The following is a 52,249-nucleotide window of genomic DNA, read 5'->3' as shown; positions in this document are numbered from 1 at the left end:
CCTTTTTTATCTCCCCCCCCCCCCCCCTAAAACACCCCCCCCCCCCCCGCCCCCCCTTACTTTTTTTAAACCCCCCCGGGGGGGGGGCCCCCGGTGGGGCGCCCGCCGGCGACTGCGAGTCATATCTGCTTGTTCATCATCTCTTTCGTACGACCACGAAGTCGGCGAGCTCGGTGAGCTGCGCCCTCACTCGTTCCGGCATGTCGACGCCGTGCAGCGCCTCGATGGCTACCGCGTGCTGACGGCGGGCTTCCTGGGCGGTCCACTCGCGGCCGCCCGCCTCCTCGATGAGTGCCGCTCGGACGGCGAACTCCTCTTCGGAGAAGCTGTCGAAGTCGCTGCTCGCGGCGTCGGCTGCGAGGAGTTCGCCCAGCCGCTCGGAGGCCGGTCCGCCCGCGGCGAGCGCGGCGACGACGGGCAGGGACTTCTTGCGCTGGCGCAGATCGCTCCAGGTCTGCTTGCCCGTTGACTCAGGGTCGCCCCAGATCCCGAGCAGGTCGTCGACCGCCTGGAAGGCGAGGCCGAGGTGGTAGCCGTACGCCTCGAGGACGTCGGCGGTGCGGTCGTCCGCTCCGCCGAGAACGGCTCCGATGGAGACCGCGCAGGCCAGCAGGGCGCCGGTCTTGTTGCCCTCCATCTCCAGGCACTCCTCGACGGTGACCCGCTCGCGGTGCTCGTAGGAGATGTCCTGGGCCTGACCGTCGATCAGCTTGCGGCTGGCCGTGGTCAGCCTGCGCGCCGCCCGCCCGGCCTCGACGGTGCCGAGCTCCAGGAGGATCTCGTTGGCGAGGGCGAAGAGCGCGTCGCCGACGAGGATGGCCTGGGCGGGACCGTGCACCTTCCATACGGTGTCGCGGTGGCGCCGCTGCTCGTCACCGTCCATCAGGTCGTCGTGCAGCAGCGAGAAGTTGTGCACGAGTTCGACGGCGACCGCGCCGGGGACACCGGCCTCCGCGGGTGCGCCGGCCGCCTCGGCCGACAGCAGCGCGAGCGCGGGACGCACCGCCTTGCCGCCGTCGCCGTCCGCGGGACGGCCCATCGCGTCGATCCAGCCGAAGTGATAGGCGGCGACGGTGTCCATGGGCGGCGCCAGCCGGCCCACGGCAGCTCGAAGTACCGGCGCTGACAGGGCCCTTCCGCGCTCCAGAAGCGCGGTGACGTCCGTGGTGTCCACCACGGTGTCGTAAGCCGGATTCGCCGGGGTCACAGACTCTCCTCTTGTTCCGGTGGTACTGCTCATGCCGCCTCCTGCAGCGGATGTACGTGGGGCCGGCCGAGAGCCCGGAGGGCGGCGTCCGCGGCGGTGGAACCGCTGCGGACCGCTCCTTCCATGGTCGCGGGCCAGCCGGTGGCGGTCCATGCTCCCGCCAGGTGCAGCCCAGGGGCGCGGGTGTGCGTTCCGGGGCGCAGGCGTCCGACGCCGGGCGCGGGGGCGAAGGTGGCCGTGCGTTCCCGGGTGACGAAGAAGTCACGGATGCCCGCTCCCCGCGCCGCCGGGAGGAGCCGCTCCAGCTCGGGCAGGTAGCGGGTGCGCAGCTCGGCGACGGGCAGGTCGATCTCGTCCTGTGCGGCGGACTGCGAGAGGGCGAGGTACTGTCCGCCGCCCTGGAGTCCGGAGGCCCGTGTGCGGTCGAAGACCCACTGCACCGGTGACCCGAGCGCGGCGAGGAACGGCCTGCGCAGGACGGTCCGGTCGTAGACGACGTGCACGTTGAGGATCGGCGCGTCGGTCAGTTCGAGCAGCCGGCCGGGGTCGTCCAGCGCTCCCTCGGGGAGCAGCCGGTGGGTCTCGCCCTGCGGTACGGCCAGCACGACCGTGTCCGCCGTGAACCGCTCCTCCTCGGTGGCGACGGACCAGCGGCCGTCCTGCGTCTTCGTGAGGGACCCGACGCGGGCACGCAGGTGGATCCGCACGCCCGACGACTCGAGCGCCTTCCGGGCGAGGGTGTCGTGGAGGTCGCCGAGTGGCACGGCGGCCCATCCGATGTCGGCGGCGCCCGGTTCCGAGAGGAGCCCTGTCCTGAAGACCTTCGCCGCGAGCGCCATGGAGGCGTTGGGCGCGGTGGCGTTGAGCGTGGCGACGCCGACCAGGTCCCACAGGGCCTCGACGGTCCGCCGGGACTGACCGTGGCGGTGCAGCCAGGTGGCGAAGTCGATGGCGTCGAGCGCCGGGTCGGCGGGGTCGAGGCGGCCGAGCGCCAGTGCGGCCCGTGCGACCCCGGCCTTCTCCCTGAGCGACAGGTGGGGGTAGGCGGCGAGTCCGCCCGCGAGGTGCAGCGGTACGGGGAGCCCGGTACGGCGAAGCCGCCCCGCTCGCGGTCCGGCGGGCCTCCCGACATCGAGGACCGGTACGTCGAGGCGGTCCTGGAGCGGGGCGAGGTGCGCCCCCTCGATCCGGTCCAGGAACCAGCGGTAGGCGGTGCAGCAACGCAGGTACACGTGCTGGCCGTTGTCGACGGAGAGGTCGCCGCGCCGGAAGGAGAAGGCGAGTCCGCCGAGCCGGGGGCGTCCTTCGAGCAGGGTCACCTCGATCCCCGCGTCGGCGAGGCGCAGTGCCGCTGTGACGCCCGCGAGGCCGCCGCCGACGACCACGGCGCGGGAGGCGCGGGGGTTCGGTCCGCTCATGCCTGCTCCTCTCGCCGCGGCAGGGCGCTCGGCGGCGTCCGCCGGGCCGTCGCAGACAGGGACGCACGGGGGTGCCCGGAGGTTGCCCGCCAGGGGCACCGCACCTGACGTACCATCAGACCCTCCCCCTGGCCGTCCGGCGTGAGATGTACCGCGCGTCGAGACCGGACAGCCCGCGTACCGCAACGTACGCCTTCTCGTGGCCGGGCAGGGAGACCCTGCCCCGCAGGACCGCCTCGGGCTCGCGTTCGATCCGGTCGAGGAGGCGCCGGTAGATGCCGGCCATGGCGGCGACGCAGGCTCCGCTGCGACGGTCGAGCATCGGCAGCAACCGGTAGCCCTCGGCGAAGAGCGCCCGGGCACGGCGGACCTCGAAGTGGACCAGGCCGGCGAAGTCGGAGCCGGGCGGCGGGGTGGCCCTGCCGAAGCCGGCGGAGCAGCCGAACTTGGCGAGGTCGTCCGCGGGCAGGTAGGTGCGTCCGTTGCCGGCGTCCTCGCGCACGTCGCGCAGGATGTTGGTGAGCTGGAGCGCCAGGCCGAGGGTGTCGGCGTACTCCGAGGCCCGTTCGGCACCCGGTGCGCCCGCTTCCGTCCCGAAGACACCGAGGCTGAGGCGGCCGATGGCACCGGCGACGCAGCGGCAGTACGTCTTCAGGTCGTCCCAGGTCTCGTAGGTCGCGCCCCTCACGTCCATCAGGACGCCGTCGATGAGCTCGTCCAGCCCGCCGAGAGGCAGGGGGAAGCGGCGCGCGGCGTCGGCGAGCGCGACGGCGACGGGGTCGGTGTCGTCCTCGTCGACCGCCTTGTCCCGGATCCGGGAGAGCAGTTCCCGGGTGTCCTCCAGCCGGACGCGTTTGGTCTCCCGGTCCAGCTCGCCGTCGCCGATGTCGTCGACCCGACGGGAGAAGGCGTACAGCGCCGACATGGCCTGCCGCTTCTCGTACGGCAGCAGCCGGATGCCGTACGCGAAATTGCGGGCCTGCTGTCCGGTGACCGCCTCGCAGTAGCTGTACGCGGCCTGTACCGGTGCCGACATGTACGTCGTCTGTCCCTCCACGGTCCGGCTCACCCCTTTCTGTGCGCTCTTCGCAGGACGGCTCCCACCTCGCGCAGCGTTCCGGGCGCGGTGGGCTTGGGCGGTCCGGGCAGTACGTCGAATCCGGCGGCCGATACCGCCCTGAGAGCGGCACGGCCGCCGCCCACGAAGCCGGCGAGCAGCAGCTTGAGCCGGCCGTGGACGCTCCCCACGAGGGGAATGCCCTCGTCCAGCAGTTCGCGGGCGCGTTCCGCCTCGAAGGCGATCAGCGCGCGTACGGCCGCACCGGCGGAGGGCGCGGCCAGGTCGTCCTCGTCGACGTGGAAGCGGGCCATGTCCTCGGCGGGCAGGTAGACACGGTCCCTGCCGAGGTCCTCGGCCACGTCCTGGAGGTGCTCGGCGATCTGCAGCGCGGTGCACACCGCGTCCGAGCGGCGGATCCGCTCGGGGCTCGCGGTGCCCGTGATCTGCAGGACGAGGCGGCCGACGGGGTTGGCGGAGAGCTCGCAGTAGGCCAGGAGGTCGGAGTACGTGCCGTAGCGGCGGACCTTCTGGTCCTGGCGGTTGGCCTCGACGAGGGCGAGGAAGGGTTCCGGGGTGAGGGCGCGGCGCCGGACGGTGGGGCGCAGGGCGCGCATCAGGGGGTGGCGCGGTTCCTCGCCCGTGGCGAAGACCCGGTGCAGGTCGGCTTCGAGGGCGTCCAGCATGGCGAGGCGGTCCTCGTCCTGTCCGGGGTCGAGGCCGAGTCCGCGTGCGTCGGACCCTCCCGGGGCCAGGTCGCCGTCGCCGATGTCGTCGACGAGGCGGGCGAATCCGTAGACGGCCATCAGGTCGTCCCGCCAGGCCCGGGGCAGGAAGAAGGGGGCCACGGGGAAGTTCTCGTCCGCGGCCTTGTCGAGCGTGGTGGTGGCGGCGTCGGTCCGGGGCCGCTCGGCGGGGGTCACGGTGTTCCACCCGACGCGGGGACGGCGAAACCACGTCGGAGCTGGAGATTTTCCATCATTGCCGTCATATCTCCCGTTCTACACTGCCGACACAAAACATCCCTTTTCGGACACGCCGCTCGTCCGGCCGAGTGCGACATGCGCACAACGGGCGATGTGCCGGGGCGTATCCCCCCACAGTGCCGCGAATCAGTCCGTGACAGCTTACGTTGTACAGCTCACAGGGCCGCGCCGGGGTGCGGTGCGACCGCCGGTCCGCCCGCCCCGCCGTCAACCTTCCCCGGATCAAAGGGCGTTGACGTCATCCGCCGGGAGGAGATCCGGGCGGTCGCGGAACGCCTGCCCACGGCACAGCAAGGTGGCCCCCGCCGCGGGTCCGGCGGGGGCCACCCGGGTGACGGCTACTTGCCCGTCTCCCGCTCGTATGCCTTCAGCACCTCTTCGGTGGGGCCGTCCATCAGGAGCTCGCCCTTTTCCAGCCAGAGCACCCGGTCACAGGTGTCCCGGATCGTCTTGTTGTTGTGGCTGACCAGGAAGACCGTACCGGCCTCCTTGCGCAGCTCACGGATCCGCTCCTCCGAGCGGACCCGGAACTTCCGGTCACCGGTGGCCAGGGCCTCATCGATCATGAGCACGTCGTGGTTCTTGGCGGCGGCGATCGAGAAGCGCAGCCGGGCGGCCATGCCGGACGAGTAGGTACGCATCGGCAGGGTGATGAAGTCACCCTTCTCGTTGATCCCCGAGAAGTCCACGATGTCCTGGTACCGGCTGCGGATCTCCTCACGGCTCATGCCCATGGCCAGACCGCCGAGCACGACGTTGCGCTCGCCGGTGAGGTCGCTCATCAGGGCCGCGTTCACCCCGAGCAGCGACGGCTGGCCGTCCGTGTAGACCTTGCCGTGCTCGGTCGGCAGCAGGCCGGCGATGGCCCGGAGCAGGGTGGACTTGCCCGACCCGTTGGTGCCGATGAGACCGATGGCCTGACCGCGGTAGGCGGTGAAGGACACCCCCCGCACCGCGTGGACCTTGCGCACACCGCGCTGCTCGCCCTTGCCGCGCCGCATCATCCGGCTCAGCGCGGCGGTCGCGCTGCCCTTGCCGCCTCCCGTGCCGTTGACCCTGTACACGATGTGCACATCGTCCGCGATCACGGTGGGGATGTGTCCCTGGGACGATTCCTCAGCCACGGCCGTACCGTTCCTCTGCCTTCCAGAAGTACACGAAGCCCACGACGCCCACGACGAGCGCCCAGACGAGCCCCACGGCCCAGACGTGCTGCGGAAGGTTCTCCGAGCCGTAGCCGTCGATCAGTGCGAAGCGGACCAGGTCCATGTAGATGGCCGCAGGGTTGTACTGCAGCACGTCGGCGATCCACTGCGGCTTGTCCGCCAGCATCACGGGGATGGAGAACATCACGCCCGAGGCGTACATCCAGGTCCGCATGACGAAGGGCATCAGCTGGGCGAGGTCCGGGGTCTTGCTGCCCAGGCGCGCCATGACCAGCGCAAGGCCCGTGTTGAACAGGAACTGCATGGCCAGCGCCGGGATCACCAGCAGCCAGGACAGCCCCGGGTAGCTGCCGAACCCGACGGCCACGGCCACCAGCACGATCATCGAGAAGAGCAGCTGCTGGAGCTGCTGGAGCGAGAACGAGACCGGCAGCGATGCCCGGGGGAAGTGCAGCGCCCGGACCAGGCCGATGTTGCCGGAGATGGAGCGGACCCCGGCCATGACCGAGCTCTGGGTGAAGGTGAATACGAAGACCCCGGTCACCAGGAACGGGATGAAGACCTCCTGGCTCATCCCCTTCTTGGTCCCCAGGATGATCCCGAAGATCAGGAAGTACACCAGGGCGTTCAGCAGGGGCGTGGCCACCTGCCACAGCTGGCCGAGCTTGGCCTGGCTGTACTGGGCGGTCAGCTTGGCCCTGGAGAACGCCAGGATGAAATGGCGCCGGCCCCAGAGCTGCCGCATGTACGCGAACAGCCCGGGCCGGGCACCGCTCACCGTCAGGCCGTACTTCTCGGCCAGCCGCGACGGGCTCAGCCCCTCGTCGTCGGACGGTGGGCTGCTCAGGGCAAGCCCGCCGTCGTGGGTCGTGTCACTCACAGTCAGGAACTCTCGTCTTCACAATGCGCAGCCGGGCGCGGCCGAGGCGGACAGGATCCCCGTACGAAACGAGTACGGCACATGGTCTCAGAGGTGACCCTCTCAGATCACCGGCGGGCGGCCCAGTCTGGTCAGCCGCCACACCGTACGCCACCTCATGGGACGCCGGGGTCCGCAAGGCGTCCTCCAGCCTTCCCGGAACCCTCCGAACCATGCCTTGAGCGCGGGCGGGGAGGGCCTGCGGAGCAGCGTGAGGAGGAGCCAGACCCCGAGGTACGCGGGAACCAGCGGAGCGGGCAGGTTCCGGCGGGCCAGCCAGACGCGGTTGCGGGCCACCATGCGGTGGTAGACCGCGTGCCGCGAGGGCGCGGTGGTGGGGTGGTTCAGCACCATGTCGGAGCGGTAGTCGATCATCCAGCCGGCGTCCAGGGCACGCCAGGCGAGGTCGGTCTCCTCGTGGGCGTAGAAGAACTCGCCCGGGAGCGGACCGGCCTCGGCGATGACCTGGCTCCGCACGGCGTTCGCGCCGCCCAGGAAGGTCGTGACCCGGGACGAACGCATCGGGTCGGCCGCGCGCAGCCGCGGCACGTGACGGCGCTGGGTGACCCCGGTGTCCGGATCGGCGATGCGGAAGCTGATGATGCCGAGCTTCGGGTCCGCCTCGAACGCCTGCCGGCAGAGCTCGGCGGTGTCGGTGTTCGGCAGGTACCCGTCGTCGTCGAGGAAGAGCAGGGCGTCCACGTCGGTGCCGGCCGGGCCGAACGCCTCGATGCCGACGTTGCGTCCGCCGGGGATGCCCAGGTTCTCGGGCAGCTCGACGGTACGGACGCCCGGCGGGACGTCCGGGACCGGGGCGCCGTTGCCGACGACGACCACCTCGATCCGGTCGCCGTCCTGCCCGGCGACCGAGTCGAGGAGTGCGCGCAGTTCGTCGGGGCGGTTGCCCATGGTGATGATCACCGCGCCGAGCTTCATGGGGGAACTCACTTCAGCCTGCTGGACGCCAGGATCGACACCAGGTGCAGGACGGTCTGGAGAAGGGCGATGCCGGCCATGACCGCGACCGCGAGCCTGCTGAAGAAGAGGTCGTCCCTGACCACGTCGAGCACGGCCGCCACGAGGATCACGAAGGACGCCTCGATGCCGAGGATCAGCCGGTGGAACTTGAGCGCTCCGGCGGCCCGGCGCGCGAGCGCCATGCCGGAGGAGCGCGGCTCCGACGCGGCTTCCTTGACGGGAGGCAGACCGCCCTGGTGGCGTGCCACCCCGACGAGGTCGGTCTCCGACTTGATCAGGATGGCGCCCAGTGCGGCGAGCGTGCCCAGGAACGCCCACAGCCAGTCGATGCGGCCCGTGCCCCACAGGTCGGCGGCGCGCAGGCCGAAGCCGACCAGGACCGCCGCGTCGCAGAGGTAGGCGGCCACCCTGTCCAGATAGACGCCGGCCAGTGAGTACTGCTTCTTCCAGCGGGCGACCTCGCCGTCGACGCAGTCGAACAGCAGGTACAGCTGGACGGCGAGCACGCCGAGCAGGGCGCCCGGGATGCCGGGGACCAGGAGGGCCGGGGCGGCAAGGACACCGGCGACGGTCATCACGTAGGTCAGCTGGTTGGGCGTGACCTTCGTGTTCACCAGGCGCCGGGTGATGCGCAGGGAGACCTCGCGCATGTAGAGCCGACCCGCCCAGTGCTCGCCGCTGCGCCGGTCCTTGACGCCCGGCGGGTGCACGACCGGACGGAGTTCAGCTATGGATGGCTTTTGCATAGTCGGCGTACGCGTCCCTGATCTGGTCGGTGGGCAGGTTGAGGTGTTCCAGGATCGTGAAGCGTCCCGGGCGCGTCTGCGGGGCGTACTCGACGGCCCGCACGAATTCGTCCGCGGTGAAGCCGATCTCGTCGGGCAGCACCGGGAGCCCGTGACGCCGCAGGACGGACGCCATGTGGACGGCGTCCTCGTGGGCGCCCCGCAGGTACATGGCGAAGCAGGCGCCGAGGCCGACCTGTTCGCCGTGGCTGGCGGCACGCTTCGGGTACAGCAGGTCGAAGGCGTGGTTGATCTCGTGGCAGGCGCCCGAGGCGGGACGGGAGTCCCCGGCGATCGACATCGAGATCCCGGTCAGGACCAGACCTTCGGCCAGGACCTTCAGGAAGCCGTCGTCGCCCACTCCGCCGGGGTGACGCAGCACGGCCTCACCGGCCTGGCGGGCCATCGCGGCCGCGAGCCCGTCGATGTCCTCGCCGCGGACCTCGTGCGCGAGCTCCCAGTCGGCGACGCAGGAGATGTTGGAGACCGCGTCGCCGACGCCCGAGCGCACGTAGCGGGCGGGCGCCTGACGGATCACGTCGAGGTCGATGACCACCGCGATCGGGGTGGGGACCCCGTAGGAGCCCCGGCCGTTGTCGTTGTCCAGGGTCGCGACCGGTGAGCAGAGACCGTCGTGGGACAGGTTCGTCGCGACGGCGACCATGGGCATGCCCACACGCGCCGCGGCGTACTTGGCCACGTCGATGATCTTGCCGCCGCCGAGGCCGACGACGGCGTCGTAGCGGTTGCCCTTGATGCCGTCGGCGAGACGGACCGCGGAGTCGATGGTGCCGTCGGCGACCGGGTACCAGTCGGCGCCCGGCAGCACGGGTGCGAGCCGCTCGCGCAGGGCACGCCCGGACCCCCCGCTGATCGCGATGGCGAGCTCGCCCGACGCGGAGATCCGCTGGTCGGCGAGGAGACCGGCCAGATCGTCCATCGCGCCGCGCCGGATGTCGACGACGACCGGGGACGGGATGAGGCGGGTCAGTACCGGCACGCGATCTCCCTGCCGCGGGCGAGGTCGTCGTGGTTGTCGATCTCGACCCACGTCACCTCGCCGATCGGCGCGACGTCGACGGTGAAGCCGCGGTTCACGAGCTCCTGGTAGCCGTCCTCGTAGTAGAGGTCGGGGTCGCGCTCGAAGGTGGCCTTCAGCGCGTCGGCGAGCTCCCCGGCGGCCTCGGGCTCGATCAGGGTGACGCCGATGTACTCGCCGGACGCGGTGGCCGGGTCCATCAGCTTGGTGATCCGCCGGACGCCCTTGCCGTCCTCGGTGATCACCTTCATCTCCTCGTCGGCGAGGTTCTTCACCGTGTCGAGGGCGAGGATGATCTTCCGGCCCTCGCCACGGGCGTCCAGGAGGGTCTTCTCGACGGAGACCGGGTGGACGGTGTCGCCGTTGGCGAGGATGACGCCCTTCTTCAGGACCTCACGGGCGCACCAGAGGGAGTAGGCGTTGTTCCACTCCTCGGCCTTGTCGTTGTCGATCAACGTCAGCGTCACGCCGTACTTCGCCTCGAACTCGGCCTTGCGGGCGTACACGGCCTCCTTGCGGTACCCGACGACGACCGCGACCTCGGTGAGCCCGACCTCGGCGAAGTTGGCCAGCGTCAGGTCGAGGACCGTCTTCTCGCCGTCCACGGGCACCAGGGCCTTGGGCAGCGTGTCCGTGTACGGACGCAGGCGGCGTCCGGCACCGGCAGCCAGTACGAGGCCGATCATGCGAGTTCTCCTTCGTCGTGTACGGCGGGAGCCGAGGAGGACACCCAGAAGCGGATGGACTCCGCGAGCACCACCAGGGCCACGGCTGCCGCGAGTGCGGTCAGGGCCGCGGTGAGAGCTGAATCATGGATGAGTACGGCGGCGAGTACGGCCACGACCAGGGTCCGGCCCTCGTGCCCGCCGGTCACGCGCACCAGCCACCGGGGCGGTGCCCCGGTGCCGCCGCGGATGCGGTACACCGTGTCGTAGTGATGGTAGGCGACGGCAGAAACCAGGCCGAATGCCGCGGGAACGGCGTGCGGCACGTCACTGCGGGCCGCCAGCACGAGGATCGTGCAGTACTCGGCCGCCCGGAAGACCGGCGGCACCAGCCAGTCGAGCGCGCCCTTGAGCGGCCGTGACACCGCGAGCCCGGAGAGGGCGGCGTAGACGGCCGCCGCACCCACGGTGAGCCAGCCTCCGTACGGGGCGAAGAGCGCGGCGGCCAGCAGCACCAGCGCCCCGGCGAACGCCAGGACCGGTGCCGTGAACCCGCCGCCCGGACGCCGCAGGACTGCCGCGACGGCCTGGGCGAGCGGGCCGGAGTCGGCGAGGTCGTGCAGCGCCAGGGCCGCGCGGTCGGTGCGCTGCGCCTTGCGGGTCAGCGAGCGCAGCAGCCGGCCGGCCGTGGTGTAGCAGGCGGCCAGGGCGCAGCCGACGAGGAGCGCGTAGAAGACGACGCGAGGCGTGGTCACGGCGGTCAGCACGGCGATCATGGCCCATCGTTCACCGATGGGCAGGACTATCATCCGGCGCAGCCACACCGTCCATCCGACGCTGTCGAGCCGGTCGGAGAGCGCGGCGGTGGGGCTCGTGTTGGACACCGCGTCGTGGTTGGCCTCGTTGAACGAGAAGTCCACCACGTGCCGGCAGGCCTGGAGCACCATCGCGCCGAGCGCGAGGACCCACACGTCGTCACCGCCGCGGGCGGCACCGAGCGCGAGGCCGGCGTAGTAGGCGTACTCCTTGGCCCGGTCGAAGGTGGCGTCCAGCCATGCGCCCATCGTCGAGTACTGGAGCGAGTACCGGGCGAGCTGCCCGTCCGTGCAGTCCAGGACGAACGACAGGAGCAGGAGCACGCCCGCGGCCACGTAGCCGCCGCGGGTGCCGGTCGCCGCGCTGCCGGCCGCGATGAGCGCGGTGATCAGCGAGGCGGTCGTGACCTGGTTCGGGGTGAGGCCGCGGCGGGCGCACCAGCGGGCGATGTACCGCGAGTACGGGCTGATGAAGAAGGTGGTGAAGAACCCGTCGTGGGCCTTGACCGCGCTGCGCAGCCGCACGGCCTCGTCGTCCACGGCCGCCACCGACGCGAGCGCCTCGGTGCGCGTCTCAGGTGTGGTGGGCACCGCCGCCGTCAGCGAACCGAGCTCGGGGCGCTGCACCGACGTGCCCTCGACGTCCAGGGCCACGGCGAGCCGGCCGGGCACCGTGCGTTCACCGGTGACGGGCTCACCGTCACCGGAGGAGGGGGCCAGCGGGCTGCCCGCGCCGACGGCGGCCACCGCCCGCCGCAGTGCACGGAGCAGTGCGGGGCGCGCCTCGGGCTGGGCGGTCAGCGCCCCGGGGATCGAGGCGGCGGCGAACCGCGGGTCGGTCAGTCCGAGCCTGAGCGCGTGGACGTGGCCGACGAAGCGCGGGTCCACGAGCGCGACGCGCCTGTTCGCGGGGACCGCGGCGAGCAGATCGGCGGCCTCGCCGGCGTCAGCTGCTGCGGTCACGTCAAAGCCGAGTGACCTCAGATCGTCCTCGAGCGACGATCCGGGTACCGGCGCACCGGTGAGGATGGCGGTCGACAGACGAACTCACTCCTTGGAGCTGATGGGAACGGCGCGCGGCATGAGCCCGGAGGTGGGCGGGCGGCACGTCGGCTGAGGCTATCGGATGAACGGAGGACCGAGTTCACTGCCCGTTCGTGCTCCGTTCGGGCGAATCGGCCATCATGCGGCGCCGTTCGCGATCATCATCGTCGATCAACACCTCGGCTCACAAACCGCGTCCGCGCAGCGCTTAGGCTGACACGCATGACGTGGTTGATCACAGGCGGAGCGGGTTACATCGGGGCACATGTGGCAAAGGCCATGACCGGGGCCGGGGAGCGGGTCGTCGTCCTGGACGACTTCTCGACGGGTGTCGGGGAGCGGCTGCCGGCGGCGGTCACCCTGGTGCACGGTTCGGCCTCGGACCGGAAGGTCCTCGACCGCGTCCTCACGGAGCACGCCGTCACCGGTGTGGTGCATCTCGCGGCGAAGAAGCAGGTCGGTGAGTCGGTCGAGGATCCGCTGCTCTACTACCGCGAGAACGTGTCGGGGCTCACCGTTCTCCTGGAAGCCGTGGTGGCGGCCGGTGTACGGCGCTTCCTCTTCTCCTCGTCTGCGGCCGTCTACGGCGTCCCGGACGTGGACCTGATCACGGAGGAGACCCCCTGCGCGCCGATCAACCCGTACGGCGAGACCAAGCTGGCCGGCGAGTGGCTGGTGCGCGCGACGGGCAGGGCCCACGGCATCTCGACGGCCTGCCTGCGGTATTTCAACGTCGCCGGTGCGGCCGACCCGGCGCTGGCGGACACGGGTGTCTTCAACGTCGTGCCGATGTTCTTCGACCGGCTGACGCGGGGCGAGGCTCCCCGGATCTTCGGCGACGGCTACCCGACCCCGGACGGCACCTGCGTGCGGGACTACATCCATGTGGCCGATCTGGCGGAGGCGCATCTCGTCGTCGCCGGCCACCTGGACAAGGTGCCGGACGGCGGGGACCTCACGGTGAACATCGGCCGGGGAGAGGGCGTGTCGGTCCGCGCCCTCGCCGAGCTGGTGGGCGAGGTCACCGGGCTGCGCACGGCGCCCGTGGTCGAGCCCGCCAGGCCGGGTGACGCCGCCAGGGCCGTCGCGTCGGCCGGCCGGATGGCCGAGGAGCTCGGCTGGACGGCCCGCCACGGCATGCGCGAAATGGTGGAGTCGGCGTGGGCGGGCTGGTGCCTGCACCATCCGGAAGCTCGCACCGCTCCGTAGCGGACCCCGTCGACCATGCTCTGACCTGGCATCATTTCCGCAGGTCAGAGCATATGACAACGGTGTTCAGTGCCGTGTTGCCCGCCACCCCTCCCCCGTAGTTCACTGGCCGCACCGGGCGAGCCGCGTCCGCGCTGCTCAAGGGACTCGACGGGCTTACGGAGGCGTTCTCATGGGGGCTGGCCACGATCACGGGCATGTGCACGGAGGGCCACCCCCGACGGGGACCGCGGCCGCCGCGTACCGGGGCCGGCTGCGGGTCGCCCTGGGCATCACGCTCGGTGTCATGGTCATGGAGATCGTCGGCGGCCTGCTCGCCGATTCCCTGGCGCTGATCGCGGACGCCGCGCACATGGCGACCGACGCCCTGGGTCTCGGTATGGCTCTGCTGGCGATCCACTTCGCCAACAGGCCCGCCGGCCCGAACCGCACCTTCGGCTACGCGCGCGCCGAGATCCTCGCCGCACTGGCCAACTGTCTCCTGCTGCTGGGGGTGGGTGGCTACCTGGTCTTCGAGGCCGTCGACCGGTTCATCACACCTGCCGAGACCAGGGGCGGTCTGGCGATCGCGTTCGCCGCCGTCGGCCTGGTGGCCAACGTGGTCTCGCTGTCGCTGCTGATGCGCGGGCAGCGGGACAGCATCAACGTCCGGGGCGCGTACCTGGAGGTTCTGGCCGACACCCTCGGCTCGGTGACCGTGCTCGTCTCCGCGGGCATCATCATGGCCACCGGCTGGCAGGCCGCGGACCCGATCGCCTCCCTGCTGATCGGCCTGATGATCGTGCCCCGCACGGTGAAGCTCCTGCGGGAGACGCTGGACGTCCTGCTGGAGTCCGCCCCCAAGGGAGTGGACATGGACGAGGTGCGCGCCCACATCACGGCCCTGCCGGGTGTGCTGGACGTCCATGACCTCCACGCCTGGACGATCACCTCGGGCATGCCGGTGCTCTCGGCCCACGTGGTCGTGCACCAGGAGATGCTGGACTCGATCGGCCACGAGAAACTCCTGCATGATCTGCAGGGCTGCCTGGGGCACCACTTCGACGTGGAGCACTGCACCTTCCAGCTCGAGCCCAGCGGGCACGCGGAACACGAGGCGCGGCTCTGCCACTGAGCGGACTCCCACGCTCCGCGGCAGGGCCGGCGGGGCGGACGCCCCGTCAGGCACCGACGGACATGCCAGCACCCGAAGTGCGGACAAGCGGCTTTTGTACGGCAGACTTGTCCGCACTCGAGGGGACCGGCGCACGAGGCCGGGGCCCAAAGCGAAGGATGGGTATGCCGACCACACCAGCCACCGAGGCGCACAGCTCGTCGAACGGCACCGCAGACGCGATCATGCTCGAACTGGTCGACGAGAACGGCACCACCGTCGGCACCGCGGAGAAGCTCGCGGCGCACCAGGCGCCCGGCCAGCTGCACCGCGCGTTCTCCGTCTTCCTCTTCGACGAGCAGGGACGGCTGCTGCTGCAGCGCCGCGCGCTCGGGAAGTACCACTCCCCCGGCGTGTGGTCGAACACCTGCTGCGGACACCCCTACCCGGGCGAGGCGCCGTTCGCTGCTGCCGCGCGGCGTACGTACGAGGAGCTCGGGGTCTCGCCCTCGCTGCTGGCCGCGGCCGGCACGGTCCGCTACAACCACCCCGATCCGGTGTCCGGCCTGGTGGAGCAGGAGTTCAACCACCTGTTCGTCGGCATGGTGCAGGAGCAGCTGCGGCCGGACGAGGAAGAGGTCGGCGGGACGGCCTTCGTGACGGCCGCGGAGCTCGCCGAGCGCCATGCCGCGGCGCCCTTCTCCGCCTGGTTCATGACGGTGCTGGACGCCGCGCGTCCCGCGATCAGGGAGCTGACGGGCCAGTCCGCGGGGTGGTGATCCCGTAGGGGCGTGGCCGGGGGCGGTCAGAGCCTCGACTTCAGGGGCAGCGCCGCCCAGATGATCTTGCCGCCGCCCGCGGTGTGCTCCACGTCGCAGGTGCCTCCCGCCTCGGCGGTGATCTCACGCACCAGGAGCAGACCGCGGCCGCCGGTCTGCGCGTAGTCGGTGACGAGGGCCGTCGGGCGGTACGGGTGGTTGTCCTCGACGGAGACCCTGATCCACTCCGCCCCGATGGCCACCTCGACGGCGAGTTCGGGCGAGAGCAGCGCCGCGTGCTTGACGGCGTTGGTGACCAGCTCGGAGACGATCAGCAGCAGGCCGTGGAGGATGTCGTCCTCGACGGGGACGTCCTGCCTCCGGATCAGGTCCCGGACCGCGTGGCGGGCCTGCGGCACCGAGACGTCGGCCGCGGGCGCGGTGAAGCGCCACACCCCCTCGTACGACAGGGGATGGGCCGGAACACTCCCACGGCTCTCCACAGACCGCCACCCGCTCTCGACTCGCATCTCACTGACCGTCGGGTAATGAGTGTCGGGAAGAGTGTGCTCAAGGCCGCAGGTCTGACCGGAAAAGGCTGCTTCTGGAATCAATGTGATCGAGTGGGTATGACGGCGTCAGGTGAAGCGACTACTTCTCACCGTCTTGGGGCTTCATACGGTCCGTTTCCTCGGGCGCCGTCGTGTGCCTCTCCGTATGCCGCTCCTGCTTCCCGTCCCGGTCCCGGTCCCCGTCCTCGGGCGCGATCTGCTCGGTGACCATGCTGACGACACGTCGCCCTCCCACACCGATCGCGATCAGCCCGAGTCCGTCGAACAGCAGCGCCAGCGAGAAGAAGCACCCGAGCACGTAGAGGCTGCTGTGCGGCCAGTCGACGAGGACCAGCACGCCGAGCAGCAGTCCGAAGGCGCCCTGCAGGAGGGTCCAGCCGAACTGGGGGCCGCGGACGACGACGCTGCCGACCAGGCGGAACACTCCCCCGGTGAGGAAGAGGAGGGCCGCGAACATCGTCAGCGCCTCGGCGGTGCCCGCCGGGTACTTGATGACGACCACTCCGGCGGCGATGTTCAGCGCGGCGACGACCACTCCCAGCCAGAAGTACGGGGTACCGCGGGCCTGGACCGCGTGGAGGAGACCGACAAGACCGCCGACGAGCAGCAGCCAGCCGAAGAGGATCATGGAGGTGAGGGTGGCCACCCCCGTGTAGACGAGGCCCACCAGCCCCGCGACGACCAGCACGGCTCCGAGCAGGGCGAGCGCGCTGAAGCTTCGGCTGAGTTTCCTGCCCTCGGCCCTGGGTCCGGACATCGACAGCTCCTCACGGTGCGTGCCTGCTTCGCGACCCCTTCTTGATCATAGGTTCGAGCCGTGCGGATAGCATCCGGCACATGGACCCCAGGGAGCGGACGGCTCTGCCGGCTTTGGAACGCACGGTCGTGGACGGCGTCGCCACCGTCGTCATCAGCAACACCGCCAAGCGCAACGCCATGACCACCGGGATGTGGCAGGCGCTCCCCCCGATGCTGGCGGAACTGGCCGCCGACCCGTCCGTGCGGGTGCTCGTACTGACCGGTGCCGGTGACACGTTCTGTGCCGGGGCGGACATCGGTTCCCTGCGAGCGCCGGGCGGGCGACCGCAGGCGCTCGCGGTCGAGGCCGAGGAGGCTCTGGCCGCCTTCCCCCTGCCCACCCTGGCGGCCGTACGCGGTTACTGCGTAGGCGGAGGCAGCCAGCTCGCGGCGGCGTGCGACCTGCGGTTCGCCGAGGAGGGTTCCTCCTTCGGGGTCACCCCGGCGAAGCTGGGCATCGTCTATCCCTCGTCGTCGACCCGCCGGCTGGTCTCGCTCGTCGGGCCGGCCACGGCGAAGTACCTCCTCTTCTCCGGGGAACTGATCGACGCGGAGCGGGCGCTGCGCACGGGACTCGTGGACGAGGTGTGGCCGGCGGGAGCACTGGACGAGCGGGTGCGCTCCTTCGCCCGGGTACTGGCTTCACGTTCACAGCTGACCCAGGCCGCCGCGAAGGAGTTCGCCGACGGACGCGAGGACCGGGACACGTACTGGTCGGAGCAGTCGCTCGGCAGCGGCGACGGCGCCGAGGGGATCGCCGCCTTCCTGGAGCGCCGGGCACCTCGCTTCACGTGGGCGGCGGGGAGCGCCGCGCCCGCGCCTACGTCAGGATGAACCGGCTGTCGGCCCGCCAGCGCTCGACCAGGGCGGCCGGCGCCTTCCGGGGTGATCCGCTGTCGTAGGGCGGCTCGGGGTCGTACTCCGTCAGCAGCTGGACGGTCCGGGCGTGTTCGTCGCCTGCGATCCTGCCGAGCAGGGTGAGGCCCATGTCGATGCCCGAGGAGACCCCCGCGGCGGTGACGTACTTGCCGTCGACGACGACACGTTCGTCCGTGGGCTCGGCGCCGTAGGTCCGCAGGGAGTCGAGGGCCAGCCAGTGCGAGGTGGCACGGCGGCCGGTGAGCAGTCCGGCGGCCGCCAGCAGGAGCGATCCCGAGCAGACGGAGGTCGTCCAGGCGCTGGTGGCATCGGTGCTCCGGAGCCAGTCGAGCAGTGCCGCGTTGTCCATCTGCCCGCTCTGCCCCGGTCCTCCCGGCACGATCACCACGTCCGGGGCGGGCACCTCGGTGAGCGTGCGGTCGGCGACGAGGGAGAGACTGCCGCTGTCGTTGCGTACGGGCCCCGGCCGTTCGGCGACGAGGACGGTCTCGGCTCCGGGTGTCCTGCTGAGCATCTCGTACGGTCCCACGACGTCGAGCGCGGTGAAGCGGTCGAAGAGGACGAGGGCGATCTGCATGTGTCTTCCCTTCTGGGTGGTGTGGTCACGGCGGTCACACGGGCTGGGCGCGGAACCGGCGCCGGTACTCGGCGGGAGCGGTACCGAGGGCTCTGACGAAGGCGCGCCGCATGGCCTCCGGGGTGCCGTAGCCGCTGGCACGGGCGATGCCGGTGACCGCGTCGGTGGTGTCCTCGAGGAGCCGGCGGGCGTGTTCGAGGCGGACGCGGTCGACGTACTTGCCCGGGGTCAGTCCCGTCTCGGCGCGGAAGGCGCGCGCGAAGTGACGGGGCGAGAGCCTGGCGCGCGCCGCGAGTGCTTCCACCGACAGGTCGGCGTCGGGGTGCCCGGTCACCCAGTGCTGGACGTCTCTGAGCGGTTCACGCACCGCCGTCTGGGCTGCGAGCTGGGCGCTGAACTGCGCCTGGTTGCCCGGCCGCCGCAGGAAGACGACGAGGTGGCGGGCGATGGTGAGCGCCACCTCGCGCCCGTGTGCCTCCTCGACCAGGGCGAGGGCGAGGTCGATGCCGGCGGTGACCCCCGCGGAGGTGGCCAGCCGCCCGTCGCGTACGTAGACCGGGTCGGGGTCGACCTCCACCGCCGGATAGGTGCGCGCGAGCAGGTCGCAGACGGACCAGTGCGTGGTCACGCGGTGGCCGTCGAGCTGTCCCGCCGCCGCCAGGAGCAGCGCCCCGGTGCAGACCGAGACAAGCTGCCCGGCCTCCGGACCGTGTGCGCGGAGCCAGTCGACCAGCGCCGGGTCCGGGTTCCGGGTGCCCCGGCCTCCCGGCACGAGCAGGAGGCCGGGCGCCGTCACGTCGGTGAGGGCGCCGTCGGGGACGAGGGTGAGACCGCTGGAGCAGCGGACCGGGGCGCCGTCGAGGGAGGCGGTACGCAGGTCGTAGGAGACCCCTGGGAAGCTCGCGGCGCCCGCGAAGACCTCCATCGGGCCGCTCACGTCGAGACTCTGGACGCCGTCGAAGAGGACGACGCACACGGATCGCTGCTTCATGTCCGTCATCCTGGGCGGGCCGCCCCGATGGCCGCAATGACGAAAGTCCCACCTTTCCTGCCGTGCCGTGCCCCGCCGCCGGCTGTTCCCGCCCCCGCCCTGTCCCACGTACCAACCAGTCGGTAACGTGCGGGCATGAGTACTCTTCCGCCGCGGGCAGGGCGCCGCTGCCACAACGCCGTCAATCCACTGCACTCGTGCGTCTACTTCTCCCCCGACCTCGGCAAGGAGTTCGCGGAGCTCGGGGTGAAGGACGAGAGCCGCCTCTACTTCGCCTCGCGGGGTGCCGCCCTCGGGGCTGTGGGGGCCGGTGCGGTCACCGCGACGTTCTACAACTTCAACCATGAACTCGTCGCCCGTCATCTGCCGGCGGTCTGGGCGGAGATCACGCCCGCGGCCGCGCTGGAGGCACGTCTGCGAGCGGCGGACTCCACTCTGCGCCGAGTGCTGGGCGAGGAGGTCATCGCCTCCCCGGAGATGGCGGAGGCTGCCGCCCTCGCGCTGCGCGCCGCCGAGGGCTGCACCCGCCACGCCCGCCCGCTCTACGCGGCGCACGCGGATCTGCCGGTGCCGGAGCAGCCGCACCTCGCCTTCTGGCACGCGGCGACACTGCTGCGTGAGCACCGCGGTGACGGGCACCTGGCGGCGCTGCTCGCGGCCGGGCTCGATCCACTGGAAGCTCTCGTCAGCCACACCGCCACCGGCAAGGGGATGGCGCCGCGCTGGATCCTCGCCACGCGCGGCTGGCGTCGCGCGGACTGGGACGCGGCCGTAGAACGGCTGCGCGGCCGCGGACTGCTGGACGCCGAGGGTGAACTGACCGAATCGGGCACCGCTCTCAGGGCCGGCCTGGAGGAGTCGACGGACCGGATGGATGCCGCGCCCTACGAGCACCTGGGCGAGGAGGGCGTGGCCCGGCTCACGGAACTCGGCCGGGGATTCCTGTCCACGGCCGCCTCGGCGGGGGCGTTCCCCGCGGACCTGCTCGGCAAGGGCTGAGCACCCGCACGTTTGTTCCGGGTCGGACGGGTCAGGCGTTAGGCACACCCTATGAAGGAGGCACACCGTGTTCCGTGCGACAGCGAACGCCCTGCGTACCGTCGGCTCGGCCGTCGCCACCGTGGTGACCCTTCCGTTCCGGCTCCTGGCCGGACTCTTCGGCGGAGCGTCGCGCGGCGGCAGGACCCGCCGCGCCTGACCGCCCTCCGGCGGCCGGCGGGACCGTGATCGAGCAGGTCACGCGACACGGCCCCCGCCCACCCGGCACAATGCAGGCGAAGGGGCCCACCCGGGTGTGGACCACCCCAGTGGCACAGCCAGCACAGCCAGTACGAGAAGGCGAGTCGGGAAAACCGTGACGACGTCCATCGAAGGCAGGATCGCCGAGGAACTCGGCGTACGTGAGCGTCAGGTGAAGGCGGCCGTCGATCTGCTCGACAGCGGGTCGACCGTGCCCTTCATCGCGCGCTACCGCAAGGAAGCGACCGAGATGCTCGACGACGCGCAGCTGCGCACGCTCGAGGAACGGCTGCGGTACCTGCGGGAACTCGAGGACCGCCGGAAGGCGGTCCTCGATTCCGTACGTGAGCAGGGCAAGCTCGACGAGGCCCTGGAGGCGCAGATCCGCGCGGCGGACACCAAGGCACGGCTGGAGGACATCTACCTGCCGTTCAAGCCGAAGCGCCGGACCAAGGCGCAGATCGCGCGCGAGGCGGGTCTGGAACCTCTCGCCGAGGGGCTGCTCGCCGACCCGTCCGTCGACCCGCTCGCCGCCGCGGCCGCGTTCGTCGACGCCGGCAAGGGTGTCGCGGACGCACCGGCCGCCCTCGACGGTGCCCGGTCGATCCTGGCCGAGCGCTTCTCGGAGGACGCCGACCTGACCGGCGAGCTGCGTGAGCGCATGTGGTCGCGCGGCAGGGTCGTCGCGAAGGTACGGGAGGGCAAGGAGGAGGCGGGGGCCAAGTTCGCCGACTACTTCGACTTCTCGGAGCCGTTCACCGCACTGCCCTCGCACCGGGTCCTCGCGATGCTCCGGGGCGAGAAGGAGGACGTTCTCGACCTCGTCCTGGAGCCGGAGGAACCGTCCCAGGAGCCCGGCCCCTCGTCCTACGAGAACATGATCGCCCGCCGCTTCGGCGTCGCGGACCGCGGACGTCCGGGCGACAAGTGGCTCGGTGACACCGTCCGCTGGGCGTGGCGGACCCGGATCCTCGTACACCTGGGGATCGACCTGCGGCTGCGGCTGCGCACCGCGGCCGAGGACGAGGCGGTCCGCGTCTTCGCGTCGAACCTGCGCGACCTGCTGCTCGCCGCCCCGGCGGGCACCCGGGCGACGCTGGGCCTGGACCCCGGCTTCCGCACGGGCGTGAAGGTGGCCGTGGTGGACGGCACCGGCAAGGTCGTCGCCACGGACGTGATCCACCCCCATGTGCCCGCGAACAAGTGGGACCAGGCACTCGCCACGCTGGAACGCCTGGTCAAGGCACATCAGGTCGATCTGATCGCCATCGGGAACGGCACCGCCTCCCGCGAGACCGACAAGCTCGCCGGCGAGCTGTGCGAGCGGCACCCCGAGCTGAAGCTCACCAAGGTGATGGTGTCGGAGGCGGGCGCCTCGGTGTACTCCGCTTCGGCCTTCGCCTCGCAGGAACTCCCGGACATGGACGTGTCGCTGCGCGGCGCGGTCTCCATCGCCCGCCGGCTCCAGGACCCGCTGGCCGAACTGGTGAAGATCGACCCGAAGTCGATCGGGGTGGGCCAGTACCAGCACGACCTCTCCGAGGTGAAGCTGTCGCGCTCCCTGGACGCGGTGGTCGAGGACTGCGTGAACGGCGTCGGGGTCGACGTGAACACCGCCTCGGCGCCCCTGCTCTCGCGGGTGTCGGGCATCGGCTCCGGGCTGGCGGAGAACATCGTGGCCCACCGGGACACGAACGGCCCGTTCCGTTCCCGCCGCGCGCTCAAGGACGTCGCACGGCTCGGCCCCAAGGCGTACGAGCAGTGCGCGGGCTTCCTCCGGATCCGTGACGGCGACGACCCGCTGGACGCCTCCAGCGTGCACCCGGAGGCCTATCCCGTGGTGCGGACGATGGTGAAGCGCACCGGCGGCGACGTCGCCACGCTGATCGGCAACACGGAGACCCTGCGCTCGCTGCGCCCTGACGACTTCGTGGACGAGAAGTTCGGCCTGCCCACGGTCACGGACATCCTCAGGGAACTGGAGAAGCCCGGCCGCGACCCGCGGCCCGCCTTCAGGACCGCCACCTTCAAGGAGGGCGTCGAGAAGCTCGGCGATCTGGTCCCCGGGATGGTCCTGGAGGGGGTCGTCACCAATGTGGCCGCCTTCGGCGCCTTCGTGGACGTCGGCGTCCACCAGGACGGGCTCGTGCATGTGTCGGCCATGTCGAGGACGTTCGTCAAGGACCCACGCGACGTCGTGAAGCCGGGCGACATCGTGAAGGTGAAGGTCATGGACGTCGACGTCCCGCGCAAGCGGGTCTCGCTGTCCCTCCGGCTCGACGACGACGCCGCCTCCGGTCAGGGCGGCGGGCAGCAGCGACGGGAACGCGATGCGCGCGGCGGCGGGGAGCGACCGCCCCGTCAACGCCAGGGTCAAGCTCAAGGGCAGGGTCAGGGTCAGGGTCAGGAAGGCCGGCAGAACGGCGGCAGGCGTGGGGACAGGCGCGGAGGTGGAGGCGGTGGCGGACCCCAGCGCTCCGCCGCCGCACCCGCCAACAGCGCGATGGCCGACGCGCTGCGGCGCGCGGGCCTGACCGGCGGCTCCGAAACGGGTGGCGGCAGGCGCTGAGGTCCAGCGGGAGGGGCGGCCGGGGCAGAGCCCTGTCCGCCCCTCCCGGCGTCCGGCCCTCCGCCGACCGCACTTCCCGGCCCTCCTCCGTCCGCCCCTCCCCGTCCGCCCCTTCCCGTCCGCCCCTTCCCGGCGTGCCCGCTTCCCGCCCCCTCCCGGCGTGCCCGGCCCTCCGCCCTCCGCCCCTTGCCGCGTCCTCTCGCGCGCGTCGGGTCCGCGCGGCCGGCCGGCGACGACGCCGCCCTGTGCGAGCAGTACCGCCCAAAGCATTGACATGAGCAGGACGTGCCTCCACTCTGAGTGCCAGCCGGGATGCAACCGGTTGCAAGGCACCTGTTCGCATCCCGGCAGCAAGGATCCCCGCTCGGAGATCCCCGTCACCGCACCCGCGTCGACCACTTGGCGGAAGGACCTGCCGATGGCCGGTACCACCCGAATACGCGCACGCGTCCCACCCGCACCGGGCGGCAGGGTGTGCCGAGCCCGCCGTGCCCGCCTCCTCCCCCGTCATGGGTCCTCGACGCGCTCTCGGACTGCAACCGGTTGCACCTAGCGGCCGGCCGAAGGTCCCACGGGTACGCAAGGCAGACCGCTGGGGGTACGTTCTGGGGCAGGCGGCGGCGAAGCCGCAGGGGCGGGCAAGGGGATCGACCGTGGCGATGACCATCCGTGATGTCGCGCAGGCCGCGGGGGTTCACGTCTCCACGGTTTCCCGGGCCTTCTCCGCCTCTCATCTCGTCAAGCAGGAGACCCGGGACCGGGTCCTGGCCGTCGCGGCGGAGCTGGGGTACCAGCCCAACGAGACGGCACGGGCGCTGACCACGGGCCGCACGCGGAACCTGGGGCTGATCGTCTCGGACATCGCCAACCCCTTCTTCCCGCCACTGATCAAGGCGGCACAGGCCTATGCCCGCGTTCGCGGGTACCAGGTCTTCGTCGCGGACACGGACGAGGACGCCCGGAGGGAGGAGGAGGCGATCCACACCCTGGCGCGCCAGGTCGACGGCGTGGTGCTGGTCAGCCCCCGGCTGGCCAACGACGTCATCGCAGCACTGGACGGGCACCCGCCGTTCGTGCTGGTCAACCGTCAGGTCACGGGACTGTCCGCGGTCCTCATGGACGTGGGGCACGGCGCCGGCCTCGCGGTCGACCATCTCGCGGCCCTGGGGCACGGACATCTCGCACTGGTCGGCGGCCCCCGCGGGTCGTGGACGAATGCGGAGATGCGCCGGGCCGCGGGCAGAGCGGCCGCGGACCACGGGATCCGGCTGGACGTACTGAGCCCGAACGCGCCGACCGAGCAGGGCGGGATCACGGCGACGGACGCCGTGCTGAGGACGGGCGCAACCGCCGTGATCGCGTACAACGACCTGGTCGCCATCGGCCTGGTCGAGGGTCTGGACGACCGTGGTGTACGGGTGCCGGGCGACATCAGCGTGGTCGGGGTGGACGACACCGTGGCCGGACGGCTGAACCGTCCCCGGCTGACCACGGTCGCCATGCCCACCGGTCCGGCCGGACGTACCGCGGTCGACCTGCTGCTCCAGATGGTCGAGACGGAGACGGACAGGCCGGCCACGGCCCAGACCACCCTTGCCACATCACTGATCGTCAGGGACTCCACCGCGACCCCCGGCCCGCACGCCGACTGATCGTCCGCACCGCCTTATTGACCGCGGGAACCCGGTGTCGTACGGTCACCGCTGTTCGCATACACGAACACGGTTCAGCATAAGGAATCTTGCTCTCGGGCAGGAATCCAGCCTTCACCACCGCACCAACCACTGACAGGTGCCTGCGGAGGACGCCGCAGGCGGTGAAAGGACTAGCTAGTGCGCACCGAGAATCAGCACGTCAGAAGACGTGGCGGCCGTGCGGCCGCCACCTTCGTCGCCGTGGTCTCGCTCCTGGCGGCGGGCCTCACCGCTCTCTTCGCGACCGGTTCGGCCTCGGCAGCCCCGGCTGCCGGCTCGTACAGCCTGAAGAACGCCGCCAGCGGACTGTGTCTGGGCGTACCGGGTTCGAGCACCTCCGCCGGGACCCAGCTCGCACAGAGTGCCTGCAACGGAGCCGCCAACCAGACCTGGAAGCTGGCCTCGTCGGGCAGCGGCTACACACTGGCCGCGGCGCACAGTGCCAAGTGCGCGGGCGTCAAGGACTCCTCCACCAGCGCCGGGAAGGCCGTCGAGCAGCAGAACTGCGGCGGTGGCGCCACCCAGGTGTGGACCCTGACCTCCGTCAGCGGCAGCACCTACCGCGTCGTCAACAGCAACGGCGGCAAGTGCCTCAACGTGAAGGACAGCTCGACCGCCTCGGGCGCCCTGGTCCAGCAGAACTCGTGCGACTCGGTCTCCAGCAAGAGCTGGACCTTCACCGCCTCGGGCACCACTCCGACGGACCCGCCGACCGACCCGACGGATCCCCCGACCGACCCCACCGACCCGCCCTCCGACCGTCCGGCGTGGCCGACGGCCAAGGGCAGCCAGGCCGTCTCCTCGACCATCAAGGTCTCGGGGACGTACGACGGTGGCATGAAGCGGCTGTACGGCAGCGGTGACCTCGGCAGCGACGGTCAGGACGAGGATCAGCCCGCGCTGATCGAACTGGCGGACGGTGCCACGCTGCAGAACGTGATCCTCGGTGCCCCCGCGGCCGACGGTGTGCACTGCTCGGGTGCCTGCACGATCAAGAACGTCTGGTGGGAGGACGTGGGCGAGGACGCCGCCACCTTCCGCGGCAGTTCCTCCTCGACGGTCCGGACGGTCGACGGTGGCGGCGCCCGCAAGGCGGAGGACAAGGTCCTCCAGCACAACGGCGCCGGCACGCTGATCGTCAAGAACTTCCAGGTCGACGACTTCGGCAAGCTGGTCCGCTCCTGCGGCAACTGCTCCACGCAGTACGGCCGGCACATCCAGCTCCAGAACATCTGGGCCACCACCCCCGGTGACTCGCTGGTCGGCATCAACACCAACTACGGCGACACCGCGCGATTCTCGGACATCACGATCTACGACGACTCCGGCCGCGATCTCGACGTCTGCGTCAAGTACAAGGGAACGACGAGCGGCGAGCCCAGCAAGATCGGCTCGGGCGCCGACGGCAAGAACTGCATCTACTCCTCGTCCGACATCACCTACGTCGACTGAGGGGCTCCCACCGCACGAAGCCTGCCCGTCCCGGTCTCCGGGGCGGGCAGGTCCGCGTTCCGGAGCGGTTCCTCGTCCGCGGGAGGTCCGGCCGGCACCGTCAGAAGGGCCACCGTCGCGTCAGCCGGACCCGACTCCCTCGCCGCCGGACACCTCGACGTCAGCCGGACTCGGTGACCTTGCCGTCGGACACCTCGATCCTGCGGGTGGTGCGGACCGCTTCCAGCATCCGCCGGTCGTGCGTGACCAGGAGGAGGGTGCCGGTGTACGCCTCCAGGGCGGATTCGAGCTGCTCGATCGCCGGCAGGTCCAGATGGTTCGTCGGCTCGTCCAGGACGAGCAGGTTGACGCCCCTGCCCTGGAGGAGAGCGAGCCCCGCCCGGGTGCGCTCGCCCGGCGAGAGCGTGGTGGCGGGGCGCAGCACGTGCGCCGCGCGCAGGCCGAACTTGGCGAGCAGCGTACGCACCTCCGCGGGCTCGGTGTCGGGGACGGCTGCGCAGAAGGCGTCCAGCAGGCTCTCCGTGCCGTGGAAGAGCTTGCGCGCCTGATCGACCTCTCCCACCACGACGCCCGAACCGAGTGAGGCGTGGCCGGAGTCCAGGGGCAGTCTGCCGAGGAGAGCGGCCAGCAGGGTCGACTTGCCGGCGCCGTTGGCTCCGGTGATGGCGACCCGGTCCGCCCAGTCGATCTGCAGGCTGGCCGGCCCGAAGGAGAAACCGCCCCGGACGACCTCGGCGTCCCGGAGCGTGGCGACGACGGAGCCGGAGCGGGGCGCCGAGGCGATCTCCATCCGCAGCTCCCACTCCTTGCGGGGCTCCTCGACGACATCGAGCCGTTCGATCATGCGCTGGGTCTGCCTGGCCTTGGCCGCCTGCTTCTCACTCGACTCGCTGCGGAACTTGCGTCCGATCTTGTCGCTGTCGGTGGCCTTCCTGCGGGCGTTCTTGACGCCCTTGTCCATCCAGCTCCGCTGGGTCTGGGCGCGGCTCTCGAGCGCGGAGCGCTTGTCGGCGTACTCCTCGAACTCCTCGCGGGCGTGCGCCCTGGCACGCTCGCGCTCCTCGAGGTAGGAGGCGTAGCCGCCGCCGTAGAGATTGATCTGCTGCTGGGCGAGGTCGAGTTCGAGGACCTTGGTGACCGTGCGCATCAGGAACTCGCGGTCGTGGCTGACGACGACGGTCCCGGCCCGCAGTCCGGAGACGAAGCGCTCAAGGCGTTCGAGGCCGTCGAGGTCGAGGTCGTTGGTGGGCTCGTCGAGCAGGAACACGTCGTAGCGGGAGAGCAGCAGGGAGGCCAGGCCGGCGCGTGCCGCCTGTCCGCCGGAGAGCGCGGTCATCGGCAGGTCGAGGCCGACGGTCAGTCCGAGGTCCGCCGCGACCTCCTCGGCCCGTTCGTCGAGGTCGGCGCCGCCGAGGGAGAGCCAGCGCTCCAGGGCCTCGGAGTACGCGTCGTCCGCGCCGGGGGCCCCGTCGACGAGCGCCTGGGTCGCGGCGTCCATCGCGCTCTGGGCGTCGGCGACGCCGGTGCGGCGGGCGAGGAACTCCCGTACCGATTCGCCGGGCCTGCGCTCGGGCTCCTGAGGGAGGTGCCCGACGGTGGCGGTGGGCGGCGAGAGACGCAGCTCGCCCTCCTCGGGCCGGTCGATCCCGGCGAGCAGGCGGAGCAGCGAGGACTTTCCGGCGCCGTTGGCTCCGACGAGACCGATCACGTCGCCGGGCGCGACCACGAGGTCGAGGCCCGCGAAGAGCGTGCGGTCGCCGTGTCCGGCGGCGAGGTCCTTGGCGACGAGAGTGGCAGTCATCAGGGTGACGATCCTAGTCCCGCGCCGGAGCCGGGCGGTCCCCGGTCGCCGCGCCCTCCGTCACCCCGGGTGCGATCATGGCCCGTCCGGGAGGGAACCGTTCGGAAGCGAGGGTGCGCGGTGGCCGATGTGATCGTGGTGGGTGGCGGGGTCAGCGGGCTGACCACGGCTCTGCTGCTGGCCGAGCGGGGGCTCCGGGTGCGGGTCTGGTCCCGTGATCCGGCGGGATCGACGACCTCGGCGGTGGCCGGTGCCCTGTGGTGGCCCTACCGGATCGAGCCGGAGCCGCTGGTCGGCGAGTGGGCGCTGGAGACGCTCGGGGTGTACGAGGAGCTGTCCGCCGACCCGGACTCGACGGGTGTCCGCATGGTCACCGGTCTGCACGGCGGTGAGCGCCTGGCGGCGCTCGGTGCGTGGGCCGGCGGGCTGAGGGGGGCGCGTGAGGAGGCCGGCGGCCTGAGGGTGACTCTTCCGCTGATCGACATGCCGGCCCATCTGAGGTGGCTGGAGGACCGGCTCGCCGCGGCGGGGGGTGAGGTGGAGCGGCGCGTGGTGGGCGGTTTCGCCGAGGCGGCGCGGGAGGCACCGGTGGTGGTCAACTGCGCCGGGCTGGGTGCCCGCGAGCTGGTCCCGGATCCCGGGGTGCGGCCGGTCCGGGGCCAGCTCGTGGTGGTGGAGAACCCGGGCGTCGAGGAGTGGTTCACCCGGGCCGATCCCGCGTCGAGCGCGACCACCTACTTCTTCCCCCAGCCGTACGGTCTGGTGCTGGGCGGTACGGCGGAGGCTGACGACTCGCGCACCGGGCCGGATCCGCGTACGGCGCGGGAGATCGTGGCGCGCTGCGCCGAGGTGCGGCCCGAGATCGCCGGCGCCCGGGTCATCGGCCACCGGGTGGGGCTGCGTCCCTCGCGGGACGCGGGTGTGCGCATCGAGGCCGAGGAGATGGCGGGTGGCGCGCTCCTGGTGCACAACTACGGTCACGGCGGTGCCGGGGTCACGGTGGCGCACGGCTGTGCGCGGGCCGCGGCCCGGCTGGTGGGCTGAGCCGCGGCTTCCGTCACGCCCGGTCGTCCTTGTGGCGTTCGTCGGTGGTGACCTCGGCCGTGCCGGGACCGATCCGGATCTCGAAGTCCCCGTCGTACTTGGCGTGTCCCTCGATGACCGCGGACTCGACGGCCTCCACTCCGAACTCCCTGCGCACGATCATCGGGTCGTGGCGCAGGTCCCTCATCAGGGCGACGCACATGCCGATCATGACGATGGTGAAGGGGGCGGCGACAAGGATCGTCAGGTTCTGCAGGCCTGCGAGCGCGTCGCCCTGGCCGTTGCCGATGAGCAGCATGATCGCCGCCACGGCACCGGTGACGACGCCCCAGAAGATCACGACCCACTTGGCCGGTTCGAGTACGCCCTTCTGCGAGAGGGTGCCCATGACGATGGACGCGGCGTCGGCACCCGAGACGAAGAAGATGCCGACCAGGATCATGACGAGGATGCTCATCACCGTGGCGATCGGGAACTGCTGCAGCACGCCGAAGAGCTGTGCCTCCGGGGTGTCACCGACGTTCTTGAGGGCTCCCGCCTCTTCCAGCCGGATGGCCGACCCGCCGAAGACGGCGAACCAGATCAGGCTGACGGTGCTGGGCACCAGGATCACACCGCCGACGAACTGACGGATCGTCCGGCCCCGGCTGATCCGGGCGATGAACATGCCGACGAACGGCGTCCACGAGATCCACCAGGCCCAGTAGAAGACCGTCCAGCTCGCGAGCCAGTCGGCCACCGCGCCCTCACCTGTGGCCTCCGTGCGGCCGGCCATCTGGGCGAGGTCGCCGAAGTAGGCGGCGATGGACGTGGGCAGCAGGTCGAGCACGATGATGGTCGGGCCCGCGATGAAGACGAAGACCACCAGGATCAGGGCGAGGACCATGTTGATGTTGGACAGCCACTGGATGCCCTTCTCGACCCCGGACACGGCCGAGGCGACGAAGCAGACCGTCAGCACCGCGATGATCGCGACGAGCAGGCCCGTGCCCGTCTTCTCCATCCAGTCGAGTTCCTGGAAGCCGCTGCCGATCTGGAGCGCGCCGAGACCGAGCGAGGCGGCCGAACCGAACAGGGTCGCGAAGATGGCGAGGATGTCGATGATCCGGCCCGGTGTTCCGTGCGCGTGCTTCTCACCGATGAGCGGCACGAAGACGGAGCTGATGGTCTGCCGGCGGTGTCGCCGGTAGGCGCTGTACGCGATGGCAAGGCCGACGACCGCGTAGATCGCCCAGGGGTGCAGCGTCCAGTGGAAGAGCGTGGTGGCCATCGCGGTCTGCATCGCCTCGGCGGCGTCCGCGGGGCGGGTCCCGGGCGGCGGGTCGACGAAGTGCGCCAGCGGCTCGCTGACGCCGTAGAACATCAGGCCGATGCCCATGCCGGCGCTGAACATCATCGCGACCCAGGAGACGGTGCGGAACTCCGGCTTCTCCCCCTCCTGTCCCAGGGAGATGTTGCCGTACCGGCTGATCGCGAGCCAGAGGGCGAAGACCACGAAGCCGGAAGCCGCCAGCATGAAGGCCCAGCCGCCGTTGTGGATGAGGCCGTTGAGCAGCGTGGTGGAGGCGCTCTCCAGCGAGTCGGTGGCCGTCGCCCCCCAGACCACGAAGGCGACGGTGAGCACCGCCGTGACGCCGAAGACCACCCGGTCGGTCGTGGGCCGCCGGCCGTGCTGCGGCTGGGCGGGTAGATCGGCCGTGACGGGGAGGAAGTCTCCCCGTCCGCCGGTTCCCTGCTCGTCGTGTGACACAGATGGCACCTTTCACGCTGTGCGAGATTTCGCTCTCCGTAGGCAGTACCACACGGAGTGTGCGTGCAGCGGGACCACCAAGCCTATCCCTTATGTCCACATATGGGACTGCATGACGTCGCTGCGGGCGAGTGCCTGCCCGGAGCCGGGGAACCGGCGGTTAGGCTGACGGCGTTCGCGCCGGACCCGCTGGTCCGCACGCGCCGAACCAGCCAGTTCCAGCCGTTCCCCGACGGGGCGCGCGTGCACGAGGAGCGACCCTTGCCCGACCCGAACACCGACCCCGCGCCTGACGCCCGGCCCACCCTGGAGGCCGTGGCGGCCAGGGCCGGGGTGTCGAGGGCTACGGCCTCCCGAGTCGTCAACGGGGGCGCGGGCGTGCGGCAGCCCCTGGTGGACCAGGTGCGCAAGGCGGTCGAGGAACTCGGCTACATCCCGAACCACGCCGCCCGGACCCTGGTCACGCGGCGGAACGGGGCGGTCGCGGTGATCATCGACGAGCCGGAGTTCCGGATCTTCTCGGACCCGTTCTTCTCGCGCCAGATCCGGGGAATCAGCCGCGAGCTCAACGCCCACGACGCCCAACTGGTACTGCTCCTCGTGGAGGGCAGCGGGGACTTCGACCGGGTCACCCGCTATCTGGCCGGCGGGCACGTGGACGGGGTGCTGGCCTTCTCACTGCACACCGACGACCAACTGCCCGCGATCATCCAGCGGTTCAAGGTCCCGACGGTCTACGGCGGCCGCCCCGAAAGCCCCTCCGAGGGCGGCCCGGGCGTCCCGTTCGTCGACTGCGACAACCGGGGCGGGGCCCGTACGGCCGTGGAACACCTGGTCTCCCTGGGCCGCGGGCGCATCGCGCACATCGCCGGCCCCCGTGACCAGACGTCGGCACTCGACCGGATCGACGGATACCACGACGTCCTGCCGGACGCCGCTCCCGAGCTGATCGCCGAGGGGGACTTCACCGTCGAGGGCGGAGCACGCGCCATGTCCGCCCTGCTGGACACCTGCCCCGGACTGGACGCCGTCTTCGTGGCCAACGACATGATGGCGTCGGGTGCGCTGCGGGTGCTGCGCGAGCGGGGCGTGCGGGTGCCCGAGGACGTGGCGGTCGTCGGCTTCGACGACATGGCCTCGGTGGCGGAGTCGACCGAACCGGCGCTGACGACCGTGCGTCAGGACGTCGAGGGCATGGGCCGGCTGATGGTGCGCCTGCTCATGGAGAGGCTCGACAGCGACACCGGGGCCTGGCCCGAGTCCGTGGTCACACCGACGGAGCTGATCCGCCGGGCCTCGGCCTGAACCCTCGCCCGGACCGCCACTCGGCCCGGGCCGCCCGGGCGAGGGGCAGGTAGCGCAGCCGCTCGGGCAGCAGCGGCACGGTCCGCCGCACCACCGCCCCGAAGCGCCGCAGCCGCCGCTCCTGCCGGGGTGTCCAGGCGAGCCCGATGGCCTCACGGGCCTCGGCGGGCATCAGCCCGATCGTGAGGAAGCGGCGGAACCGGGCCAGCGGCGGGAGCACCACAGGCCACAGGGCCCTCAGGAGGAGCCGCACGAGGAAGGGCCCCCGGTCCGGCGGCGGCACCCGGGCATCCACGGCCACCAGTTCCCGTACGACGGCGGTGGCTTCCACCTCCTCGGCGAGCATCCTGCGGTAGTAGGGCCGGAACGCCTCGATCGTCGGGGGCATGTCCCTGTCGTGGATCCCCAGGATCCGGCCCACCTGGAGCCATTCCCGGTACAGCGCGCGCTCCTGCGCCGCTGTCAGCGGGCGGACGAGGTAGCGGGAGGCGTGCTGGTACACGGGGAAGCCGGTGGCGTGCACCCAGGCGTAGTGCGCGGGTGTGAGCGCGTGGTAGGGGCGGCCCCGGGTGTCGGTGCCCCGGATGGTGCGGTGCAGCCTCCTGAGCCTGCGCCCCTCCTCCGCGGCGGCCTCGCCCCCGTACACCCAGAGCTGGAGCGAGCGCAGGGAGCGCTCGCCTCGCCCCCACGGGTCCGTACGGAAGACCGAGTGGTCGTCGACCCCGGCACCGACGGCCGGGTGGGCGACCTGGAGGGTGAGGGCGGCCGGCAGCATCAGCAGCCCTCGGATGTCGCCTGCGAGGCTCCAGAGCACGCCGCCGGCGGGGGGCGGGGTGGGCTCTGCTGCGCTGGTCATGCGGTGCCCCCTGGGGATGCCGGACCGCGATCACGGCCCTGTACGCCCTCCAGTATGCGAGCACCCGAGCCGTCCGTTCGCGAAGGGGCCGTCCCACGCACGCGGTGCGGATGCGACTCGGGTGACGGGCGCCCTCGTGCCCCGGCGGCGCCGGGCACTTTCACAACAGTGGTGAGACAGCAATACTGTTCCACCTGATCGACGCCGGGACCCACCGCCGGACGAGCACGGTACGGGTACGGCACGGACAGGCGGCGCCGGAGGGCACGGCGGCCGCCGCTGCAACGAGGAGTGGACATGGCGACCGGGACGGACGAACCGACGCTGACGGTCGACGAACTGGCGGCGCGTGCGGGCGTCACCGTGCGCACCGTGCGCTTCTACAGCACCCGCGGGCTGCTGCCGCCCCCGGTCATCGGTCCCCGGCGGGTCGGACACTACGGACCCGACCATCTGTCCCGGCTCGCCCTCATCGAGGAGCTCCAGCACCAGGGCATGACGCTGGCCGCCATCGAGCGCTACCTCCAGCAGCTGCCGCCCGACCTGAGCGCGCAGGATCTGGCGATCCACCGTGCTCTGGTGGCCTCGTGGGCGCCGGACTCGGCGGAGGAGATGGAACGGGCGGAGCTGGAGCGCCGGGCGGGCAGGCCACTCAGTGAGCAGGACGTGGACCGGCTGGCGGCGATGGGTGTGCTGGAGCGTCCCGGAGCGCCCGGGGGCCCCCTCCAGGTGGACCCCGGTCTGCTCCGGCTCGGGGTCGAGCTGCTGGAGGTGCCGATCGCGCACGAGACGATCCTGGCGGCGCGCACCGTCCTGCTGGAGCACACCCGATCGGCCGCCCACGAGCTGACCCGGCTGTTCCGGGACGAGGTCTGGGGGCCTTACCGGGAGAGGGAGTCGGACCCGGAGCACGTGAAGGCGATGAAGTCGCTCTCGGTCCACATGCAGCCGATGGTGCTCCAGGCTCTGCTGACCGCGTTCCAGCGGTCCCTGAAGGAGGAGCTGCGGGCCGCGTTCACCCGGCACGAGGAGGGGTGAACGCGGCCCGCGGCGTCGCCGTCAGTCGTGGAAGGTCTCGCCCTTGGCCGCCTTCTCCAGCAGGAGGGCGGACGGCTGGAAGCGATCGCCGTACCGCTCGGCGAGCTGCTGGGCGCGTGCCACGAACCCGGGCAGTCCGCCCTCGTAGCCGTTGATGTACTGGAGGACTCCCCCGGTCCACGCCGGGAAGCCGATGCCCATGATGGAGCCGATGTTGGCGTCGGCGACGGTCATGAGGACGTTCTCCTCCAGGCAGCGGACGCTGTCCAGCGCCTCGGAGAAGAGCATCCGCTCCTTCATGTCCTCGAACGGGATCTCGGTCCCCGGCTCGGTGAAGTGCTCGCGCAGGCCCGGCCAGAGCGGGCCCCGGGCCCCGTCCTCGCCGTACTCGTAGAATCCCGCTCCGCCGCTGCGGCCGGGCCGCCCGAAGTCGTCGACCATCCGGTCGACCACCGCGTCGGCCGGGTGCGTGTTCCAGGTGCCGCCGGCCTCCTCGACCGCGCGCCTGGTCTCGTTGCGGATCTTGCGGGGCAGGGTGAGGGTCAGCTCGTCCATGAGGGAGAGCACCTTGGCGGGGTAGCCGGCCTGCGCCGCCGCCTGCTCGACGGAGGCCGGCTCCACGCCTTCGCCGACCATCGCGACACCCTCGTTGATGAAGTGGCCGATGACGCGCGAGGTGAAGAAGCCCCGGGAGTCGTTGACGACGATCGGGGTCTTCTTGATCCTGCGGACCAGGTCGAACGCGCGGGCCAGTGCCTCGTCGCCCGTCTTCTCGCCCTTGATGATCTCGACGAGCGGCATCTTGTCCACGGGGGAGAAGAAGTGCAGCCCGATGAAGTCGACCGGCCGCTCCACGCCCTCGGCCAGCACGGTGATCGGGAGCGTCGAGGTGTTGGAGCACAGCAGGGCGTCCGGTTCGACGATGCCCTGGATCTCCTGGAACACCTTGTGCTTGAGCGCGGTGTCCTCGAAGACCGCCTCGATCACGGCGTCGCAGCCGGCGAGGTCGGCCGGGTCACCGGTCGGGGTGATACGGGCCAGCAGCTCGTCCCGCTTCGCCTCCGTGGTGCGCCCCCGGGAGAGGGCCTTCGCGAGGAGCTTCTCGCTGTAGGCCTTGCCCTTGGCGGCGGCCTCGGCGGAGACGTCCTTCAGGACGACGTCGATGCCCGCGCGGGCGCAGGAGTAGGCGATGCCCGCTCCCATCATCCCGGCGCCGAGGACCGCCACCTTGCGGACCTGGCGTTCCTCGACGCCCGCCGGGCGGCTGGCGCCGGAGTTGACGGCCTGGAGGTCGAAGAAGAACGCCTGGATCATGTTCTTCGCGACTTGGCCGGTGACCAGCTCGGTGAAGTACCTCGCCTCGATGGTCTGCGCGGTCTCGAAGTCGACCTGGGAACCCTCGACCGCCGCGGCCATGATGTTGCGGGGCGCGGGCATGGGCGCACCCGCGAGCTGCTTCTTGAGGTTGGCCGGGAAGGCCGGGAGGTTGGCGGCGAACTTCGGGTGGGACGGGGTGCCGCCGGGGATCCGGTAGCCCTTGACGTCCCAGGGCTGCTGTGACTCGGGGTGCGCGTCGATGAAGGCGCGGGCCTTGTCGAGCATCTCCTCGCGGGAGGTGGCGACCTCGTGGACCAGTCCGTTCTCCTGCGCCCTGCGCGCGGTGTACTGGGTCCCCTGGAGGAGGACCTTCAGCAGGGCGTCGGCGATGCCCATCAGCCGTACGGTACGGGTGACTCCGCCTCCGGCGGGGAGCAGTCCGAGGGTCACCTCGGGCAGCCCGATCCGAGTGGCAGGGGTGTCCAGGGCGATGCGGTGGTGGGCGGCGAGCGCGATCTCGTAGCCGCCGCCGAGCGCGGCGCCGTTGATGGCCGCGACGACCGGCTTGCCGAGGGTCTCGATGCGGCGCAGCGACCGCTTGATCGAGGTGCCCGCGTCGAACGCGTCCTGGGCGTTGTCCGGGCCGATCCGGATCATGTCCTTGAGGTCGCCGCCGGCGAAGAAGGTCTTCTTGGCGGAGGTGTAGACGATCCCGCGGATGGAGTCCTTCTCGGCCTCCGCGCGGTCGGCGACGGCCGCGATGGAGTCGCGGAAGGCCTGGTTCATCGTGTTGGCGGACTGGTTGGGGTCGTCGAGTACGAGGGTGACGACGCCGGTCTCGTCCTGTTCCCAGCGGATGGTCGTGCTCTCGGTCATTCGTGTATCTCCGTGTGAGAGGGGGAACGGTCAGAGACGCTCGATGACGGTGGCGACGCCCATGCCGCCTCCGACGCAGAGGGTGGCGAGGCCGTAGCGCTTGTCCTGGCGCTCCAGTTCGTCGACGAGGGTGCCGAGGATCATCGCGCCGGTCGCGCCGAGCGGGTGGCCGAGCGCGATGGCGCCGCCGTTGACGTTGACCTTGTCGAGGGAGATGCCCATGTCCTTGACGAAGCGCAGGACGACGCCGGCGAAGGCCTCGTTGATCTCGACGAGGTCGATGTCGTCGATGGTGAGCCCGGCCTTGGCCAGTGCCTTGCGGGTGGCGGGGGCCGGCCCGGTGAGCATGATGGTCGGCTCGGAGCCGGAGACGGCTGCCGAGACGATGCGGGCGCGCGGCGTGAGCCCGTAACGCTCGCCGGTGGCCTCGGAGCCGATCGCGACCAGGGCGGCGCCGTCCACGATGCCGGAGGAGTTGCCCGCGTGGTGGACGTGGTCGATCTTCTCGACCCAGTGGTACTTCTGGAGGGCCACGGCGTCGAAGCCGCCCATCTCGCCGATCGCGGCGAACGAGGGCTTGAGGGCGGCCAGGGAGTCGGCGGTGGTGCCGGGGCGCATGTGCTCGTCGTGGTCGAGGACGAGCAGGCCGTTGCGGTCCCTGACGGGGACGACGGACCGTGAGAAGCGCTCCTCCTTCCAGGCGACGGCGGCCCGCTCCTGGGAGAGGGCGGCGTACTCGTCGACATCGCGCCGTGAGAAGCCCTCGATGGTGGCGATGAGGTCGGCGCCGATGCCCTGGGGCGCGAAGCCGGTCTCGAAGCTGGTCATCGGGTCCATGGCCCAGGCGCCGCCGTCGGAGCCCATCGGCACCCGGGACATCGACTCGACGCCACCGGCGAGGACGAGGTCCTCCCAGCCCGAACGTACCTTCGCGGCGGCGAGGTTGACCGCTTCGAGGCCGGAGGCGCAGAAGCGGTTCTCCTGAACCCCGGCCACGGTGTCGGGAAGCCCGGCGGCGATCGCGGCGATACGGGCGATGTCGGAGCCCTGGTCGCCGAGCGGGCTGACCACACCGAGCACGATGTCGTCGATGGCCGCGGGGTCGAGGCCGGGGAAGCGGTCGCGGATCTCGTGGATGAGGCCGACGACGAGGTCGATCGGCTTGGTGCCGTGCAGGGCGCCGTTGGCCTTGCCGCGGCCGCGCGGGGTGCGGATCGCGTCGTAGACGAATGCTTCGGTACTCAAGGCAGCTGCCTTTCGGGGTCGGTGCTGGGCGGGGAGGTCAGGCGAGCAGCGAGCGGCCGATGATCTCCTTCATGATCTCGGTCGTTCCGCCGTAGATGGTCTGGATGCGGCCGTCGGTGAAGGCCTTCGCGACCCTGTACTCGGTCATGTACCCGTAGCCTCCGTGCAGTTGGAGACACCGGTCGGCGACGCGCTTCTGCAGTTCGGTGGCCCACCACTTGGCCATGGAGGCGTGGACGGCGTCGAGGGTGCCCTCGGAGTGGTCGACGATGCAGCGGTCGAGGAAGGTCCGGGTGACGGCGCACTCCGTGGCCATCTCCGCGATCTCGAAGCGGATGTGCTGGAGCTTGGAGAGCGGGCGGCCGAACGCCTCACGCTCCTTGACGTACCGGGTGGTGATCTCCAGGAGGTGTTCGGCGGCGGCGATCCCGGCGACCGCTATGCCCATCCGCTCCTGCGCCAGGTTGGTCATCAGGTGGATGAACGCGCCGTCGAGTTCCCCGAGGAGGTTCTCCTTGGGGACCTTCACGTCGTCGAAGAACAGCTCCGCGGTGTCCTGGGACTTCTGGCCGATCTTGTCGAGGTTGCGCCCCCGCTCGAACCCTTCCGCGCCGCGCTCGACGACGAGGAGCGAGAGTCCTTTCGCGCCGCCTTCGGGCGAGGTCTTCGCCACGACGATCACCAGGTCGGCGAGGATGCCGTTGGAGATGAAGGTCTTCGAGCCGTTCAGGAGCCAGTGGTCGCCCTTGTCCTCCGCGGAGGTGCGGATGCCCTGGAGATCGGAACCCGCACCTGGTTCCGTCATGGCGATGGCGGTGATGATCTCGCCGCTGCAGAAACCGGGCAGCCAGCGGCGCTTCTGCTCGTCGGTGCCCAGGCCGGTGAGGTAGGGACCGATGATGTCGTTGTGCAGGCCGAGCGCCAGACCGGACACTCCGGCCCGGGTGAACTCCTCGGCGAGCACGGCGCTGTAGCGGAAGTCGGGGTTGCCGCCGCCGCCGTACTCCTCGGGGACGGCGAGGCCGAGCAGCCCCTGCCGGCCGGCCGCGCGCCATGCCTCGCGCGAGACGATGCCGTCCTGCTCCCACTGCTCGTAGTGCGGGAGGACCTCCTTCGACAGGAAGGTGCGGACGGTCTCACGGAACGCGTCGTGCTCCTCGGTGAAGATCTGCCGCTGCACTTCAGGCCCCCTGGATCCAGGTCTTGACGGTGGACACGAGCCGCACGGGATCGCCGCCGACGGGCGTGACGTTGAGCATGGTGACGCCGGCCTCCCGGAAGGCCTCGATGCGTTCGCGTACGTAGCCCTCGGGGCCGCAGAGCGTCATCAGCTCGCAGAACTCGGCCGGTACCGCCGCCTCCGCCTCCCTCTTCCTCCCGGAGAGGTAGAGCTCCTGGATGAGGGCGGCCTCCTTCTCGTATCCGTAGGCGACCGCGAGGTCGTTGTAGAAGTTCTTGCCGGGTGCGCCCATACCGCCGACGTAGAGCGCGATCTGCGGGCGGGCGAGGTCCCGCAGGGCGGCGGCGTCGTCACCGATGGCCAGCAGGCCGCCGGCCACGGTCTGCAGCGGGCCGAGTGCCGGGTCGCGCTTCGCGGCTCCCTCGGCGAGGGCCGCGCCCCAGACCTGGGAGGCCTTCTCCGGGATGTAGAGGGTCGGCAGCCAGCCGTCGGCGATCTCCGCGGTCATCCGCACGTTGGCCGGGCCGAGTGAGGCCACGTACAGCGGGACGGTGTCGCGTACCGGCCGGGTGAGGATCTTCAACGGCTTGCCGAGCTTGCCGCCCTTCTCCTTCGGCAGCGGCATGTCCGTGATCCCGTGGTGGTCGATGACCTCGCGGCGCCAGATGCGCCGGCAGAGTTCCACGGTCTCGCGGGTACGGCCGAGGGGCCTGTCGTAGGGCTTGCCGTGCCACCCCTCCACCACCTGCGGGCCCGAGGCGCCGAGGCCGAGGAGCGCGCGGCCGCCGGAGACGGCGTCGAGCCCGGCACCGGTCTGGGCGATGAGGGCGGGGGTGCGGGAGTAGACGTTGAGGATCGCCGCGCCGATCTTCAACCGCTCGGTACGGGCGGCCAGGTATCCCATGAGGGTGGGTGAGTCGAAGCCGTACGCCTCGGCGACCCAGACGGCGTCGAGCCCGGCGGACTCGAGTGCGGCGACCTCGTCGCAGGCGGCGCGCGGGTCGCCCGCGTAGTTCAGCGGCAGGGAGAGTTCCATCAGTGTGCCGTTTCCTTCCCGGTGGCGCGCAGGCCCGGCAGGTCCCAGTCGGCGGCCACGGACTCGCTGTCGGCTCCGGGCAGCGCCGGCCCGGTCCGGACGGAGACCGGCGTCGCCGAGAAGCGGGGCGCGGGTGCGGGCTGGGTGAGGCCGCTGTGTTCCACATAGGTGGAACGTGCGGCAAGATGGGGGTGCCGGGGGGCCTCACGGAGCGAGAGGACGGGCGACACGCAGGCGTCCGCCCCCTCGAAGACCTCGGTCCACTCGGCACGTGTGCGGGTGCTGAACCGGTCGGCCACGAGGGCGCGCAGCTCCTCCCAGCGGGCCGGGTCGTTGCGGTCGGGAGCCTCGTCCCCCAGCCCGAGGAGCCCGGCGAACTCCTCGTAGAAGCGGGGCTCCAGTGCTCCGACGGCCATGTACTGCCCGTCGGACGTCTCGTAGCTGCCGTAGAAGGGGCAGCCTCCGTCGAGGAGGTTGACGCCCCGCCGGTCCTGCCAGCTGCCGGCGGCCAGCATGCCGTGGATCATCGTGGCGAGATGGGCGGCGCCGTCCACGATCGCGGCGTCGACGACCTGCCCGGCGCCTCCCGGTGTACGGGCGTGCTGGAGTGCCGCGAGCACCCCGACGACCAGGTAGAGGGAGCCACCCGCGAAGTCGCCCAGCAGGTTCGCGGGGAGGGCGGGCGCCTCCCCGGATCTACCGATCATGGAGAGGGTGCCGCTGAGGGCGATGTAGCCGATGTCGTGTCCCGCCCGGTCGGCGAGCGGCCCGTCCTGGCCCCAGCCGGTCATCCGTCCGTAGACGAGCCGGGGATTGCGTTCCAGACACGCTTCGGGGCCCACGCCCAGCCGTTCGGCGACGCCCGGCCGGTACCCCTCGATCAGGACGTCGGCCCGCTCCACGAGGTCGAGCACCTTCCCGGCCCCGTCCTCGGCCTTGAGGTCGACCAGGACCGATCTCTTGTTGCGGTTGGTGAGGTCGAAGGCCGGTTCGATCCCGATCACCGATCCTCCGGGGCGGTCGACGCGGACGACGTCGGCCCCCAGGTCCGCGAGGAGCATCGCGGCGAACGGCCCGGGGCCGATGCCCGCCAGTTCGACGACGCGCATCCCGGCCAGCGGGCCCTGCGGCCCCTGTCCTGTCGTTGCCATCAAGCCCCCAGCGGTGTGACACAACTGATGTAACATCGATGATGCTAAGAACGGACCGCGCTCCACACAACCCTTTTGGCCGAGCAAGCGCTTAGTTCTTCGCGATCGATACTCTCGCACCGCGGGACGCCCGGCCGTACGGCGCCACGAGCGCCTCGGCTACCCTCTGCCTGCCACATCGACGCCGGCCCCCGCGGAGGCACGCATGAACAGGCAGAACGGGGCGGAACGCCCCTACGACGTCATACTTTTCGGAGCAACCGGCTTCGTGGGGGCGCTCACCGCCGCCTACCTGGCCGAGCACGCGCCCGAGGGCTGCCGCTGGGCCCTCGCCGGCCGGAACCTCCGCAAGCTCGAACAGTTGCGTGCCCGCCTCGCCGCGGAACACCCGCACTGCGCGGACGTCCCCCTGGTCACGGCGGACGCCGACGACGCGGGCGGCCTGCGTGAACTCGCGGAGTCCGCACATGTGGTGGCCTCGACCGTGGGGCCGTACGTCTGGTACGGCGAGAAGCTGGTAGCCGCCTGCGCGGAGGCGGGAACCGACTACACCGACCTCACCGGGGAGGCCGAGTTCGTCGACCGGATGTACCTGGAGCACGACGCCCGGGCCCGGGAGACGGGCGCCCGGCTCGTCCACGCCTGCGGCTTCGACTCCGTCCCGCACGACCTCGGCGCCTACTTCACCGTGCGGCAGCTCCCCGAGGGTGTCCCGCTGACCGTCGACGGTTACGTCCGCACCAACGCGGTCTTCTCCGGGGGGACGTTCGCGTCCGCCCTCACCGCGATGGGGCGCGGCCCCCAGATGCTGCGGGCCGCGCGGGAACGGCACCTGCACGAACCCCGCACGGTCGGGCGACGGGCTCGGGCCCCGCAGGGGACACCGCACTTCAGCGCCGGGACCGGGACCTGGGCGCTTCCGCTGCCGACCCTGGACCCCCGCGTCGTGGAGCGGTCGGCCAGGCGCCTGGAACGCTACGGGCCCGACTTCCGCTACCGGCACTTCGCCTCGGTCAAGCACCTGCCGATGGCCCTGGGCGGGATCGCGGCCGTGGGGCTGCTGGCGGGCGCCGCCCAGATCCCCGCCGCACGGGACTGGCTCTCGTCCCGGGTCGAGCCCGGGACCGGCCCCGGCGAACAGCGCAGGGGACGAAGCTGGTTCACGGTCCGCTTCATCGGCGAGGGCGGCGGACGACGCGTCCTCACCGAGGTGTCGGGCGGCGACCCGGGCTACGACGAGACGGCGAAGATGCTGGCCGAGGCAGCGCTCGCTCTCGCCTTCGACGACCTTCCGGCGACATCGGGACAGGTCACGACGGCGGTCGCGATGGGCGACGCGCTGCTGGAGCGGCTGCAGGCGGCCGGAATCCGCTTCCGGGTGGCGGCGGTGCGCTGACCCGGCCGACGTCGAACTGCCGGGTCAGAACATCCAGGACGCCAGCGTGACGACCATGGACACGGTCCAGGCGCTTCCCGCCAGGACGCCCAGGGTCATGCCGACGGCGACGCCGCGCTGGGAGAGACGTACGGTTCCGGTGCTCATCCGAGGAGTGCTGTGGTCGATCATGCGTACCAGCCTGCCCCTGATGTTCGACGAGCAACATCCGTACATGTACTCAGTTCGCAACAGATCCCCGGGTCCGCGTCAGGCGGTCGCCGCCCGCAGCGCGGACCGGCACAGGGCGTCCGCCCTCCGGGTGGTCTCCGGCTGACGGAAGTGGCGGGCCAGGGCGAGCGTGTGGGCGCAGGCGTTGCCGAGATCCGTGCGGTGGCCGACGGAGACGAACACGGGCTTGGTCCCCTTCCGGGTGCGCAGCGCCCGGCCCACCTCCTCGTCCCCGTCCATCAGCGGGGACGAGTCGCCGCGTTCGGGTCCGGGCTCGTCGTAGCGGAAGGTGAACGGGTTCTTGGCCACACCGATGACCGGCAGCCCGGTGAGCACACCCAGATGGCTGGCGAGCCCGAACCTCCGCGGATGGGCCTGTCCGTAGCCGTCGCAGACCACGAGCCCGGGATCGACCGGAAGCCGCTCCAGCGCGGCAAGCACGGCCGGCAGTTCGCGGAAGGCCAGCAGGCCGGGGACGTACGGGAAGGTCACGCGGCCCCGCGCGGTGGACTCGGCCACCACCTCCAGGGTCGCCGCGTCCAGCACGACGGCCGCGGCGGCGACCAGGTCCCGCTCGTCGTCGTAGGCGACGTCGACGCCGGTGACCCGCCCCGTCCCGGGCGTGGGACCCGGCTCGTCGAGCACCACCCGCCCGCGCAACTCGTCCTGGACGGCGCGGGCTTCGGCCTCGTCGGCGGGCATCCGGAAGATCGTCATGACCGGTCAGTGTAAGGACCCGCCCACAGACCCCGGTGGGGGTGCCGCGTCAGCCGGGGCGGGCCCGCGCACGGCGGTACTCTGGCGATCATGTTCGTACTCGAGTTGACCTACACCGCGCCGGTCGAGCACGTCGACGCCCTCATGGCGGAGCACGTCGCCTGGCTGGACGGGCAGTACGCGGCAGGGGTGTTCATCGCCTCCGGGCGCAAGAACCCGCGTGACGGCGGAGTGATCCTCGCCGTGGGCGACGACCGTGCCGAGATCGAGAGGATCGCCGCCTCCGATCCGTTCGCGGCGCACGAGGTGTGCGCCTACCGCATCACCGAGTTCGTCGCGACGAAGACCTCGGAGCCGCTCGCGCCGTACCGTCAGCAGCCGCCCGCCTGAGGGCTCCGCGGCTCATTGCCGGGGCGGACCGGCTGCCGTACGCGTGGTGAGGTCGTCGTCCGTGATGGCACGGACCACCCGGCACGGCGCCCCCACCGCGACGGTCATCGGCGGGACGCTGCGGCTGACGACGCTGCCGGCGCCGATGACCGACCCGTACCCGATGCGGACGCCCGGCAGGATCACCGCGTTGCTGCCGATCCACACCTTGTCCTCGATCACGATCGGCTCGGAGAACCGGCCGAAGTCCACGCGGCGCGAGGGGTGCACGGGGTGCCCCGTCGTGGTCAGGGTGACGCCGGGAGCGATCATGACGCCATGGCCTACGCGGATCTCGACGTCGTCGACGAACGTGAGGTTGACGTTCCCGAAGAAGTCGTCACCGATGTGGACGTTGCTGCCGAACGCGGCGTGGAACGGCGCCAGCAGCACCGGACGCGCCCCGACGGAGCCGAGGATCCGGGCCAGGAGCTCCCTGCGTCTCTCCTCCTGGCTCGGTGGCGTCCGGTTGTACTCGAAGATCTGGTCCGTCCGCCGCTGCGGGGACAGGAAGCCCGCCTCCGACTCCGTGTAGACGAGCCCTTCCGCGATCCGGGCGAGAACTTCCTTCTCATGAGCATCCGTCACGGGGGAACGATCCCTTCGTCCATGGTGCCGGAACCGCCCGCACAGGGCGCTCGCCCCGGTCCGCACCGACCCGTCCGGGGGGTGCGCGCGGCCGGTCCGGCGGTCGGCGCCGCGACGGGGCGAAGGCCTCACGCCCGGCGCCCCGTTCCCCCGTCCGGTCTCCATCGCGCTGGAAGCTAGCCCACCGGGCGCCTCCGGGTCCAGGGTGCGCCGCGCGAAACGGGGCAGTCGATCAGGTGGAGGGTGCGGGCGGTGACGCAGCTCACTCCTTCCGCCAGTGCACGGATGGGCGCGTTCCGTCGTCTACTCCAATGCCGGGAACCGTTCGTCCGAGGCGAGAGGGAGCAGTTCTTGTCCAGCGTTATCGAGCACTCCGTGCAGGCCCGCATGGTCGCGTCCGCACCGCGTATGGAGACCCTGCCCGCCACCCTGCACTACGACCGCAGCGACCCCTTCGCCGTCCGCATGGCGTTCCCGGGCCCGGCGACCCTCGAAGGAACCGAGGTTTCCTGGGAGTTCTCCCGCGAGCTGCTCCTCACGGGCATGGACACGCCCTCCGGGATCGGAGACGTCCGGGTCCGCCCGTTCGGCTACGACCGTACGGTGCTGGAGTTCCACGCGGCGGAGGGCATCGCCATGGTGCACGTCAGGACGTCCGAGCTGCGCCGTTTCCTCACGCGGGCGCAGGAGTTGGTCCCGGTGGGCGAGGAGGCACTCTTCCTGGACCTGGACGACGATCTGACCGACCTGCTCGGCGGGTCCGCCTGAGAGAGCACGCCCCGCGTCCGGCGGCTCCCTCAGGCGGAGCCGGGGCTACTCGGCGGGAAGGGCCTCGCGCATGGCCTTGGCGGTGGCGGCCGGGTCGTAGCCCTCGGGGACGCCTTCGACCAGGATGATGTCACCCTCGATGTGCCGCGAGCGCAGTGGTGCGATCTCCTGGTACGCGGGCGAGTCCCACCAGGCCCGCGCCTCGATGATTCCGGGGAAGCCGATCACCACGACGTGTCCGGGCCAGCTGCCCTCCTTCACCTCGTGCTGTGCGGCGTGTACGAGGAAGCGGCCGCCGTGCGGTTCGAAGGTGGCGGTGATGCGTTCGACGTACTCCGCGATCTCGGCTGCCGGGGCTGCCTCTTGCAGGTGGGCTATGGCATAGGCGGGCATGGGGTCCTTCCGGCCGGTCGGGCTCCGTACGCCGACGACTATGACACGCCGGAACCGAGGACGGCCCTTGTTTCGTCTCGGGCTCGCGACCGGCGCCCACGGGGTCCGGCCGGCGTCGCGCGTGCGCTTACGGGTCCCTGCGCACGGCCTCGGGGCCCGCTCCCGCCCGGTCCGGTCCGGACCCCCGACGGGATTCGCCGACGAGGCGGCATACGGGGCATGTAAGTACAAAACCGGCATCCGAACCGTAGGTGTGGCGAAACGGTCGACCCCGCACTCGCCCTGTTCTCGAGAAATCACCACCGACCTGCGCAGATGACCGTGAGTGAACGGAACCGACGAGGACGGGGCTTGGCTGGGGCCTTACCGTCGCCTTAACCTACGGTCACGTAACCTACGAAGCCGTAGGTAAATCTCCCGTCCCCAGGAGCACCCGTGACGATCACCTCTCCCCACCTCGGCAGTTCGAAGGCGTGGACGGACGCCCAGCTGCTGTACGCGCTGGAAGAGGTGGTGGAGAAGGAACTCAACCGCCATCTCAAGGTCGCCAAGGACTGGATGCCCCACGAGTACGTACCGTTCTCCGACGGCCGGAACTTCCCCGGCCTGTTCGAGGACGGGGAGGCGTGGGAGACCGGCCAGTCCAAGGTCACCGACATCGGTCGCATCGCCCTCGTCGTGAACCTGCTGACCGAGGACAACCTGCCCAGCTACCACCACGAGATCGCCTCCCTCTTCGGCCGCGACGGCGCCTGGGGGACCTGGGTGCACCGCTGGACCGCCGAGGAGGGCCGGCACGGCATCGTGATGCGCGACTACCTGCTCACCTCGCGCGCCGTGGACCCTGACAAGCTGGAACAGTTCCGCATGGCGCACATGGCCGAGGGCTTCGAGTCCGACAACCGCCACTCCATGCTGCACTCCGTGGCGTACGTCGCGTTCCAGGAGCTCGCGACCCGCGTCTCCCACCGCAACACCGGCCACCAGTCGGGGGACCCCGTCTGCGACCGGATGCTGGCCCGGATCGCGACCGACGAGAACCTGCACATGGTCTTCTACCGCAACCTGCTGGGCGCGGCCTTCGATCTCGCCCCCGACCTCACGATGCAGTCCGTACGCGACGTGGTGGTCAACTTCCGTATGCCCGGGCACGGTATGCCCGGATTCGAGCGGGCCGCCGCCCAGATGGCCATCGGCGAGATCTACAACATGCGCATCCACCACGACGACGTCATCCAGCCCGTGCTGCGCTACCTGAAGGTCCTGGACATCGACGGCCTCGGCCCGGAGGGGCTCAAGGCGCAGGAGGAACTCGGGCTGTACATGAACGGCCTGGACAGCGAGGCGTCCAAGTTCGACGAGAAGCTGGCGGCGCGCAAGGCCCGCATGGCCGCCCGGGCGGCCCAGGGCTGAACAGGGGCCGCAGGCCGGGCCGGGCTCGGGATCCGCTCCCCGATCCGCCGGGCGGCCGCCCGTCCAGCACCTGACCGGCGCCGGTACGAGTGCCGGCAGGGCCCCGGAAGCGGGGGGGGGGGGGGGCCCGCGGGCCGGAGTCACGAACCCCCCCCCGCCCCCGCGGGGGGCCCCCCCGCCCCCCACCTCCCCGCCCCGGGGAGGCGGCCCGGCCGGCCCCCGGACGCGGGGCCCGCGCCCCGCGACCCCCGCTTCTTCGCTCCCGGGCTGCCCCCATGGATTCACGGAACGTACTCTGTGCCCCGTGAAACCTGTGACTCGTCTTGTCCTTCTCGGTGCGCCGGTCGCCATCATCGCTTCGATCGTGTTCGGCGGCGGCGACTCGGAGCGGCCGACGATCACCCAGCAGGGGCCCGGTCCTTCGAAGACCGGATCGGCCGCGCCGGAGGCGGCCGAGGAGGCCGACGAGCACGCCGACGAGATCGACGCGCTGCCGCCCGGTCTCGCCGCCCCGGCCATGAAGGAGATCGCCTCCCGGCTGGTGTCCAGCGCCGAGGCGTCAACCCTGGACTGGCGCAGCCAGTACGGGGCGATCGAGGACATCGGCGACGGCGCCGGCTACACGGCGGGCACCATCGGGTTCTGTTCCGGCACGAACGACATGCTTCAGCTGGTCGAGCGCTACACGGAGGACCACCCGGACAATCCTCTCGCCCCGTTCCTGCCCGCTCTGCGCGCGGTGGACGGCACGGACTCGCACGAGGGGCTGGACCCCGGCTTCACCGACGCCTGGCGCAGGGCCGCGCGGGACCCCGCGTTCCGCGAGGCCCAGGACGCGACGCGCGACCGGCTGTACTTCGAGCCCGCCGTCCGGCTGGCGAAGATGGACGGCCTCGGCACGCTGGGCCAGTTCGTGTACTACGACGCGATGGTGCTGCACGGGCCCGGCGTCGAGGCGGACGGTTTCTACGGAATCCGCGACGCGGCCATGGCTGCGGCCGACACCGCCGCGGAGGGCGGCGACGAGACGGCCTATCTGAACGCCTTCCTCGACGCGAGCCGCACGGCGATCAAGGCCCGCAAGGTGCAGCGCGACACCACACGGATCGACACGGCGCAGCGGGTGTTCCTGCGCGAGGGCAATCTCGGTCTGGAGAAGCCCCTGGTGTGGCAGGTCTACGGTGAGACGTTCCGGATCACCTGACGGGGCGTGGGCGAGCGCCGCGCCCGGGCGGCCGTACCGCTCCATCCGCAGGTGACGCCCCCGCTGACGTCACCTGCGCTCGGTCCGTGCCCTCTCTGCGCAGCCGCTCGCGTTCCTTCTCGGAGAGCCCTCCCCAGACGCCGAACCGCTCGTCGTGCGCGAGCGCGTACTCCAGGCAGGCCAGCCGCCCTTCGCAGGCGTTGCACAACTGCTTGGCCTCACGGGTGGAACTGCCCGGAGCCGGGAAGAAGAACTCGGGGCCGGCCTGCGCACACAGCGCGGTCTCCTGCCAGGCGAGCTCATCGGTCATGGTGTTGGTCGGCATGCGTCACACCGTGCCCGGTCCCGATAAACATGTGATCAACGAGCGTTCAACGCCTGGGCCGGAGAGGCCGGTCACCACGCCGGGAGGGGCGGGCGAGGCACGTGGTCATCCCATCGGAGCCGGCTTGATCACCGCGAACACCGCGCCCGCGGGGTCGGCGAAGGTGGCGATCCTGCCGACCTCCGGTACGTCGGTGGCGTCCATGGTGACCTCTCCTCCCAGCCGTGTCACGGAGGCGGCCGCGGTGTCGGCGTCGTCCACGGCGAAGTAGGGAAGCCAGTGCGGGCCCACAGCCGCCTGGACCGGCACCTGGTCGATCCGCACGAGCGCGCCGAAGGCGGAGCCCTCGCGCTCGCCACCGGCTGGGCGGACCGTCGTGTACGGGCCGCTCGGATAGGTCATCTCCTGCGTCTGCCATCCGAAGACCGTGTGGAAGAACGCCGCCGTGGCGGGCACGTCCGGGGTGTACAGCTCGGACCAGATCAGCGATCCCGACTCCATGACCACCCCGAGTCCCGGGTTGGTGCCCGGCTGCCAGACGCCGAAGTAGGCGCCCGTGCTGTCGGTGAAGCCGCCCATGCGCCCGTAGTCCAGGACGTCCATCGGCGCGAAGGCGGCGGTGCCGCCGGCCCGCTCGACCGTGCGCGCGGTGGCGTCGGCGTCCGGGGTCTGGAAGTAGACCGTCCAGGCCGGCTTCCCCTGTTCCCGCGGCACGGTCATGACGCCGGCGACCGTCCTGCCCCCCAGCTGGTAGGTGCCGTACCCACCGGTCTCGGGCCCGCCGGGTACGAGTTCCCAGCCGAACAGGCCCCCGTAGAACTCGGTGGCGGCGTCCAGGTCGGGCGTGCCGAGGTCGATCCAGTTGGGGGCGCCGGTGTCGAACGAGGGGTCGGGCATGGCGGTGTACTCCTTCGGCGAGTCCCGTGGCCTGGGGGCCGTACCGCGATTCCGGGCGGGGCCCCTCAGTCGGTCGTGTCGGACCGGAGATGACGCATTTCTCCGAGTCTCGCACCCGGCACCGGCGACCGCGGTCCCGCCATGCCGTGCGGTCCTGCGGGAGGCTCGTGGGACGATGGCCCCGTCGCGGCGGGAACAGAAGGACGTACATGACTCAGGCCGGACCCACGGGCGGGGCACCCTCGGGAAAAGCGGCCCGCGCGCTGCTCGGCGAAGCGGGGGAGCTCGCCTCGGCTGCCCGCGCGGTGCTCGACGACCGTCACGGAGCTGTCGAGGCCGCACGCGCCGCACTCACCCCCCTGCTCGATGCCCTGGTGGACGACGAACTGGCGTCCATCCCCGTGTCCCGGCTCGCGGAGGTGACCGAGGGCCGGCTCCGGCTCGGCGCACTGGAGCAGGCCGGCTACGCGACGGTCGGCCGGGTGCACGGAGCCGGACGCTACGAGCTCCGCCAGATCCCCGGAGTCGGCGCGCAGACCGCGGACCAGGCTCTGGCCGCGGCCCACCAGATCGCGCACGCGGTACGGGACACCGTCGCGCTGCGCATAGACATGGCCGACGCCCCGGACGCCGCCACCACCGCCCTTCTGGTCGCCGCCCACCGGCTGGTGGAGGGCGGGCCGGAGGTACGCCGGGCCGCCGAGGACGCGCGGCGCCTCACGGATGAACTCGAACCGCTGCTCACCGCTGCCGCCCCGGCCGCGAGCCGGCTGCGGATGCTGTTCGCGGGACGGGAGGCCGCCGCCCGGGCCAGGACGGCCCTCGCCTCCGTACGGGCGGTGACGCGGAACGCCGCGGAGCGGGAGCTGCGGACCCGCTTCGCCCAGGCCTCCGTCGACCTGCTCCGGGGCTCCGCGTCCGGGCCCGAGGCCTGGGTGGACTTCGAGCTGCGCCCGGCCGAGTACTACAGCCTGCTCGCCGAGTTGTCGGGCAGCGGCCCGGACCGGGACGCGGCGGAGGGCTTCCTGCCCTCCGCCATCGCGGACCGGGTGCGCGGTCTGCGGCTGGACGACTCGTGCCTGCGGGTGTCGCTGCGCGGGTACCAGTCCTTCGGCGCACGGTTCGCACTGGCCCAGAAGCGGGTGATCCTCGGCGACGAGATGGGACTCGGCAAGACCGTTCAGGCCATCGCGGCGCTGGCGCATCTCGCGGGCGGGGGCGAGACCCACTTCCTGGTGGTGTGCCCGGCGAGCGTGCTCATCAACTGGCGGCGTGAGGTGGCCGGGCGCTCGACCCTGCGCGCCGTCGCGGTGCACGGTCCGGAGCGGAGCGGCGCTTTCGCCGAATGGTGCGAACGGGGCGGGGTCGCCCTGACCACGTTCGACGCGCTGGCGGCCCTGCCCGACTCCCCCGGTGCCGGCGTCAGGCCCGGCATGGTGGTGGTGGACGAGGCACACTTCGTGAAGAACCCCGCCACCCGGCGCTCGCAGGCCGTGGCGGGGTGGACGGGGCACACGGAACGGGTGCTGTTCCTCACCGGTACTCCGATGGAGAACCGGGTGGAGGAGTTCCGGAGCCTGGTCCGCCAGTTGCGGCCCGAACTCGCGCCGCTCGTCACCTCCACCCATGGCGTCGCCGGCTCGCACGCCTTCCGCAAGGCCGTCGCGCCCGCCTACCTCCGCCGGAACCAGGCCGACGTCCTGGCCGAACTCCCGGTGCTGGTACAGGCGGACGAGTGGGAGGAGTTCTCACCCGCGGATCTGGAGGAGTACCGGCAGGCCGTCGGCTCGGGGCACTTCATGCGGATGCGCCGCGCGGCCTACGCCCGGCCCGAGACGTCGGCGAAGCTGAACCGGCTGCGCGAGATCGTCGCGGAGGCCGAGGGGAACGGGCTGAAGGTCGTGGTGTTCTCCTACTTCCGTGAAGTGCTGGGTGCGGTGCGGGAGGCCCTGGGGGACGGGGTGTTCGGGCCCGTCTCGGGCAGGATCCCGGCCGCACGCCGTCAGGAGATGGTCGACACCTTCGGCGCGGTGGACGGGCACGCCGTGCTGCTGAGCCAGATACAGGCGGGTGGAGTCGGCCTCAACATCCAGGCCGCCTCCGTGGTCATCCTGTGCGAGCCCCAGATCAAGCCGACCATGGAGCACCAGGCGGTGGCCAGGGCCCACCGTATGGGGCAGATACGGAGTGTGCGGGTCCACCGGCTCCTGGCCGCGGACAGCGTGGACCAGCGGATGCTGGACCTCCTGGCACGCAAGGACCGGCTCTTCGACGACTACGCCCGGCGAAGCGACGTGGCGGAGGCGACGCCCGACGCGGTCGACGTGTCGGACGGGGCCCTCGCCCGGCGCATCGTCGAGGAGGAGCAGGCCAGGCTGCGGCAGCGGGTCTGACGGCGGGCCTCCGGTCAGTGCTGGTGCTCCTCCGCGGCGCCCGCCGCGTGGTGCGGCGGGTCGTAGCCGGGGACCGTACCGTCCGCCTTGGCGACGAGCAGCAGGCCCGCCATCCCCATGTCGGAATGGCTCTGGACATGGCAGTGGTACATCCAGGCGCCGGCACCCACGTGTTCGCCCGCGATGATCTGGAAGCCGAAGGAGTCCGCGGGGCCGCAAATCTTCGTGTCGATGACGCGGCTCGGGTCGTCGGGTCCGGTGAGCAGGCCCGTCCGGTTGTCGGCCCAGCGGTGCCCGTGGATGTGGAACGTGTGGTAGTACTCGCCGTGCGTGATCATGACGACCTCGACCCGGTCGCCCACGGTGGCCTCGAAGTCGGGGCTCTCGTGGGCGGCCTTGTTGTTGATCGTCATGTCGTTGAAGACGATGGTGATCGTCCTGTCCGGCAGGACGTCACCCTTGCGTCGTACGACGAGCGGCCCGTACAGGCCCTTGCGGATGCCGCCCGTGCCGTGGTCGGTGCCGACGACGTGGTCGTGGTAGTGCCAGTAGCCCGCGCTGCCCGCCTGCCAGGTGCCGTCCTTCCGGCGCCCCGGGGCGTGGGTGCGCCAGGTGTAGGTCCGGGTGCCGCCCGGTTCGACGTGGCTGCGGTTCATCCGGGTGCCGTCGCTCGCGACGTCGTAGTCCACGCCGTGCACGTGGAGGCTCGCGTCGACGTCCGTGGTGTTCTCGAATTCGATGTGCAGGGTGTCGCCCTCGACGATCTCGATGAGCGGTCCGGGCACGGTCGCCTTGCCCTTCTCCAGGCCGTAGCCCATCGAGCCGTCCGCCAACGTCTCGGCGTACAGCTTGAGATGGCGGACGGCTCCTCCCGCGGGTGCCGTCTTCACCGGGCTCTCCGCGGACGTGGCCTGCACCGCCCCGAGTGACATCGATGTCATCCCGGTGGCCGCCGCCACTCCCCCGCCCACCAGCAGCCTGCGGTTGAAGGTCCTTCGGTCCATGTC

The 52,249-nt window shown here is 71.3% G+C and carries 46 protein-coding genes and 3 pseudogenes; 19 read left to right on the top strand and 30 right to left on the bottom strand.

Annotation, left to right across the window (positions count from 1 at the left end; translation table 11 throughout):
- Positions 1-136 precede the first annotated feature (136 nt).
- From ACFXOA_RS21660 to ACFXOA_RS21610, 11 genes are all read right to left on the bottom strand, one after another.
- Positions 137-1,240 carry a polyprenyl synthetase family protein gene (locus ACFXOA_RS21660; RefSeq protein WP_385030821.1) on the bottom strand — a complete coding sequence of 368 codons (1,104 nt, stop codon included), beginning with the start codon at positions 1,238-1,240 and terminating at the stop codon, positions 137-139.
- Positions 1,237-2,625 carry a hydroxysqualene dehydroxylase HpnE gene (hpnE, locus tag ACFXOA_RS21655; protein ID WP_385030818.1) on the bottom strand — a complete coding sequence of 463 codons (1,389 nt, stop codon included), beginning with the start codon at positions 2,623-2,625 and terminating at the stop codon, positions 1,237-1,239. The genes ACFXOA_RS21660 and hpnE overlap by 4 nt, the downstream gene beginning before the upstream one ends.
- A 115-nt stretch (positions 2,626-2,740) precedes the next feature.
- A complete protein-coding gene (hpnD, locus tag ACFXOA_RS21650) occupies positions 2,741-3,661 on the bottom strand; it encodes a presqualene diphosphate synthase HpnD (protein ID WP_385030815.1) in 921 nt (306 codons plus the stop codon).
- Between the two features lie 29 nt (positions 3,662-3,690).
- Positions 3,691-4,605, bottom strand: coding sequence for a squalene synthase HpnC (gene hpnC / locus ACFXOA_RS21645; RefSeq protein WP_385030812.1), 915 nt, complete (start codon positions 4,603-4,605; stop codon positions 3,691-3,693).
- Positions 4,606-5,006: 401 nt separating this feature from the next.
- Positions 5,007-5,792, bottom strand: coding sequence for an ABC transporter ATP-binding protein (locus ACFXOA_RS21640; RefSeq protein WP_385030809.1), 786 nt, complete (start codon positions 5,790-5,792; stop codon positions 5,007-5,009).
- Positions 5,785-6,714, bottom strand: coding sequence for an ABC transporter permease (locus ACFXOA_RS21635; protein WP_385030806.1), 930 nt, complete (start codon positions 6,712-6,714; stop codon positions 5,785-5,787). Before ACFXOA_RS21635 ends, ACFXOA_RS21640 begins: the two co-directional genes overlap by 8 nt.
- A gap of 102 nt (positions 6,715-6,816) precedes the next feature.
- The gene (locus ACFXOA_RS21630; protein WP_385030833.1) at positions 6,817-7,689 is read right to left on the bottom strand and encodes a glycosyltransferase family 2 protein; all 873 of its coding nucleotides are present in this window, start codon (positions 7,687-7,689) and stop codon (positions 6,817-6,819) included.
- An 8-nt stretch (positions 7,690-7,697) separates the two neighbouring features.
- Positions 7,698-8,477 carry a CDP-alcohol phosphatidyltransferase family protein gene (locus tag ACFXOA_RS21625; protein ID WP_385030803.1) on the bottom strand — a complete coding sequence of 260 codons (780 nt, stop codon included), beginning with the start codon at positions 8,475-8,477 and terminating at the stop codon, positions 7,698-7,700.
- Positions 8,455-9,516: an iron-containing alcohol dehydrogenase family protein gene (locus ACFXOA_RS21620; protein ID WP_385030800.1), complete on the bottom strand. Its 1,062-nt coding sequence runs from the start codon at positions 9,514-9,516 to the stop codon at positions 8,455-8,457. The genes ACFXOA_RS21625 and ACFXOA_RS21620 overlap by 23 nt, the downstream gene beginning before the upstream one ends.
- The gene (locus tag ACFXOA_RS21615) at positions 9,504-10,241 is read right to left on the bottom strand and encodes a sugar phosphate nucleotidyltransferase (protein ID WP_385030797.1); all 738 of its coding nucleotides are present in this window, start codon (positions 10,239-10,241) and stop codon (positions 9,504-9,506) included. The genes ACFXOA_RS21620 and ACFXOA_RS21615 overlap by 13 nt, the downstream gene beginning before the upstream one ends.
- On the bottom strand, positions 10,238-11,998 hold the full coding sequence (locus tag ACFXOA_RS21610; protein WP_385030795.1) for a DUF5941 domain-containing protein: 1,761 nt from the start codon (positions 11,996-11,998) through the stop codon (positions 10,238-10,240). The genes ACFXOA_RS21615 and ACFXOA_RS21610 overlap by 4 nt, the downstream gene beginning before the upstream one ends.
- Positions 11,999-12,301: 303 nt before the next feature.
- Between ACFXOA_RS21610 and galE the strand changes: the two genes are divergently transcribed.
- From galE to idi, 3 genes are all read left to right on the top strand, one after another.
- Entirely contained in the window at positions 12,302-13,288 is a 987-nt protein-coding gene (galE, locus tag ACFXOA_RS21605; RefSeq protein WP_385030792.1) for a UDP-glucose 4-epimerase GalE, read from the top strand.
- A 172-nt stretch (positions 13,289-13,460) separates the two neighbouring features.
- Positions 13,461-14,402 carry a cation diffusion facilitator family transporter gene (locus ACFXOA_RS21600; protein WP_385030789.1) on the top strand — a complete coding sequence of 314 codons (942 nt, stop codon included), beginning with the start codon at positions 13,461-13,463 and terminating at the stop codon, positions 14,400-14,402.
- Positions 14,403-14,566: 164 nt separating this feature from the next.
- The gene (gene idi, locus ACFXOA_RS21595; protein ID WP_385030786.1) at positions 14,567-15,160 is read left to right on the top strand and encodes an isopentenyl-diphosphate Delta-isomerase; all 594 of its coding nucleotides are present in this window, start codon (positions 14,567-14,569) and stop codon (positions 15,158-15,160) included.
- 26 nt (positions 15,161-15,186) lie between these two features.
- On the opposite strand, the gene ACFXOA_RS21590 is transcribed toward idi, so the two are convergent.
- Together ACFXOA_RS21590 and ACFXOA_RS21585 are read right to left on the bottom strand one after the other, a co-directional pair.
- Positions 15,187-15,609, bottom strand: coding sequence for an ATP-binding protein (locus ACFXOA_RS21590; RefSeq protein WP_385030830.1), 423 nt, complete (start codon positions 15,607-15,609; stop codon positions 15,187-15,189).
- A 181-nt stretch (positions 15,610-15,790) separates the two neighbouring features.
- A complete protein-coding gene (locus tag ACFXOA_RS21585) occupies positions 15,791-16,468 on the bottom strand; it encodes an HdeD family acid-resistance protein (protein WP_385030783.1) in 678 nt (225 codons plus the stop codon).
- Between the two features lie 80 nt (positions 16,469-16,548).
- Here ACFXOA_RS21585 and ACFXOA_RS21580 point away from each other — a divergent pair, with 80 nt between their 5' ends.
- On the top strand, positions 16,549-17,343 hold the full coding sequence (locus ACFXOA_RS21580; protein WP_385030780.1) for an enoyl-CoA hydratase/isomerase family protein: 795 nt from the start codon (positions 16,549-16,551) through the stop codon (positions 17,341-17,343).
- On the opposite strand, the gene ACFXOA_RS21575 is transcribed toward ACFXOA_RS21580, so the two are convergent.
- Together ACFXOA_RS21575 and ACFXOA_RS21570 are read right to left on the bottom strand one after the other, a co-directional pair.
- Positions 17,330-17,965, bottom strand: coding sequence for a DJ-1/PfpI family protein (locus ACFXOA_RS21575; RefSeq protein ID WP_385030777.1), 636 nt, complete (start codon positions 17,963-17,965; stop codon positions 17,330-17,332). The two genes, ACFXOA_RS21580 and ACFXOA_RS21575, sit on opposite strands and share 14 nt — an antisense overlap.
- A 34-nt stretch (positions 17,966-17,999) precedes the next feature.
- Positions 18,000-18,956 carry a GlxA family transcriptional regulator gene (locus ACFXOA_RS21570; RefSeq protein WP_385030774.1) on the bottom strand — a complete coding sequence of 319 codons (957 nt, stop codon included), beginning with the start codon at positions 18,954-18,956 and terminating at the stop codon, positions 18,000-18,002.
- A gap of 135 nt (positions 18,957-19,091) precedes the next feature.
- Between ACFXOA_RS21570 and ACFXOA_RS21565 the strand changes: the two genes are divergently transcribed.
- The 6 genes and pseudogenes from ACFXOA_RS21565 to ACFXOA_RS21540 form a co-directional block, all read left to right on the top strand.
- Positions 19,092-19,955, top strand: coding sequence for a hypothetical protein (locus ACFXOA_RS21565; RefSeq protein ID WP_385030771.1), 864 nt, complete (start codon positions 19,092-19,094; stop codon positions 19,953-19,955).
- Between the two features lie 67 nt (positions 19,956-20,022).
- On the top strand, positions 20,023-20,154 hold the full coding sequence (locus ACFXOA_RS21560; protein ID WP_385030768.1) for an LPFR motif small protein: 132 nt from the start codon (positions 20,023-20,025) through the stop codon (positions 20,152-20,154).
- A gap of 156 nt (positions 20,155-20,310) precedes the next feature.
- Positions 20,311-22,764 (top strand): Tex family protein, encoded by a 2,454-nt coding sequence (locus ACFXOA_RS21555; protein ID WP_385030765.1) that lies wholly within the window; start codon positions 20,311-20,313, stop codon positions 22,762-22,764.
- A gap of 659 nt (positions 22,765-23,423) precedes the next feature.
- A complete protein-coding gene (locus ACFXOA_RS21550) occupies positions 23,424-24,416 on the top strand; it encodes a LacI family DNA-binding transcriptional regulator (RefSeq protein ID WP_385030762.1) in 993 nt (330 codons plus the stop codon).
- Positions 24,417-24,596: 180 nt separating this feature from the next.
- A pseudogene (locus ACFXOA_RS21545) lies at positions 24,597-25,139 on the top strand (RICIN domain-containing protein); the annotation flags it as partial.
- Between the two features lie 81 nt (positions 25,140-25,220).
- Positions 25,221-25,910, top strand: a pseudogene (locus tag ACFXOA_RS21540) (pectate lyase); the annotation flags it as partial.
- 160 nt (positions 25,911-26,070) lie between these two features.
- Here ACFXOA_RS21540 and ACFXOA_RS21535 read toward each other — a convergent pair.
- A complete protein-coding gene (locus ACFXOA_RS21535; protein ID WP_385030759.1) occupies positions 26,071-27,711 on the bottom strand; it encodes an ABC-F family ATP-binding cassette domain-containing protein in 1,641 nt (546 codons plus the stop codon).
- A 120-nt stretch (positions 27,712-27,831) separates the two neighbouring features.
- Between ACFXOA_RS21535 and ACFXOA_RS21530 the strand changes: the two genes are divergently transcribed.
- The gene (locus tag ACFXOA_RS21530; protein ID WP_385030756.1) at positions 27,832-28,755 is read left to right on the top strand and encodes an FAD-dependent oxidoreductase; all 924 of its coding nucleotides are present in this window, start codon (positions 27,832-27,834) and stop codon (positions 28,753-28,755) included.
- A 13-nt stretch (positions 28,756-28,768) separates the two neighbouring features.
- Here ACFXOA_RS21530 and ACFXOA_RS21525 read toward each other — a convergent pair whose 3' ends face one another.
- Positions 28,769-30,505 carry a BCCT family transporter gene (locus ACFXOA_RS21525; RefSeq protein WP_385030753.1) on the bottom strand — a complete coding sequence of 579 codons (1,737 nt, stop codon included), beginning with the start codon at positions 30,503-30,505 and terminating at the stop codon, positions 28,769-28,771.
- 261 nt (positions 30,506-30,766) lie between these two features.
- Here ACFXOA_RS21525 and ACFXOA_RS21520 point away from each other — a divergent pair, with 261 nt between their 5' ends.
- The gene (locus ACFXOA_RS21520; protein ID WP_385030750.1) at positions 30,767-31,810 is read left to right on the top strand and encodes a LacI family DNA-binding transcriptional regulator; all 1,044 of its coding nucleotides are present in this window, start codon (positions 30,767-30,769) and stop codon (positions 31,808-31,810) included.
- On the opposite strand, the gene ACFXOA_RS21515 is transcribed toward ACFXOA_RS21520, so the two are convergent.
- On the bottom strand, positions 31,773-32,666 hold the full coding sequence (locus tag ACFXOA_RS21515) for an oxygenase MpaB family protein (RefSeq protein WP_385030747.1): 894 nt from the start codon (positions 32,664-32,666) through the stop codon (positions 31,773-31,775). The genes ACFXOA_RS21520 and ACFXOA_RS21515 overlap by 38 nt on opposite strands.
- A 297-nt stretch (positions 32,667-32,963) precedes the next feature.
- On the opposite strand from ACFXOA_RS21515, the gene ACFXOA_RS21510 reads away from it, so the two are divergent.
- On the top strand, positions 32,964-33,704 hold the full coding sequence (locus ACFXOA_RS21510) for a MerR family transcriptional regulator (RefSeq protein WP_385030744.1): 741 nt from the start codon (positions 32,964-32,966) through the stop codon (positions 33,702-33,704).
- A gap of 21 nt (positions 33,705-33,725) precedes the next feature.
- Here ACFXOA_RS21510 and ACFXOA_RS21505 read toward each other — a convergent pair whose 3' ends face one another.
- Genes ACFXOA_RS21505 through ACFXOA_RS21485 form a run of 5 tightly spaced genes read right to left on the bottom strand, consistent with a single transcriptional unit; the run spans position 33,726 to position 40,509 of the window.
- On the bottom strand, positions 33,726-35,897 hold the full coding sequence (locus ACFXOA_RS21505) for a 3-hydroxyacyl-CoA dehydrogenase NAD-binding domain-containing protein (protein WP_385030742.1): 2,172 nt from the start codon (positions 35,895-35,897) through the stop codon (positions 33,726-33,728).
- A 30-nt stretch (positions 35,898-35,927) separates the two neighbouring features.
- Entirely contained in the window at positions 35,928-37,142 is a 1,215-nt protein-coding gene (locus ACFXOA_RS21500) for an acetyl-CoA C-acetyltransferase (protein ID WP_385030739.1), read from the bottom strand.
- A gap of 37 nt (positions 37,143-37,179) precedes the next feature.
- Positions 37,180-38,322, bottom strand: coding sequence for an acyl-CoA dehydrogenase family protein (locus ACFXOA_RS21495; protein WP_385030736.1), 1,143 nt, complete (start codon positions 38,320-38,322; stop codon positions 37,180-37,182).
- A gap of 1 nt (position 38,323) precedes the next feature.
- Positions 38,324-39,358: an LLM class F420-dependent oxidoreductase gene (locus tag ACFXOA_RS21490; protein ID WP_385030733.1), complete on the bottom strand. Its 1,035-nt coding sequence runs from the start codon at positions 39,356-39,358 to the stop codon at positions 38,324-38,326.
- Positions 39,358-40,509, bottom strand: coding sequence for a CaiB/BaiF CoA transferase family protein (locus ACFXOA_RS21485; protein ID WP_385030730.1), 1,152 nt, complete (start codon positions 40,507-40,509; stop codon positions 39,358-39,360). Before ACFXOA_RS21485 ends, ACFXOA_RS21490 begins: the two co-directional genes overlap by 1 nt.
- Positions 40,510-40,714: 205 nt before the next feature.
- Here ACFXOA_RS21485 and ACFXOA_RS21480 point away from each other — a divergent pair, with 205 nt between their 5' ends.
- Positions 40,715-41,905 carry a saccharopine dehydrogenase family protein gene (locus tag ACFXOA_RS21480; protein ID WP_385030727.1) on the top strand — a complete coding sequence of 397 codons (1,191 nt, stop codon included), beginning with the start codon at positions 40,715-40,717 and terminating at the stop codon, positions 41,903-41,905.
- Between the two features lie 24 nt (positions 41,906-41,929).
- Here ACFXOA_RS21480 and mmpA read toward each other — a convergent pair whose 3' ends face one another.
- Together mmpA and ACFXOA_RS21470 are read right to left on the bottom strand one after the other, a co-directional pair.
- Positions 41,930-42,076 (bottom strand): morphogenic membrane protein MmpA, encoded by a 147-nt coding sequence (mmpA, locus tag ACFXOA_RS21475; RefSeq protein WP_385030724.1) that lies wholly within the window; start codon positions 42,074-42,076, stop codon positions 41,930-41,932.
- 78 nt (positions 42,077-42,154) lie between these two features.
- A complete protein-coding gene (locus tag ACFXOA_RS21470) occupies positions 42,155-42,832 on the bottom strand; it encodes an endonuclease V (RefSeq protein ID WP_385030721.1) in 678 nt (225 codons plus the stop codon).
- A gap of 90 nt (positions 42,833-42,922) precedes the next feature.
- Between ACFXOA_RS21470 and ACFXOA_RS21465 the strand changes: the two genes are divergently transcribed.
- Positions 42,923-43,222 carry a YciI family protein gene (locus ACFXOA_RS21465; RefSeq protein ID WP_385030718.1) on the top strand — a complete coding sequence of 100 codons (300 nt, stop codon included), beginning with the start codon at positions 42,923-42,925 and terminating at the stop codon, positions 43,220-43,222.
- 12 nt (positions 43,223-43,234) lie between these two features.
- On the opposite strand, the gene ACFXOA_RS21460 is transcribed toward ACFXOA_RS21465, so the two are convergent.
- Complete coding sequence (locus ACFXOA_RS21460) at positions 43,235-43,849, bottom strand: sugar O-acetyltransferase (protein ID WP_385030715.1); 615 nt, start codon at positions 43,847-43,849, stop codon at positions 43,235-43,237.
- A 351-nt stretch (positions 43,850-44,200) separates the two neighbouring features.
- On the opposite strand from ACFXOA_RS21460, the gene ACFXOA_RS21455 reads away from it, so the two are divergent.
- Positions 44,201-44,617 (top strand): SsgA family sporulation/cell division regulator, encoded by a 417-nt coding sequence (locus ACFXOA_RS21455; RefSeq protein WP_385030712.1) that lies wholly within the window; start codon positions 44,201-44,203, stop codon positions 44,615-44,617.
- Positions 44,618-44,662: 45 nt separating this feature from the next.
- Here ACFXOA_RS21455 and ACFXOA_RS21450 read toward each other — a convergent pair whose 3' ends face one another.
- Complete coding sequence (locus ACFXOA_RS21450; protein WP_385030709.1) at positions 44,663-45,010, bottom strand: DUF1330 domain-containing protein; 348 nt, start codon at positions 45,008-45,010, stop codon at positions 44,663-44,665.
- 435 nt (positions 45,011-45,445) lie between these two features.
- On the opposite strand from ACFXOA_RS21450, the gene ACFXOA_RS21445 reads away from it, so the two are divergent.
- Positions 45,446-46,423 carry an acyl-ACP desaturase gene (locus ACFXOA_RS21445; RefSeq protein WP_385030706.1) on the top strand — a complete coding sequence of 326 codons (978 nt, stop codon included), beginning with the start codon at positions 45,446-45,448 and terminating at the stop codon, positions 46,421-46,423.
- A gap of 313 nt (positions 46,424-46,736) precedes the next feature.
- The gene (locus tag ACFXOA_RS21440; RefSeq protein WP_385030827.1) at positions 46,737-47,627 is read left to right on the top strand and encodes a chitosanase; all 891 of its coding nucleotides are present in this window, start codon (positions 46,737-46,739) and stop codon (positions 47,625-47,627) included.
- A 79-nt stretch (positions 47,628-47,706) separates the two neighbouring features.
- Here the strand turns inward: ACFXOA_RS21440 and ACFXOA_RS21435 are convergent.
- Positions 47,707-47,952: pseudogene (locus tag ACFXOA_RS21435) on the bottom strand (WhiB family transcriptional regulator); the annotation flags it as partial.
- 105 nt (positions 47,953-48,057) lie between these two features.
- Positions 48,058-48,849 (bottom strand): VOC family protein, encoded by a 792-nt coding sequence (locus ACFXOA_RS21430; RefSeq protein ID WP_385030703.1) that lies wholly within the window; start codon positions 48,847-48,849, stop codon positions 48,058-48,060.
- Between the two features lie 209 nt (positions 48,850-49,058).
- On the opposite strand from ACFXOA_RS21430, the gene ACFXOA_RS21425 reads away from it, so the two are divergent.
- On the top strand, positions 49,059-51,242 hold the full coding sequence (locus ACFXOA_RS21425; RefSeq protein WP_385030700.1) for a DEAD/DEAH box helicase: 2,184 nt from the start codon (positions 49,059-49,061) through the stop codon (positions 51,240-51,242).
- A gap of 14 nt (positions 51,243-51,256) precedes the next feature.
- On the opposite strand, the gene ACFXOA_RS21420 is transcribed toward ACFXOA_RS21425, so the two are convergent.
- A complete protein-coding gene (locus tag ACFXOA_RS21420; RefSeq protein WP_385030697.1) occupies positions 51,257-52,246 on the bottom strand; it encodes a multicopper oxidase domain-containing protein in 990 nt (329 codons plus the stop codon).
- Between the last annotated feature and the right edge of the window lie 3 nt (positions 52,247-52,249).

Origin of the sequence: Streptomyces sp. NPDC059166 (genome assembly GCF_042755185.1) — a bacterium.
Taxonomy (GTDB): Bacteria; Actinomycetota; Actinomycetes; order Streptomycetales; family Streptomycetaceae; genus Streptomyces.
This window is presented reverse-complemented; position numbering and strand designations above follow the sequence as displayed.

Coding starts and splice junctions, on each gene's coding strand:
- ACFXOA_RS21480 (WP_385030727.1), top strand. CDS start 40,715: ATGAACAGGCAGAACGGGGCGGAACGCCCCTACGACGTCATACTTTTC.
- hpnD (WP_385030815.1), bottom strand. CDS start 3,661: ATGTCGGCACCGGTACAGGCCGCGTACAGCTACTGCGAGGCGGTCACC.
- ACFXOA_RS21430 (WP_385030703.1), bottom strand. CDS start 48,849: ATGCCCGACCCCTCGTTCGACACCGGCGCCCCCAACTGGATCGACCTC.
- ACFXOA_RS21535 (WP_385030759.1), bottom strand. CDS start 27,711: ATGACTGCCACTCTCGTCGCCAAGGACCTCGCCGCCGGACACGGCGAC.
- ACFXOA_RS21585 (WP_385030783.1), bottom strand. CDS start 16,468: ATGTCCGGACCCAGGGCCGAGGGCAGGAAACTCAGCCGAAGCTTCAGC.
- ACFXOA_RS21550 (WP_385030762.1), top strand. CDS start 23,424: ATGACCATCCGTGATGTCGCGCAGGCCGCGGGGGTTCACGTCTCCACG.
- idi (WP_385030786.1), top strand. CDS start 14,567: ATGCCGACCACACCAGCCACCGAGGCGCACAGCTCGTCGAACGGCACC.
- ACFXOA_RS21505 (WP_385030742.1), bottom strand. CDS start 35,897: ATGACCGAGAGCACGACCATCCGCTGGGAACAGGACGAGACCGGCGTC.
- ACFXOA_RS21660 (WP_385030821.1), bottom strand. CDS start 1,240: ATGAGCAGTACCACCGGAACAAGAGGAGAGTCTGTGACCCCGGCGAAT.
- ACFXOA_RS21465 (WP_385030718.1), top strand. CDS start 42,923: ATGTTCGTACTCGAGTTGACCTACACCGCGCCGGTCGAGCACGTCGAC.
- ACFXOA_RS21450 (WP_385030709.1), bottom strand. CDS start 45,010: ATGCCCGCCTATGCCATAGCCCACCTGCAAGAGGCAGCCCCGGCAGCC.
- ACFXOA_RS21490 (WP_385030733.1), bottom strand. CDS start 39,358: ATGGAACTCTCCCTGCCGCTGAACTACGCGGGCGACCCGCGCGCCGCC.
- ACFXOA_RS21600 (WP_385030789.1), top strand. CDS start 13,461: ATGGGGGCTGGCCACGATCACGGGCATGTGCACGGAGGGCCACCCCCG.
- ACFXOA_RS21615 (WP_385030797.1), bottom strand. CDS start 10,241: ATGATCGGCCTCGTACTGGCTGCCGGTGCCGGACGCCGCCTGCGTCCG.
- ACFXOA_RS21580 (WP_385030780.1), top strand. CDS start 16,549: ATGGACCCCAGGGAGCGGACGGCTCTGCCGGCTTTGGAACGCACGGTC.
- ACFXOA_RS21575 (WP_385030777.1), bottom strand. CDS start 17,965: ATGCAGATCGCCCTCGTCCTCTTCGACCGCTTCACCGCGCTCGACGTC.
- ACFXOA_RS21425 (WP_385030700.1), top strand. CDS start 49,059: ATGACTCAGGCCGGACCCACGGGCGGGGCACCCTCGGGAAAAGCGGCC.
- ACFXOA_RS21625 (WP_385030803.1), bottom strand. CDS start 8,477: ATGCAAAAGCCATCCATAGCTGAACTCCGTCCGGTCGTGCACCCGCCG.
- hpnE (WP_385030818.1), bottom strand. CDS start 2,625: ATGAGCGGACCGAACCCCCGCGCCTCCCGCGCCGTGGTCGTCGGCGGC.
- ACFXOA_RS21515 (WP_385030747.1), bottom strand. CDS start 32,666: ATGACCAGCGCAGCAGAGCCCACCCCGCCCCCCGCCGGCGGCGTGCTC.
- ACFXOA_RS21470 (WP_385030721.1), bottom strand. CDS start 42,832: ATGACGATCTTCCGGATGCCCGCCGACGAGGCCGAAGCCCGCGCCGTC.
- ACFXOA_RS21630 (WP_385030833.1), bottom strand. CDS start 7,689: ATGAAGCTCGGCGCGGTGATCATCACCATGGGCAACCGCCCCGACGAA.
- galE (WP_385030792.1), top strand. CDS start 12,302: ATGACGTGGTTGATCACAGGCGGAGCGGGTTACATCGGGGCACATGTG.
- ACFXOA_RS21420 (WP_385030697.1), bottom strand. CDS start 52,246: ATGGACCGAAGGACCTTCAACCGCAGGCTGCTGGTGGGCGGGGGAGTG.
- ACFXOA_RS21485 (WP_385030730.1), bottom strand. CDS start 40,509: ATGGCAACGACAGGACAGGGGCCGCAGGGCCCGCTGGCCGGGATGCGC.
- ACFXOA_RS21510 (WP_385030744.1), top strand. CDS start 32,964: ATGGCGACCGGGACGGACGAACCGACGCTGACGGTCGACGAACTGGCG.
- ACFXOA_RS21565 (WP_385030771.1), top strand. CDS start 19,092: ATGAGTACTCTTCCGCCGCGGGCAGGGCGCCGCTGCCACAACGCCGTC.
- mmpA (WP_385030724.1), bottom strand. CDS start 42,076: ATGATCGACCACAGCACTCCTCGGATGAGCACCGGAACCGTACGTCTC.
- ACFXOA_RS21570 (WP_385030774.1), bottom strand. CDS start 18,956: ATGAAGCAGCGATCCGTGTGCGTCGTCCTCTTCGACGGCGTCCAGAGT.